The sequence below is a fragment of the Sulfitobacter pontiacus genome (genome assembly GCF_040790665.1).
Lineage (GTDB): Bacteria > Pseudomonadota > Alphaproteobacteria > Rhodobacterales > Rhodobacteraceae > Sulfitobacter > Sulfitobacter pontiacus.
Genome location: NZ_CP160851.1, coordinates 57,672 through 113,442 on the forward strand (window position 1 = coordinate 57,672; position 55,771 = coordinate 113,442).

At 58.3% G+C, this 55,771-nt stretch carries 60 protein-coding genes (2 of these 60 only partly in view); 26 read left to right on the plus strand and 34 right to left on the minus strand.

Annotated features, from left to right (window positions below):
* From AB1495_RS16590 to AB1495_RS16600, 3 genes are all read right to left on the minus strand, one after another.
* Nucleotides 1-163, minus strand: the start of a protein-coding gene (locus tag AB1495_RS16590) for a multidrug effflux MFS transporter (RefSeq protein WP_074636829.1). It extends 1,106 nt beyond the left edge of the window; 163 of the gene's 1,269 nt are visible here — the first part of the coding sequence; it begins with the start codon at nt 161-163; its stop codon lies off the left edge, out of view.
* Complete coding sequence (locus AB1495_RS16595; protein WP_009824313.1) at nt 160-633, minus strand: MarR family winged helix-turn-helix transcriptional regulator; 474 nt, start codon at nt 631-633, stop codon at nt 160-162. Before AB1495_RS16595 ends, AB1495_RS16590 begins: the two co-directional genes overlap by 4 nt.
* 113 nt (nt 634-746) lie before the next feature.
* Nucleotides 747-1,763 carry an aldose epimerase family protein gene (locus tag AB1495_RS16600; RefSeq protein WP_074636831.1) on the minus strand — a complete coding sequence of 339 codons (1,017 nt, stop codon included), beginning with the start codon at nt 1,761-1,763 and terminating at the stop codon, nt 747-749.
* A gap of 166 nt (nt 1,764-1,929) precedes the next feature.
* Between AB1495_RS16600 and AB1495_RS16605 the strand changes: the two genes are divergently transcribed.
* The 8 genes from AB1495_RS16605 (at nt 1,930) to AB1495_RS16640 (ending at nt 10,872) form a co-directional block, all read left to right on the plus strand.
* On the plus strand, nt 1,930-2,913 hold the full coding sequence (locus tag AB1495_RS16605; protein WP_037966605.1) for a PleD family two-component system response regulator: 984 nt from the start codon (nt 1,930-1,932) through the stop codon (nt 2,911-2,913).
* Nucleotides 2,913-3,284, plus strand: coding sequence for an Hpt domain-containing protein (locus AB1495_RS16610; protein WP_005849092.1), 372 nt, complete (start codon nt 2,913-2,915; stop codon nt 3,282-3,284). The genes AB1495_RS16605 and AB1495_RS16610 overlap by 1 nt, the downstream gene beginning before the upstream one ends.
* A 169-nt stretch (nt 3,285-3,453) precedes the next feature.
* A complete protein-coding gene (locus AB1495_RS16615) occupies nt 3,454-4,731 on the plus strand; it encodes a flavin-dependent oxidoreductase (RefSeq protein WP_074636833.1) in 1,278 nt (425 codons plus the stop codon).
* Nucleotides 4,732-4,935: 204 nt separating this feature from the next.
* Complete coding sequence (locus AB1495_RS16620; RefSeq protein WP_074636834.1) at nt 4,936-6,195, plus strand: imelysin family protein; 1,260 nt, start codon at nt 4,936-4,938, stop codon at nt 6,193-6,195.
* 45 nt (nt 6,196-6,240) lie between these two features.
* On the plus strand, nt 6,241-7,245 hold the full coding sequence (locus AB1495_RS16625; protein WP_074636836.1) for a hypothetical protein: 1,005 nt from the start codon (nt 6,241-6,243) through the stop codon (nt 7,243-7,245).
* Between the two features lie 58 nt (nt 7,246-7,303).
* Nucleotides 7,304-8,800, plus strand: a complete 1,497-nt coding sequence (locus tag AB1495_RS16630; protein WP_074636957.1) for a di-heme oxidoredictase family protein — start codon at nt 7,304-7,306, stop codon at nt 8,798-8,800.
* A gap of 1 nt (nt 8,801) precedes the next feature.
* Nucleotides 8,802-9,818, plus strand: coding sequence for an imelysin family protein (locus AB1495_RS16635; RefSeq protein WP_074636838.1), 1,017 nt, complete (start codon nt 8,802-8,804; stop codon nt 9,816-9,818).
* 4 nt (nt 9,819-9,822) lie between these two features.
* A complete protein-coding gene (locus AB1495_RS16640) occupies nt 9,823-10,872 on the plus strand; it encodes a DUF1513 domain-containing protein (RefSeq protein ID WP_074636839.1) in 1,050 nt (349 codons plus the stop codon).
* A gap of 301 nt (nt 10,873-11,173) precedes the next feature.
* Here AB1495_RS16640 and AB1495_RS16645 read toward each other — a convergent pair whose 3' ends face one another.
* The gene (locus tag AB1495_RS16645; RefSeq protein ID WP_074636841.1) at nt 11,174-12,139 is read right to left on the minus strand and encodes a hypothetical protein; all 966 of its coding nucleotides are present in this window, start codon (nt 12,137-12,139) and stop codon (nt 11,174-11,176) included.
* A gap of 458 nt (nt 12,140-12,597) precedes the next feature.
* Between AB1495_RS16645 and AB1495_RS16650 the strand changes: the two genes are divergently transcribed.
* Entirely contained in the window at nt 12,598-15,864 is a 3,267-nt protein-coding gene (locus tag AB1495_RS16650; RefSeq protein WP_074636843.1) for an ATP-binding protein, read from the plus strand.
* An 11-nt stretch (nt 15,865-15,875) separates the two neighbouring features.
* Here the strand turns inward: AB1495_RS16650 and AB1495_RS16655 are convergent, their stop codons facing one another.
* A complete protein-coding gene (locus AB1495_RS16655; RefSeq protein ID WP_037966624.1) occupies nt 15,876-16,304 on the minus strand; it encodes a flagellar motor protein in 429 nt (142 codons plus the stop codon).
* A 3-nt stretch (nt 16,305-16,307) separates the two neighbouring features.
* The gene (gene motA, locus AB1495_RS16660) at nt 16,308-17,177 is read right to left on the minus strand and encodes a flagellar motor stator protein MotA (RefSeq protein WP_005849072.1); all 870 of its coding nucleotides are present in this window, start codon (nt 17,175-17,177) and stop codon (nt 16,308-16,310) included.
* A 159-nt stretch (nt 17,178-17,336) separates the two neighbouring features.
* Here motA and AB1495_RS16665 point away from each other — a divergent pair, with 159 nt between their 5' ends.
* Complete coding sequence (locus AB1495_RS16665; protein ID WP_074636844.1) at nt 17,337-17,888, plus strand: flagellar motor protein; 552 nt, start codon at nt 17,337-17,339, stop codon at nt 17,886-17,888.
* Here the strand turns inward: AB1495_RS16665 and AB1495_RS16670 are convergent, their stop codons facing one another.
* From AB1495_RS16670 to AB1495_RS16680, 3 genes are all read right to left on the minus strand, one after another.
* A complete protein-coding gene (locus AB1495_RS16670) occupies nt 17,889-19,073 on the minus strand; it encodes a flagellar motor protein MotB (protein WP_037942066.1) in 1,185 nt (394 codons plus the stop codon).
* 138 nt (nt 19,074-19,211) lie between these two features.
* Nucleotides 19,212-19,679, minus strand: a complete 468-nt coding sequence (locus tag AB1495_RS16675; RefSeq protein ID WP_005849067.1) for a MucR family transcriptional regulator — start codon at nt 19,677-19,679, stop codon at nt 19,212-19,214.
* Nucleotides 19,680-19,868: 189 nt separating this feature from the next.
* Nucleotides 19,869-20,111: a hypothetical protein gene (locus tag AB1495_RS16680; protein WP_074636846.1), complete on the minus strand. Its 243-nt coding sequence runs from the start codon at nt 20,109-20,111 to the stop codon at nt 19,869-19,871.
* A 297-nt stretch (nt 20,112-20,408) separates the two neighbouring features.
* On the opposite strand from AB1495_RS16680, the gene AB1495_RS16685 reads away from it, so the two are divergent.
* From AB1495_RS16685 to AB1495_RS16705, 5 genes are all read left to right on the plus strand, one after another.
* Nucleotides 20,409-21,089, plus strand: coding sequence for a winged helix-turn-helix domain-containing protein (locus AB1495_RS16685; RefSeq protein WP_074636848.1), 681 nt, complete (start codon nt 20,409-20,411; stop codon nt 21,087-21,089).
* Nucleotides 21,090-21,441: 352 nt separating this feature from the next.
* On the plus strand, nt 21,442-21,897 hold the full coding sequence (locus AB1495_RS16690; protein WP_037966629.1) for a hypothetical protein: 456 nt from the start codon (nt 21,442-21,444) through the stop codon (nt 21,895-21,897).
* Nucleotides 21,898-22,060: 163 nt separating this feature from the next.
* Complete coding sequence (gene flaF, locus AB1495_RS16695) at nt 22,061-22,462, plus strand: flagellar biosynthesis regulator FlaF (RefSeq protein ID WP_005849061.1); 402 nt, start codon at nt 22,061-22,063, stop codon at nt 22,460-22,462.
* A 5-nt stretch (nt 22,463-22,467) separates the two neighbouring features.
* Entirely contained in the window at nt 22,468-22,887 is a 420-nt protein-coding gene (locus AB1495_RS16700; protein WP_005849060.1) for a flagellar biosynthesis repressor FlbT, read from the plus strand.
* 9 nt (nt 22,888-22,896) lie between these two features.
* A complete protein-coding gene (locus AB1495_RS16705; RefSeq protein WP_074636850.1) occupies nt 22,897-23,721 on the plus strand; it encodes a DUF1217 domain-containing protein in 825 nt (274 codons plus the stop codon).
* On the opposite strand, the gene AB1495_RS16710 is transcribed toward AB1495_RS16705, so the two are convergent.
* The 5 genes from AB1495_RS16710 to fliF form a co-directional block, all read right to left on the minus strand.
* Nucleotides 23,722-24,753: a flagellar motor switch protein FliG gene (locus AB1495_RS16710; RefSeq protein WP_009824334.1), complete on the minus strand. Its 1,032-nt coding sequence runs from the start codon at nt 24,751-24,753 to the stop codon at nt 23,722-23,724.
* Nucleotides 24,754-24,843: 90 nt separating this feature from the next.
* The gene (gene fliP / locus AB1495_RS16715) at nt 24,844-25,668 is read right to left on the minus strand and encodes a flagellar type III secretion system pore protein FliP (protein WP_074636852.1); all 825 of its coding nucleotides are present in this window, start codon (nt 25,666-25,668) and stop codon (nt 24,844-24,846) included.
* The gene (gene fliN / locus AB1495_RS16720) at nt 25,668-26,012 is read right to left on the minus strand and encodes a flagellar motor switch protein FliN (protein ID WP_074636854.1); all 345 of its coding nucleotides are present in this window, start codon (nt 26,010-26,012) and stop codon (nt 25,668-25,670) included. The genes fliP and fliN overlap by 1 nt, the downstream gene beginning before the upstream one ends.
* On the minus strand, nt 26,012-26,653 hold the full coding sequence (locus tag AB1495_RS16725; protein ID WP_074636856.1) for a flagellar motor switch protein FliH: 642 nt from the start codon (nt 26,651-26,653) through the stop codon (nt 26,012-26,014). Before AB1495_RS16725 ends, fliN begins: the two co-directional genes overlap by 1 nt.
* Nucleotides 26,650-28,344 carry a flagellar basal-body MS-ring/collar protein FliF gene (fliF, locus tag AB1495_RS16730; protein WP_074636858.1) on the minus strand — a complete coding sequence of 565 codons (1,695 nt, stop codon included), beginning with the start codon at nt 28,342-28,344 and terminating at the stop codon, nt 26,650-26,652. The genes AB1495_RS16725 and fliF overlap by 4 nt, the downstream gene beginning before the upstream one ends.
* A gap of 135 nt (nt 28,345-28,479) precedes the next feature.
* Here fliF and fliL point away from each other — a divergent pair, with 135 nt between their 5' ends.
* Genes fliL through AB1495_RS16750 form a run of 4 tightly spaced genes read left to right on the plus strand, consistent with a single transcriptional unit; the run spans nt 28,480 to nt 31,105 of the window.
* Nucleotides 28,480-29,118, plus strand: a complete 639-nt coding sequence (fliL, locus tag AB1495_RS16735) for a flagellar basal body-associated protein FliL (protein WP_037966637.1) — start codon at nt 28,480-28,482, stop codon at nt 29,116-29,118.
* 9 nt (nt 29,119-29,127) lie between these two features.
* Nucleotides 29,128-30,084 carry a flagellar motor switch protein FliM gene (locus tag AB1495_RS16740; RefSeq protein ID WP_074636860.1) on the plus strand — a complete coding sequence of 319 codons (957 nt, stop codon included), beginning with the start codon at nt 29,128-29,130 and terminating at the stop codon, nt 30,082-30,084.
* Nucleotides 30,065-30,439 carry a hypothetical protein gene (locus AB1495_RS16745; protein WP_005849045.1) on the plus strand — a complete coding sequence of 125 codons (375 nt, stop codon included), beginning with the start codon at nt 30,065-30,067 and terminating at the stop codon, nt 30,437-30,439. Before AB1495_RS16740 ends, AB1495_RS16745 begins: the two co-directional genes overlap by 20 nt.
* Before the next feature lie 3 nt (nt 30,440-30,442).
* Nucleotides 30,443-31,105, plus strand: a complete 663-nt coding sequence (locus AB1495_RS16750) for a MotE family protein (RefSeq protein WP_005849044.1) — start codon at nt 30,443-30,445, stop codon at nt 31,103-31,105.
* On the opposite strand, the gene AB1495_RS16755 is transcribed toward AB1495_RS16750, so the two are convergent.
* Genes AB1495_RS16755 through AB1495_RS16790 form a run of 8 tightly spaced genes read right to left on the minus strand, consistent with a single transcriptional unit; the run spans nt 31,102 to nt 37,291 of the window.
* Nucleotides 31,102-32,229, minus strand: coding sequence for a flagellar biosynthesis protein FlhB (locus AB1495_RS16755; protein WP_005849043.1), 1,128 nt, complete (start codon nt 32,227-32,229; stop codon nt 31,102-31,104). The two genes, AB1495_RS16750 and AB1495_RS16755, sit on opposite strands and share 4 nt — an antisense overlap.
* A gap of 2 nt (nt 32,230-32,231) precedes the next feature.
* Nucleotides 32,232-32,987 carry a flagellar biosynthetic protein FliR gene (locus AB1495_RS16760; protein ID WP_005849041.1) on the minus strand — a complete coding sequence of 252 codons (756 nt, stop codon included), beginning with the start codon at nt 32,985-32,987 and terminating at the stop codon, nt 32,232-32,234.
* A 6-nt stretch (nt 32,988-32,993) separates the two neighbouring features.
* A complete protein-coding gene (gene flhA, locus AB1495_RS16765) occupies nt 32,994-35,084 on the minus strand; it encodes a flagellar biosynthesis protein FlhA (RefSeq protein ID WP_074636864.1) in 2,091 nt (696 codons plus the stop codon).
* A 2-nt stretch (nt 35,085-35,086) separates the two neighbouring features.
* Complete coding sequence (locus AB1495_RS16770) at nt 35,087-35,875, minus strand: lytic transglycosylase domain-containing protein (protein ID WP_244268985.1); 789 nt, start codon at nt 35,873-35,875, stop codon at nt 35,087-35,089.
* Nucleotide 35,876: 1 nt separating this feature from the next.
* Entirely contained in the window at nt 35,877-36,146 is a 270-nt protein-coding gene (locus AB1495_RS16775; RefSeq protein WP_005849035.1) for a flagellar biosynthetic protein FliQ, read from the minus strand.
* A 39-nt stretch (nt 36,147-36,185) separates the two neighbouring features.
* Nucleotides 36,186-36,503, minus strand: a complete 318-nt coding sequence (locus tag AB1495_RS16780; protein ID WP_005849033.1) for a flagellar hook-basal body complex protein FliE — start codon at nt 36,501-36,503, stop codon at nt 36,186-36,188.
* A 9-nt stretch (nt 36,504-36,512) separates the two neighbouring features.
* Nucleotides 36,513-36,923 carry a flagellar basal body rod protein FlgC gene (gene flgC, locus AB1495_RS16785; protein ID WP_074636865.1) on the minus strand — a complete coding sequence of 137 codons (411 nt, stop codon included), beginning with the start codon at nt 36,921-36,923 and terminating at the stop codon, nt 36,513-36,515.
* Nucleotides 36,924-36,937: 14 nt separating this feature from the next.
* A complete protein-coding gene (locus AB1495_RS16790; protein ID WP_005849029.1) occupies nt 36,938-37,291 on the minus strand; it encodes a flagellar basal body protein in 354 nt (117 codons plus the stop codon).
* 62 nt (nt 37,292-37,353) lie between these two features.
* Here AB1495_RS16790 and AB1495_RS16795 point away from each other — a divergent pair, with 62 nt between their 5' ends.
* Entirely contained in the window at nt 37,354-38,745 is a 1,392-nt protein-coding gene (locus AB1495_RS16795) for a FliI/YscN family ATPase (protein ID WP_074636867.1), read from the plus strand.
* A 99-nt stretch (nt 38,746-38,844) separates the two neighbouring features.
* Here the strand turns inward: AB1495_RS16795 and AB1495_RS16800 are convergent, their stop codons facing one another.
* From AB1495_RS16800 to AB1495_RS16815, 4 genes are all read right to left on the minus strand, one after another.
* Nucleotides 38,845-39,690, minus strand: coding sequence for a flagellin (locus AB1495_RS16800; RefSeq protein ID WP_074636868.1), 846 nt, complete (start codon nt 39,688-39,690; stop codon nt 38,845-38,847).
* A 131-nt stretch (nt 39,691-39,821) separates the two neighbouring features.
* Nucleotides 39,822-40,313: a hypothetical protein gene (locus AB1495_RS16805; RefSeq protein WP_037966642.1), complete on the minus strand. Its 492-nt coding sequence runs from the start codon at nt 40,311-40,313 to the stop codon at nt 39,822-39,824.
* Nucleotides 40,310-40,612 (minus strand): hypothetical protein, encoded by a 303-nt coding sequence (locus AB1495_RS16810; protein ID WP_074636870.1) that lies wholly within the window; start codon nt 40,610-40,612, stop codon nt 40,310-40,312. The genes AB1495_RS16805 and AB1495_RS16810 overlap by 4 nt, the downstream gene beginning before the upstream one ends.
* Nucleotides 40,612-41,769 carry a flagellar basal body P-ring protein FlgI gene (locus AB1495_RS16815; protein WP_009824349.1) on the minus strand — a complete coding sequence of 386 codons (1,158 nt, stop codon included), beginning with the start codon at nt 41,767-41,769 and terminating at the stop codon, nt 40,612-40,614. The genes AB1495_RS16810 and AB1495_RS16815 overlap by 1 nt, the downstream gene beginning before the upstream one ends.
* A 174-nt stretch (nt 41,770-41,943) precedes the next feature.
* Between AB1495_RS16815 and AB1495_RS16820 the strand changes: the two genes are divergently transcribed.
* Nucleotides 41,944-42,648 carry a response regulator transcription factor gene (locus AB1495_RS16820; protein ID WP_074636872.1) on the plus strand — a complete coding sequence of 235 codons (705 nt, stop codon included), beginning with the start codon at nt 41,944-41,946 and terminating at the stop codon, nt 42,646-42,648.
* Here AB1495_RS16820 and AB1495_RS16825 read toward each other — a convergent pair whose 3' ends face one another.
* From AB1495_RS16825 to AB1495_RS16840, 4 genes are all read right to left on the minus strand, one after another.
* Nucleotides 42,649-43,728, minus strand: coding sequence for a flagellin (locus tag AB1495_RS16825; protein ID WP_074636874.1), 1,080 nt, complete (start codon nt 43,726-43,728; stop codon nt 42,649-42,651). It abuts the gene before it with no gap.
* 10 nt (nt 43,729-43,738) lie between these two features.
* Nucleotides 43,739-45,157: a flagellar hook-associated protein FlgK gene (gene flgK / locus AB1495_RS16830; protein WP_074636876.1), complete on the minus strand. Its 1,419-nt coding sequence runs from the start codon at nt 45,155-45,157 to the stop codon at nt 43,739-43,741.
* A gap of 26 nt (nt 45,158-45,183) precedes the next feature.
* Nucleotides 45,184-46,485 carry a flagellar hook protein FlgE gene (locus tag AB1495_RS16835; RefSeq protein ID WP_005849017.1) on the minus strand — a complete coding sequence of 434 codons (1,302 nt, stop codon included), beginning with the start codon at nt 46,483-46,485 and terminating at the stop codon, nt 45,184-45,186.
* Between the two features lie 129 nt (nt 46,486-46,614).
* Complete coding sequence (locus AB1495_RS16840; protein ID WP_244268986.1) at nt 46,615-48,432, minus strand: lipopolysaccharide assembly protein LapB; 1,818 nt, start codon at nt 48,430-48,432, stop codon at nt 46,615-46,617.
* Nucleotides 48,433-48,550: 118 nt separating this feature from the next.
* On the opposite strand from AB1495_RS16840, the gene AB1495_RS16845 reads away from it, so the two are divergent.
* The 5 genes from AB1495_RS16845 to AB1495_RS16865 are packed head-to-tail and all read left to right on the plus strand — an operon-like array spanning nt 48,551 to nt 51,989.
* Complete coding sequence (locus tag AB1495_RS16845) at nt 48,551-49,282, plus strand: flagellar hook-basal body complex protein (RefSeq protein WP_240790865.1); 732 nt, start codon at nt 48,551-48,553, stop codon at nt 49,280-49,282.
* 21 nt (nt 49,283-49,303) lie between these two features.
* Entirely contained in the window at nt 49,304-50,089 is a 786-nt protein-coding gene (gene flgG / locus AB1495_RS16850) for a flagellar basal-body rod protein FlgG (protein ID WP_074636879.1), read from the plus strand.
* Nucleotides 50,090-50,101: 12 nt separating this feature from the next.
* Nucleotides 50,102-50,785: a flagellar basal body P-ring formation chaperone FlgA gene (flgA, locus tag AB1495_RS16855; RefSeq protein ID WP_064216618.1), complete on the plus strand. Its 684-nt coding sequence runs from the start codon at nt 50,102-50,104 to the stop codon at nt 50,783-50,785.
* A complete protein-coding gene (locus tag AB1495_RS16860; protein ID WP_005849010.1) occupies nt 50,782-51,519 on the plus strand; it encodes a flagellar basal body L-ring protein FlgH in 738 nt (245 codons plus the stop codon). Before flgA ends, AB1495_RS16860 begins: the two co-directional genes overlap by 4 nt.
* 14 nt (nt 51,520-51,533) lie before the next feature.
* A complete protein-coding gene (locus AB1495_RS16865) occupies nt 51,534-51,989 on the plus strand; it encodes a hypothetical protein (RefSeq protein WP_005849008.1) in 456 nt (151 codons plus the stop codon).
* Between the two features lie 9 nt (nt 51,990-51,998).
* On the opposite strand, the gene AB1495_RS16870 is transcribed toward AB1495_RS16865, so the two are convergent.
* The 4 genes from AB1495_RS16870 to AB1495_RS16885 form a co-directional block, all read right to left on the minus strand.
* Entirely contained in the window at nt 51,999-52,670 is a 672-nt protein-coding gene (locus tag AB1495_RS16870) for a flagellar hook assembly protein FlgD (RefSeq protein WP_074636881.1), read from the minus strand.
* Nucleotides 52,671-52,683: 13 nt separating this feature from the next.
* Complete coding sequence (locus AB1495_RS16875) at nt 52,684-54,132, minus strand: flagellar hook-length control protein FliK (protein WP_074636883.1); 1,449 nt, start codon at nt 54,130-54,132, stop codon at nt 52,684-52,686.
* A 1-nt stretch (nt 54,133) separates the two neighbouring features.
* Entirely contained in the window at nt 54,134-54,805 is a 672-nt protein-coding gene (locus tag AB1495_RS16880) for a sigma-70 family RNA polymerase sigma factor (protein ID WP_005849004.1), read from the minus strand.
* Nucleotides 54,806-54,931: 126 nt separating this feature from the next.
* Nucleotides 54,932-55,771: the 3' portion of a TRAP transporter large permease gene (locus AB1495_RS16885; RefSeq protein WP_009824360.1), read on the minus strand. It continues 444 nt past the right edge of the window; the window shows 840 of its 1,284 coding nt (coding positions 445-1,284); its start codon lies beyond the right edge, outside the window; it ends in the stop codon at nt 54,932-54,934.

Sequence of the window (55,771 nt, forward strand, 5' to 3'; positions counted from 1 at the left end):
AATAAAGCGTCAGCGTCAGCTTGATTGCGGATTCCGTGGTGTCAAAGACGCGCACCAGCTCTGTCATCGCGGGCGTATACAAGGCCATCGACACAGGTCCGATGGCCACCAGAAGCGCGCCGATCAGACTGACCCGCCGTTCTGACATAATGGGCGTTGTCATTCGGCGGCCTCGGATTTGCACGTCGCCCCGCGGGAGGCCGACAGGTTCTGTCGCAGGGTCAGGGCCGTGGCGCGGAAGGTCTGCCACTGCTCTGGCGTCAATCCTTCCGAAATGATCGTCTCTACCCGTGCACCGGCCTGTGCGATCTGCGACAGGATGTCATTGGCTCGCGGGGTCAGGGACGCGATCTTGGCGCGGCGGTCATTCGGGTCTGCGGTACGGGCAATCAGCTCTGCCGCTTCCAGACGGTCCAGAAACCCCGTGAGGCTCATCGGCGTCATGCCAAGACTTTCAGCCAGCCGATGCTGGCGCGTCGCCCCGCAGCGCGCCATATGCGCCAGCACCCGTGCCTCTGCCGCCGTCACAGGAAGCTCGGCGGCTTCGATCTCACGCTCGAACACGCCACGGCTGAGCCTGCCGATGTCACTGATAAGGAAACCAAAGCTGTCGGGGTTGATCTTGGTACGCATGTCTTGTCCGCTTTTAATATGTTTACCTTATTATATAGCGCACTGATACATCTTGAACCAAGTGTCAATTCGACCCTGCCCCAAAAAAACGTGAGGTTACCACGGTAAAGCTGTCAAATGCAGCGAAGCTCGAACCGGGATCGGTAGCGCACGGGCTTTTCCGGCAGCAGCAAACAATCGGGATACTCGGGGTGGTGCGGGGTATCGGGCCAGAACTGCGGCTCGATCGCGAGCCCTGCGTGTGGCCCATAGCTGCCCCCGTCGACGCCCAGATCCGCACCTGTATCAATATGCGCGCCGTTATAGAGCTGCACCCCAGGTTGATCTGTCAACACATCCAACTGCAGCCGTTGAGTGCTTAACCGGCAGGCAAGCACCATCTGGTCCCCGCCTTGGGAAAGGCAAAAGTTGTGATCCAGCACCGGCCCGATTGCGCGCGCCTGGCGATAGTCGAATTCACCGCCGGCCACTTGAACGGGCGCGCCTAACGGGAGTTGTGCGTCATCCACAGGAAGGTAGCTTGTCGCGGGCACCATCAGGCGGTGATCCGACAGATCCGCCGATCCTGATAGGTTCCAATAGCCATGAAAGGCGGGATTGAAATAGGTCGGTTGATCCGCCGCGCCGGTCATCTCGATCTCTAGATGTCCCGCATTATCAATCGTGTATGTAACTGACGCGTTAATATTTCCGGGAATCCCGCCCAACCCGTCGGGGTGGTGCAGCTCAAGCCGGCAGCCCGTGGGGGTGACATTAGTAAAGCGCCAGTTCCGGCCGGAATACCCCGCGACGCCGCTGTGCAGCGTGGTCCGCCCTGCTTCGTTTTGATCAAGCTGATGCCGGATGCCCCCAATCTCCATCTCTGCACCCGCGATGCGATTGGCGACCGGGCCGACCACCGCGCCAAAGTACTGCATGCTGCCAAGGTAGGCAGCCACGTCGCGCCCGCCCAGTAGCAGCGAATGCGATTCCCCCATGACGCGAAGCTCTTGAATCGTTGCCCCCCAAGACAAAACGGAAATCGACGTACCGCCGTTGCTGATCTGATGCCGGACGATCTTTTCACCCTCTGGCGTTGTGCCGAAAATCGTTGAATCGGCTTTATTTTTCTTGCTCTGCGCCGGCGTCATCGAATGGTCCCTTTCGTCTATTCAACTGCTCAAACGAACATCTAATTAGCCTAAATGCCTAAGTATTTAACCGAGATCGCCCCAATTATGACAAGTTTCGCCATCAGATAGAAAGCAACAGAAACAGCCATACCGAGCTGTTACGGACAAGTAGTAAGGCAAACAAATGAAAATTCTTGCGGTAGATGACGACCCAATCATCCTAGAGCTTTTGTCGCATTTCATTGAAGGCATGACAGACCATACACTGGTCACTGCCGAATGCGCTGCCGATGCACTTGAGGCGATCAAGGACAACGCCCGCGCCCCGTTCGACAGCTTCCTTCTGGATATTCAGATGCCGGTCACCGACGGTATCCAGCTGGCCAGCCAGATCCGTGCGATGAAGCAATATATGGATGCGCCGATCCTGATGCTGACCGCGATGTCCGAAAAATCCTATATCGACGCCGCCTTCTCTGCCGGTGCGACCGACTATGTGACCAAGCCGTTCGAAATGACCGAGCTTAAGGCGCGGCTGTCGCTGGTTGAACGCGCGGTTGAAGGGTTGGCGACCCGCACGAGCAAAGTGTTCGCGGCCAAGGCGGTTACCCATCACGACGGTCGGCCCGAACGCGCCGTGCAATTGCACGAGCCGATGGCGATCCATGATGTGAACAACCTGATCGAGTTCATGGCGCTTGAGAACTATGTGCAGCAATTGTCGCGCAGCGACCTGTTCGGGTCGATCTGTTTTGCCTTCAACATCCGCGATGTCGAAATCTTCCACGAAAACATGTCGAACTTTGAATTCTGCAGCATGCTCAGCGATGTCGGAGAGATCATTTCGGATACGCTGGAAGGCTGCCAGTTCCTCATGTCTTACGCAGGCGGCGGCACGTTTGTGTGCATCACAGAAAGCGGCTGGCGCCCTGATCCCAAGCTTTTGGCGAATAATATCAACATTTCGCTGGCAAAAACCGAATTGTTCGATAACCGTGGTCAACACATCAACCCGCGTATTTGCGCCGGCAAGGCGGTGCGGTTGATGTGGAAGACAAATTCCTCGGTCATGGATGCGCTGTCAGAGGCGCATGCCTCTGCCGAAGAAGCGACAGCCAACTACCAGAAGGTCCAGAACGACTTCTGGAATGTGGGGAGAACAGCGTGATGCACAAGAAGCTGGAGTTACCGGGGATCGAGCGTATTCGCGCGCGGTTCCTCGATATGCTAGAGCAGCGCCAGCGTGCGCTGGCCGAGCACGCGCTTGCCGCCTGGGAAGGCAGCACGCTGCAAGAGATCAACGATAACCTCGCCGAAGCGCGTACCATTCTGCACCAGATCGCAGGCACGGCCGGTTCTTTGGGGTTCGACGATCTGGGCACCGTGGCGCGCGACAACGAGCTGGCGATTGACGCGCATCTGGATGGCCCCAAGGGCAAGATCGCCAACTGCCCGACCGAGATTATCTTTGGTCTGGATGACTTCCTGAAATCCTCCGAAGCGTTGATTGCCGAACAATCCGCGTTGGAATCCGCCTAAACGGTCCTTTGCGCTTCCGGCCCCCACGAGCCATCTGCCGTTGCAGCGCCTCGCGCTCCGGCGATCCGGGATGTGCCCCGCTTTCCCAGACATCCCATTGATTTCCGCACCATGATGTAGGACGTTCGTCGCGCAACGAAATGCCCCTAGTCGAAAGCGGAACTGCACCATGACCCAACCCCATATCCTGATCGCAGGCGGCGGTATCGGCGGCCTAGTACTGGCGCTTTCGCTGCACCAGCTTGGCCTGCGCTGCACCGTTTATGAACAGGTGCGCAGCTTGAAACCGCTGGGTGTGGGGATCAACATCCAGCCCAATGCCGTGCGCGAGCTCTTTGATCTGGGGTTGACCGAAGCGCAGCTTGACGAAATCGGCGTGCCCGCAAAGGAATGGGCGCTGGTCGGGCAGAAGGGGCAAGAGATTTACGCAGAGCCGCGCGGCACCGACGCAGGCTATCGCTGGCCGCAATATGCCGCGCATCGGGGCCAGCTGCATATGCTATTGTATCAAACGCTGGTGGATCGCGCTGGTGCCGAGGCCGTGCAGCTTGGTGCCAAGATCACCGGATACACCCACGGGCCAGCGGGTGGCGTGACCGCGCATATCGCCCGTACCGACGGGTCACAGACACATGCCGAGGGCACCCTGCTGATCGGTGCCGACGGGATACATTCCGCCGTGCGTGCGCAGATGCATCCCGATCAGCCGCCGATCCACTGGGGTGGTGCTTTGATGTGGCGCGGCACCTCGCGGGCAAAACCGGTGCGCACGGGGTCTTCGTTTGTCGGGCTTGGTGATCACCGTCAGCGCATGGTGATCTATCCCATTTCAGCCCCCGATGCCGACGGCTATGCCACCATCAACTGGATCGCCGAGGTTACGCTGGACGAGACCGAAGACCGCAAAAGCGGTTGGTACCGTCCGGCGGAGCTGTCAGATTTCGCGCATCACTTTGACGGCTGGACTTACGATTGGCTGGATGTCCCCGCCCTGCTGCGCGGCGCGACAGAGATTTACGAGAACCCGATGATCGACCGTGACCCGATCCCCACGTGGGTCGACGGCCCTGTTGCCCTAATCGGCGACGCGGCCCATGCCATGTATCCCACAGGATCGAACGGCGCGAGCCAGGCGATCATGGACGCCCGCCATCTGTGCGCGCGCTTCCTGCAAGACGGGGTCACCCCCGCGGCACTGCGCAGTTTTGACGACGCTTATTGCGGACCGATATCAGAGCTCATCCTGCGCAATCGCGGGGCCGGTCCTTTCGGGTTGCTGAACATGGTCAACGACCGCTGTGGCGGTGCCTTTGACCAAATCGACGACGTGATCCCTCCTCAGGAACGGGCCGAGTATATGGCGCAGTACAAGACCGCAGCAGGATTTGCCGTTGATCGGTTGAATGCCTCTGACCCCACTTTGCCGCAAGGCGCACGCCTTACATAGTAAGCCCCTAGGATCACCGCGTATTTTTTGGGCGATGCCAAAAACGTGAGCGGCAAAAAAGTTATCTTACTAAAATTGTCGGGTTGACCTTCCCCGCGATACTGTTCAGGTATTGCGCATAATTTCCATGCCTCCGGCGCGGCCCGTCGATCCGCAATTGTCGACAGCATCCGCAGGCGCGATCCGTCAAAAGGAACTGAACGTATGACCCGCAGCTTGATGACCTCTGTGCTTGCATTGACCTTGGCCTCCCCCGCTTTGGCGGTAGAGAAGTCCGAGGTGATCGACACATACGCCGACATCGCCGAAGCCGCCTATGGCGACAGCCTGATCACAGCCCAAGCGCTGGTCGACGCTGTGGATGCCCTGATCGCAGAGCCCTCCGCCGACACGATGCAAGCCGCCCGCACCGCGTGGCTGGCAGCGCGCGTCCCCTACCAGCAGACCGAAGCCTACCGTTTCGGCAACCCTATCGTTGACGACTGGGAAGGCAAGCTGAACGCCTGGCCGCTGGACGAAGGTCTGATCGACTATGTTGACGCCTCCTATGGCGGGGCTACCGATGAAAACGCCGCCGCCGCGTTGAACGTTATCGCGAACCCGACGTTCACACTGTCGGGCACCGAAGTTGACGCCAGCACAATCACCCCCGACTTCCTTGCCGAAACCTTGCACGAAGCCGACGGGAATGAAGCCAATGTGGCGTCGGGCTACCACGCGGTTGAATTCCTGCTCTGGGGGCAGGATCTGAACGGCACGGAACACGGGGCCGGTGGGCGCGACTGGACAGACTACGCCACGGGCGACGACTGCACCAATGACAATTGTGACCGCCGCGGTCAGTACCTCAAGGCTGCTGCCGATCTGATCGTGACCGATCTGGAGTATATGGTTGCACAATGGGCCGAAGGCGGTGCCGCGCGCACCAACCTGACCGACAACGAAGACGGCGCGATCTCGGCGATGCTGACCGGCATGGGGTCGCTGTCTTATGGTGAGCTTGCGGGCGAACGCATGCGTCTTGGTCTGATGCTGAACGACCCCGAAGAAGAGCATGACTGCTTCTCGGACAACACGCACAACAGCCACTATTACGACGGTCTGGGTATCCAGAACGTGTACCTCGGTGCCTATGCGCGTACCGACGGCACGCTGGTCACCGGCCCATCCCTGTCCGATCTGGTCGCTGCCGAAAACGCCGATCTGGATGCGGAAATGCAGCTGAACCTGTCGACCACCATGCGCAAGCTTGGCCAGATCAAGACCGCTGCCGAAGCGGGCATGTCCTATGACCAGATGATGGCGCGCGGCAACAAGGGCGGCGAAGCCTTGGTTATGGGCGGCGTGAACGCCCTGATTGCACAGACCAAGACCATCGAACGCGTCGTTGCCACCCTGGGTGTGGATGACGTGGCGATTGAAGGCTCCGACAGCCTCGATAGCCCCGGCGCCGTGTTCGAGTAATACCCCGTTTTCATGAGTTCCTCCTCCCACTGAAAGTAAACAAGAATGAAGAAACTAGCTCTCGCCGGTTGCGCTTTGGCGCTGACCGGTGCCACTCCCCTTTTGGCTCAAGAACAGGCATTTGTCTGGGGCGGTGAGTTTGAAATCGGCGTCGACAGCACCGTCACATCCGATGATCCTGCAGGCGAGTTGACCGATAACTACGCCAGCCTGTCGCTCGCCTTCGAAGCCGGTGTCGCGACCAGCATCACGCTGTTTGGTGAAGTGACCCTGGAAAGCGTCACAGACCCGGCCGAAACCCGTCAGTTCGACGATCTGGGTCTTTATGTGAACGAACTTGGCCTGCGCTTTGATCTGGCAGCAGGCGAGCTGAGCGTCGGTAAAGTAAGCCCGACCTTCGCTGTGGCATGGGACGCAGCCCCCGGTTTCTACGGCACATCGCTGGCCGAAGACTATGAGTTGTCCGAAGTGATCGGTGCGACATTCGACATGCCTGTCGCCGCCTCAGGCGGGGTTCTGTCCTTTGCGCTGTTCTATGCGGATGACACGGCGTTCAGCGACTCGCTGGGGACAAAGCGCGGCCGCAACACCACCGCGGATGGCGGCGCGGGTAACACCGGCAAGCTGAACAACGTGGCGCTGCAGTACACGCAGGAAGTTGGCGACACGACCTATTGGGTTGGCGGGCGTTTCCTGACCGCGGGTGACAGCGATGTATCCGACGAAAAAGGGGCCGTCATCGGGATGGCGCATGACTTTGGCAACGGTTTCGACCTGATCGCCGAAGTGGCCTATTTCGACGGGTTCGCAGGCACGGGCGAGGATTCCAGCTATGCGACGTTGGGCGGTTCTTACGTTCAGGGGCCGTGGGCCTACTCTGCCAGCTACACCGGCATCGACAACACCGCGAATGGTTACGATGATTTGATCACCGTGGGTGTAGACTACACGTTCGAGAATGATATGTCGCTGGGTGGTGGCGTCGGCTTCTACGATGTAGACGGCAATGACTTTACCGCTGTCGGGGCATCGCTGGTGATCCCCTTCTAATATCGAAATAGGGCAGAATATGCATTTCCTCCGGTCTTTTATCCCTCAGGCCCTGGTGATGTCCCTGCCCCTACTGAGCGGTCCGGTCTACGCCGGGCCGCTTGATGAACCCCATCTGGATATCATCCCGCGTACCGCCGATGAAACGGCCCGTATCGCCGATGTAACCGCCCCTCCTGACAGTTTTGACGCCCCCAGCCCGTTCGAGGTGAATAGCGGCGGCGCTGCCACCGTGCGCCCGCGCATGAATGCCGATGCGTTTTCGCAGGCCTCGGGCAATATGTCGTTCGAGGACGAGCTGACCTTCAAACTGGGCAATGGGCTGTTTCGCAAGCTGTGGGTGTCGTCGCCTTCCTCGACGCTGGCGTCTGACGGGTTGGGGCCATTGTTCAACGCACGGTCGTGCCAAAGCTGCCACATCAAGGACGGGCGCGGACACCCGCCCGAAGGCCCCGACGACAGCGCGATTTCCATGTTCCTGCGCGTGTCTATTCCGGGCAATGAAGACGCCGGCAATATCAAAGAGATCGAAGGGTATCTGGCCACGCTCGCCGAACCCACCTACGGCACGCAAATGCAGGATTTCGCCGTCTCGGGGCATAGTGCCGAATACCGCTTGCAGGTCGATTATACCGAAATCCCCATGACCCTGTCGGGGGGCCAGGTCGTGTCCTTGCGGCAACCGACTTACACCGCGGCTGATCTTGGCTATGGCCCGCTGCACCCCGATGCGATGCTGTCGCCCCGTGTGACGCCGCAGATGATCGGGCTTGGGCTTCTCGAAGCGATCCCTGCTGCGGATATTCTGGCGCTGACAGACCCTAATGACGCGGATAGTGACGGTATTTCGGGCCGCGCCAATATTGTCTGGTCGCAGGAATACAACATGCCGATGCTGGGCCGTTTCGGGCTTAAGGCCGGGATGCCCACGATCCGCGAACAATCCGCAGGGGCCTTTGCGGGCGATATCGGCATCTCTAACCCGATCTTCGGCGATCCGTTTGGCGATTGTTCGACCATTCAGGATGCTTGCGTAAACGCGCCTCATGGGGCCGCTGACGTGCGCGGGTTCGAGATTGACGCCGAAGGGCTGGATCTGGTCACCTTTTACAGCCGCAACCTTGCCGTGCCCGCCCGTCGCGACGCGGACACACCCGAGGTGCTGCGTGGCAAACAGGTGTTTCATGAAACAGGCTGCGCCGACTGCCACCAGCCCAGCTTTGTCACCCATCGTCTGAAGGACCAGCCCGAACAAAGCTTTCAGCTGATCTGGCCCTATACCGATATGCTGCTGCATGACATGGGCGAGGGCTTGGCCGATCACCGCCCCGAGGCCCGCGCCACCGGCACCGAATGGCGCACCGCGCCGCTGTGGGGGATTGGCATGACCGAAACCGTATCGGGACATACGCAATTCCTGCACGACGGGCGCGCGCGGTCACTGCTGGAAGCCGTGCTTTGGCATGGCGGAGAGGCCGAGCCCGCCAAGAACCGCGTCATTGACATGCCACCCGCAGACCGTGATGCTTTGATCCACTATCTGGAAAGTTTGTAATATGAAAAAACTGGTCCTGGCCCTTGGTCTTTTCTGCGCACCATTGGGTGCTGCGGCCGAGGTAGGCTCCGCCGTTTTGCGCGATGTGGTCGATCATCACATCCTGCCCCGCTATACCACACTGGCAGAGCGTACGGATGCACTGGCCAACGTTGCCCAACAGAATTGCGCTGCCGATGACGCCGCGTTGCGCAATGCCTACCATGATGCCTTTGACGCGTGGATCGCGGTGAGCCATCTGCGGTTTGGCCCGTCCGAGACCGACAACCGCGCCTTTGCGCTGGCCTTCTGGCCCGACAGCCGTGGGGCCACACCCAAAACGCTCGCGGGGCTGATCACGGATGCCGATCCCGTGGGCCGCGACCCGCAGGCCTATGCCGATGTTTCCATCGCGGGGCGCGGTTTTTATGCGCTCGAGTTCCTGCTGTATGACGATCAGATCAGCACGATGGGCGATGCTGGCTATCGCTGCGCTTTGGTGCAGACGGTAACTGCCGATATCGCCACGCAATCCCAAGCCATTCTGGACGGCTGGACCTCTGGCTATGCCGAGGCCCTTGCAACGCCCGCCGAAGGAGGCCCCTACCGCAGCACCGAGGAAGCGGCGCAAGAGCTTTTCAAGGCGCTGAACCTCGGGCTGGAGTTTACCGCCGACACCCGCATCGGACGCCCCATGGGCAGCTTTGACCGCCCGCGCCCCAATCGGGCAGAGACGCGGCGATCGGGGCGGTCTTTGCGCAATGTCGTGGTCGCGCTCACCTCTCTGCAGGATCTGGCGGAGCGGTTGGCGGCGGATGACGTGGCCGTGGTGGCCGCCTTTGACGACCGGTTTGACGAGGCGCTGGCAATCGCTGCCGACCTGGACGACCCTGTGTTCGCTGGAACGGCCAAGCCGCAATCCCGTCTGCGTGTAGAGGTGTTGCAGCAATCTGTTGCCGCGATCCGCGATGTGGCCCGCCAAGATCTGGGCCCGCATTTGGGCGTCGCTTCGGGCTTTAACGCATTGGACGGAGATTGACCCCATGACCAACCGCCGCCATTTCATTGCAGGGATGCTGGCATCAGGATTGGTGCCCGCCCCTACTTGGGCCGATGCGGGTGGGCCGGCCTATCTTGCCGCTGCCGGTCTGCGCGATGGCAGCTTTGTGCTCTGCGGCATTGACGCGGCGCTTGAGGTGGTGTTCGAAATCCCCCTGCCCGGTCGCGGCCACGCGGCGGCGGCGCATCCGTCCAAGCCGCAAGCTGTCGCCTTTGCACGGCGCCCCGGCAATTTCGCACTGGTGATCGACTGCATGTCGGGCCGGGTCAAGGCCACGCTGCACGCGCCCGAGAGGCGGCACTTCTACGGGCACGGAGCTTTTTCCGCCGACGGGAGCCTGCTTTACACGACCGAAAATGACTATGCCAACGGCATCGGGCGCATTGGTGTCTGGGACGTGGCGCTTGGCTATGTGCGCGTCGATGAATTTGCCAGCGGCGGAGTCGGCCCCCATGACATAAAACGTCTGCCCGGTGGCGACACGCTGGTCGTGGCGAACGGCGGGATTGATACGCATCCCGATTCAGGGCGCGCCAAGTTGAATATCCCCACCATGCGGCCCAACCTCACCTACATCAACGACCGTCGTATTCTAGAGCAGATAGAACTGCCCCATGACATGCACCGCAACTCGATCCGGCATCTGGCCGTAGGGTCCGACGGGCGTGTCGCTTTCGGGATGCAATGGCAAGGCGACGGCGATGCCCCCGCGCTTGTCGGGCTGCATCAGCAAGGAGAGACGCCGCTCTTGCTGGACGGTGCCGAAGATATGCACGGGTACATCGGCAGTATTGCTTTGTCGGACGACGGGTCCGAGATTGCCGTAACCTCGCCCCGTGCCGGTTTGGTGCAGGTATTTGACGCAGCAACCGCGTCATACACTCGCAGTATCGCGCTTACCGATGTCTGCGGTGTTGCCGCGGCACCGGAAGATTTTGTTGTGACCAGCGGTACCGGTATCGTTCAGCGCCTCTCTGGCAGGTTGAACCCGGAAAAACCGCTGATGTGGGATAATCACCTCGTCCGGCTTTAGGCCCCAGCGGGGCGGTTTGATGTCACCGGCTTACATCTTCGAAAACGCAAAAAGCCCCCGTGGCCGGCACCTTGGCCGGTCCACAGGGCAAAGTAGTAAGGGCCGGAGCAGGCCCGAAAATCGATTAAGCTGATGAACTCTAACCCGCGGAAATTCGCGCGTTGAGGGTTCACGAAAAAGGGAAAGCGCCGCATTCGATGCCCGTCTGCTGTTAAATCCTTTCAAATCATATCGGGTCGAACACGGTGCTTTCTCGGGCCCTGGCAGCGGCGAGGCATGCCGCCTTGACAGGGCAAACCAGTTAACTTTGACGCATACCTCCTTTCGTTGCCGGGCTTTTGCCCCACAAAAGGGCATCTATTGTTGTGGCTCCCATGTGGTCTGCCATCGCGCCGACCACCGTCTCGTTCACGCCGCTCAGGAAGTTCACAAGTTCCGTCAGCGTCAGCTCTTCGAGCAGCAGCTTGAGCGTGCCGGCACCGACATTGTGCAACAGCTCGTCCAGTTCTTCCGCCTCGAGCACATTCAACAGACGCGTCGCGGCAGGGGTGTCGAGGTTTGCAAGCAATACCGCAGCGCTGCCGACGCCAAAGGCGCGGTCGAATTCATCGGTGCCGAGGGCGGTCACAAAGGCGTCGATCTCGGCCGAGGTCGCGTTGTTCAGCGCGTCGGCCAGTTTGAAGGCTGTCTGCCCTTCGGCAGAGAAATCAAACACGGCGTCGATCAGATCTTCGGCCTGGGCAGCGACACCCACGAAGACCGCGCGGGCCCCGTTTTCCATCGTGATGATGACGTCACCGTCGCGCAAATCGCGGGAACCGGTCAGGCACATGGCAGCGCGCAGATCGGCGCGGGAAGAAAACTGACCCAGGAAGGTGATCGCATCGCCGCGGGCGACGTCAAAATTATTGACGACGATATGCGTGTCGGAGGGTACCACGATAAAGTCAGGCGTGGCGATGGTCATTGTCTCCTGGGTCAGGTCGGGTTGTGCAGCCTGGGGCGTGGCCCAGACATCTTGCACATGAGAGAAGCCAGCGTTGATCTGGATGGCCTGCGTCGGGTCCGCATCTGTCGGCATGACATAGCGGGCGCAGCGCATCCGGTCCGCCGCGAGTTTAAGCGCGGTGCTGTCGGCCGTGATGTCCAAGACGGAGTCGGTAGCGTTTCCCGAAACATGGATGCCAAGTACTGCACCCAAAACCGCCTCGCGCAGGGAGGAGTTGTTGGCGATCTGGGCCAGTTCTAGGAATGTTGCGTTTGCCATCGTCTTCACCTTGGATTTGTTGCAGCCTGTGTTTGGTGGCTGTTAAGATGAAATTAACGCTAAATCCCAAGGGCGTCGCGGGCCTAGGCGGGTAGTCCAAAACAGCTTGTGGCTATGGCGCTATCCCAAAGGATAGGTATCTGCTGCTGCACTGGCACTATTCACCCTGCCCTGCAGGCAGAAACGGAGTTTACCATTGCCAAAAAAGCCCGCCCCGCCTAGCCTTTTCGCAACTGCAAAAAGCGCCCGATCAACGAGGCGCAGCAAAAAACGCAGTGAGAGCAGTAGTGAAAGGACAGCACCAGACGACATCCAAGTTGCCATGCTCCGCAGCATATGCCGCGGGGGCGCAATGGAATCGATCGCTTTGGATGCTTTTACAAGTGGTTTGACGTTGTGATGTTTGATAGCAGGAGGCGGGCTTTGACTATGCTTTCCGGTGTCCGCAAAGCGACGAGATGAACCAGAAAGAGAATATGGCGGGCGCTAAAATCGTGAAACAGGGATGGGGCAAGCTGCGTCGAACGCTTTTGGGTGCCGCTATCGCCCTGATCGGTGCACTGCAACCGGCGGCTGGTCAGCAGGCCGACACGATGGATGCGCCCCGTGACATCACCATCGGTATTCTCGCCTCCGAAGGGATCACCCGCGCGCTGGACAGCTGGTTGCCAATGGCCGCCGCGCTGAACACCGCCGCACAGGGCGCAGAACTGAACTACCGTTTCAAGATCGCGCCTTACACCGACGCCACAATGATCAATAAAATCTCGCAAGGCGCGCTGGATTTCTTCCTTGTCGATCCCGCGGCCTTTGTCGTGGCAGAGGTCGAAAGCAACGCCCGCCCGCTGCTCTCTGTCGCCCAGATGTGGGAGGGACAGGTCTATGATAAAACCAGCGTCGTCGTCTTCACCACCGCTAACAGCGATATTCGCGCCATCCCGGATATCGCGGGTCGCAGCATCATGGGGGTGTCGGCCGATGAAATGACCGGCTGGAAGCTCGCGCTGCAAGAGTTTCGCAAGTACCGGCTGGATATCGACGATATCGCGTCCCGCGCGCTGTTCTCGGGCGGGAACCAACGCGAGGTCGTCTATGCCGTGCAAGCCGGTCTGGTGGATGTCGGCGTCGTGCGCGCCGGTGTGCTCGAAGCGCTGGCCCGCGACGGCGTGATCGATATGAACGATTTCCGCCCCGTGTCCCCTGTCGATCATCCAGGCTATCCATTCTGGGCCAGTACCATGTTGTACCCCGATTGGGTGCTGGGGACGATCCCCGGCGTGCCGCAGGCGGCGTTAACCATTCTTGTCGACACCCTGTTGGGCCAAGATACCGGCAGCCCCGAGGCGATTGCCGCCGGTGGCACCGTCTGGCTGCCCCCGCAAAATTATCAATCGGTGCACGAGCTGCTGATCTCTTTGCGCGCACGCCCCTACGAGAATTACCTGCAGCGTTCCGCCTTGCGCATTGCATCAACCTACAAGTGGCTGGTGTTGGGCACATTGCTGCTGATCGTGTTTTCGCTGTTGTTCCTGATTTTCCAACTGCGCGAAAACGCGCGACAGGCCCATGCCCGCAAGGATGTGCTGAAGTCGGAGGTTCGGTCCAAGCAATTTTATCGCAACGCGGTAGAGGCCCATACCGTGTTCTGCATGCTGAACCAGAACGGCGCGATCACCCATGTGAACGACCAGTTTGTCCAGGCCAGCGGCCGGTCCCGCGAGGCGCTGATCAGCACGCCGTTGGTTGATGTCATGGATGCCGGCAATCGCGGTGTGCTGACGGGCGATGTCTTGCCCGCCATGATGTCGGGCACCCCGTGGAAAGGCACCATCGTTCTGCATAAAACCGACGGCAAGGCGGTCTGGCTGCAATGTAGCTTTATTCCGATCACCGACGGCGAAAAACAGCTGCGCGAGATCGCGATTGTCGCTTCGGATATGACCAAGACCCGCGAAGGCGTGTCAGAGGCGCGGTTCAACAACACGTTGGAACTGTTGCAGGACCATGTTGTTGTCTTCCAGCCGCAAACCTATGCGGTGATGTATGCCAATGCATCGGTCGCACGACACCTGATGCGACATGATGAAAGCGACGACTGGCGCGGCAAGAGCCTGTCCGACCTGATTGGCAAACGGGATTATGACAGTCTGCGCGAACGCTGCGCCGGCCTTATCAAAGGGCCAGAGCGGCGCGTCACCTGGGAGGTCGAGGCGAAATCAGGCATCACCTACGACATCAGCCTTGAATATGTCTGCCCCGCCCAGGACGAACCGCGCTTCATCGCGATCTACCGCGATGTGTCGCAGCGCAAGGTGGCCGAAAAAGCAAAGACCGAATTCCTGTCCACCGTCAGCCATGAATTGCGCACGCCGCTGACCTCTATCAAAGGGGCCTTGGGGCTTGTGCTGTCAGGTGCCACGGGGCAGTTGCCTGACAAGATGAAGGGGCTCATCACCATCGCCGCCTCAAGCTGTGACCGGCTGATCCTGCTGATCAACAGTATTCTGGATATGGAGAAAATCGAAACCGGCACGCTTGATTTCCGGATGAAGACGCTGAACCTGTCCGAGACGCTGAATACGGCACTGGTGCCGAACCAGCTTTATGCCGAACGCGCAGGCGTATCGTTGCGCCGTGTCGATACCCCCGATGACGATGTAATGCTGACCTATGGCGACTCCAAACGCTTGGTGCAGGTGCTGGATAACCTCTTGTCCAACGCGGTGAAGTTTTCGGAACACGGCGGGGAGATCCTGATTGCACTGCACGCGGTCGGGGATCAGCTGCGCATTTCGATCCGCGACTTCGGCACCGGCATTCAGGCTGCCGCGCAGGCGTCGGTGTTTGAAAAGTTCACCCAAGGCGACAGTTCTGACAGCCGGTCCAAAGGGGGCACGGGGCTGGGGCTGACCATCGCCAAAGTCATCATCGATCACCATCAGGGACAGATCACGTTCTTCAGCCGCGAAGACGTGGGGACAGAAATTATCATCTCCCTCCCCCGCCTCGCGCAAGAGGACGCGCCAGCACCCGACACGCCGGTGCAAGTCGCCCCGCCAACGGCCTTTTCTGCCGCATTGGAACAACAGGCCCGCAAGACGCCGTCTGTCATCAAAAAGACCGCCGCGGAACATCTGGTGCAACAGATCACACGCGCGGGATACGGACCGGAGTTCGAGCTTGGCAAAGCCGACGTCGGACGTCTGGCCGCAGGTGTCGAAATCGTCGGCGCGCCGTTGCTGAATAAATGGATCACCCAGAACGAACGCGACACGCTCTCGCAGTTGATCGGCGCGGGCGCGATTGCGGATGCGGCGGTCTGTGTGATCGAAGCCGCCTCGGACACAGATCACAGCGCGGCGGCCAGCGCATCCACCGCTGTGGCTCAGTTGCGGGCATGGTTCGCCACCTGTGCCGAACCCATCGGCAATCCCGCGCAACCGCTGACCATCGCGGCGGTCGATCACCCGGATGTTGCCAGCTGGCTTGAAACCGAAAGCATCGTGACCTTTGACGATACTGTGGATCTCGCGAAATCAGTCGCGACGTCGCAGGCGGATGTCGTGCTGACCTTTGCCATCAACGATGGGTCGGCCAGCGTCATGGCGGTGCCAACCTCGCAAGGTTTGATGCCCTCGGGCTGGCCGGTCTGCGTGCTTGTCATCCGGAATGTAGAGAATAAGAATTCGCTGGGTGTGGTGTCAAAATTCAGCAGCGGGCGTTAAGGTAAAAAGCGTTACCGGCGCTGCAATGCGAACAGCGCGCGCGACGCGTCGTCTAGTGCGGCCTGTTCTGCCCTGTCGGCATCGGCTTTCGCCTCGGCTTGCGCTTTCGACAGCACCGTTTGCGTGGTCTTAAGCGCGCGGAACTGCGCGAAAAGCGCATCCTCTAGCGTGTCGATCTGCCCTGACAGCGCATCCCCCTCCGCCGCCAAGCCACGTTGTTGCCGGTCAACCGAGGATAGGTAGGCGGGCAAATAGGCCTGTGTTTCCAAGGTGCTACCCGTCTGTTCAGCAATCGCCCGCTGGGTCAGCGCCGCACTTTGTTCCGTCAGCGATGTTTGCTGTGCCCGCAAGCCCGAAAGCTGTGCCCCGATCGCATCCAGCTCGTGTTGCCGGATGGTGTTGATCAGCTTGAGCGCAGCGATCTGACGGCGTCCGGCCATGGGTTATGCGGCCTCTGGCATCTGCTTGCGAGCCTCTTCCATCTCGTAAAAGCTGGGCTGCAGGCTGGTCGGAATGTTACCGCGCCCGATCTCGGTGCAGATCGCGGGCGAATGGCCATGCAGGATCGCGATAAAGATGTCGCGGATCACGGCGTAGTAAATGCCGTCCTGCTCTTCGATGGCTTGCAGACGGTTGGCGACCGGAGAAACGAAAAGATAGGCAAGGAAAACCCCAAGGAATGTCCCGACCAACGCGCCGCCGATCATCGCCCCCAGAACCGCAGGCGGCTTGTCGATCGACGACATCGTCTTGATCACGCCTAAAACCGCCGCAACAATCCCGATGGCGGGTAGCGCGTCGGAGACGGTGGTCAGCCCGTGGGGGGCCACCAACGCTTCGTGGTGGTGCTTTTTCAGCTTGCGGTTAATGACATCTTCCGCCTGATACGGATCATCGAACTGCATCGCCAGCATACGGAAACTATCGGTGATCAGATCAATGGCAAAGTGGTCTTTCTGCAGCTTGGGGTACTGCGAAAAGATCGAACTTTCTTGCGGGTTTTCAATATGTTCATCCAGCGCGAGCATGCCATTTTGCTGGTACTTGCGGGCCAACGTATACATGAGGTTCAGCAGGTCCACATAGTCGCCCGAATTCCACTTGGGCCCCTTGAATGCCTTAACCAGCGCGCGCCCTGCCCCCGCGATATTGGCAAAGGAATTCGCCGCAATAAACGAGCCAAGCGCGGCACCGCCGATCATCATACCTTCGAACGGTAGCGCATGGGTAATGATGCCCATGTCCCCGCCAGAGAGCATATACCCCCCAAAGACCATGCCCATCACGACCACGAAGCCCAGAATAATCGTCATTTGTTTTCCACTTGCAAGTTTCCAAGCACTTTAGGCATTTTCATTGAAATCTCAAGAACAGTTCATGTTCCTCCAAGTTTAAAAATTTGTCGCTCAAGACCAATTGCTATCTTTTCATGGTGTGACTAAAGTAAACTTCAGAATAAGCTGGAGAGTGCCGTGATCTCGGATGTTGAAACCACAATGATTGTCCTGATTGATGCGGACGATGTGAAATTCGCATTCTCGGGCTGGCCGGATCACATTTGCCTCGCGGCGTGCCTGTCCAGCTTTGGGACCTGCAGCATGATCGTGTTTCGCCGCGATGAACGCCACTTGATGCCGGATCGTTTGGTCAAGCTGCTGAAGCTGCGCCGCGAAAACACCTGCTTTATCCCCGAGGTCGACGGCTTCAAGACCAAGCAATTCCTATATTCCGACGAACGCCGGTTGATGGCGCTGGTCGCATCGGACCCGGTGGTGCTGGAAGAAGCGGTTGATTACGCCGTGAACTACAACTACGCGCTGGAAGAAGGGCTGGACCCCGCCAAGATGCTCGGCCTGGATATTCCCACTGCCGACCCCGTGGTCGCTGCACCGCGCGGCACGATGGTAAATGAAGAAGCAAACCCCATGCTGCCAGAGTTCCTGCGCCGCTCGGTCGAACGATCCCGCCGGCCGATCTTTGCCAGCCGACGGGTCCCCACCTTGGGCGAGTTGATCAGAGCCTGATCACCGCAGCGCGTTGCGCAGGTTCAAGAATACATCATCCTTCAAAGGTGCCGCCACAGGCTCGACATTCTGTGCGACCCGTTGCACCTCGCCACTGTTCTGTGGTGCTACGGGCGCAGGGATCGACGCCTTATATAGCTTCTCGCCGGTCTCGGCTGGCGGTGTCGCCGCATCAATCTGCGTCGGGGCTACGTCATCGCCGGCATAGTCCTCGACCTTCTGATATTGAACCGACACCGTGATCCGACGGTTAGACGCGTCGGTCGGATTTTCGGGCACCAGCGGCGCGGTATCGGCAAGGCCCGACACGCGGATGATACGATCACGTGCAACGCCCGAGGCTTCGAAAACACGGCGCGTGGCGTTGGCACGGTCCGAGGACAGATCCCAGTTGTCGTACTTCTGGCTATTGGCAAAGCGGACAGCATCGGTGTGCCCTGACAGCGTGATTTTATTCGGCAGGCGTGCCAAAGACTTACCCAAATTCGCGAGCAGCTGATCTGTGGCACCCTGCATTTCGGCGCGGCCACTATAGAACATCGGTTGCCCTTCCTGATCGATGATCTGGATCTGCAAGCCTTCGGGTGTTTGCTGGAAAATCAGGTTCTTCTTCAGCGGATCAAGGTCGGGATTCTCCTGCATCGCCTGCAAGATATCCTGCTCCAGCTTTTTGAACTTTTCATTGTCCAATGCGTGCACATTATCAATGGTCGCATCGCCAGCCGATTTTGACCCATCGGATGCGGTTTGCGACGCGCTGGCAACATTGGCCGCGGCGGGGTTTTCATGGGCACCGTCTTCGGAGCCGATCTGCGTCTCATCTGGCACCGACGTCGCGGTTTCGTCGCGGATTTCCCACTTGGCCGAGGCCGGATCGTCGATTTTCCCAAGCTCGCTGCCACGGGCCACAATCGCCCCATTCGAGGCGGTCAATGTACCGGGTGGCCCCAAGGTAGCACCGTCCAATACACCACTGCCGCCGGGCAGGGTCGCATTGGTAAAGTATTCGGCAATCCCGCGTAGCTTTTGCTCGTCCGCGCTCGAGAGAATCCACATCAGCAGAAAGAACGCCATCATCGCGGTCATGAAATCAGCATAGGCGACCTTCCAGCCGCCACCGTGATGTCCACCGCCTTCGATAACTTCTACTTTTTTAAATACGCGCGGCTGTGTCGTCGCTGCCATATGTCCTGCCTCTATTCTCGCGACCACGGGGGCCGGTTCGGCAGACGTGCTTCTGCACCGACTGCCTCAGAGACATGTATCGAGGGGGATTAGGTGCTCCGCAGGACAAAACGGTGGCAAAGGAAAGGCATTTGAACTTTACAGCTGCGACCCAAGATTTGCCTGCACCGCCTCGTCGCGGGCATACCGACCAAGGCCCGCTTTCTTTGCATAATCCGCTTTGCGCAAAGAATAGTTCGGTGCGACGAGGGGATGATCATCATCAAGATTGAACTTGATCCGGTATTCGCTCTCGCTCAACCCGTGCTCTGCGCGCAGGTGACGCTTGAGCATGGTAAAGGATCGGCCGCAGCACAGGCAGGTGACGGAATCATCCGTAAACGACTCGGCAACCGGCACCGCGGGAATGGCGGTTTCAGTCGTAAACTGCGCTGCTACCTTGCTGATTTCGGCCTTGGCGGCTGCGGGCTGGAGCCCGGCGAGTGCGGCGGGAAGCGCCTGCGACAACGCCAGAATGTCTTGCACGGTTGCGGATTCACGGCCAGCGAATGCGGTAATCACGCGAATTGCGGCCTCGGAAACGGGGGGATCTGTAAACTCTGTCACTTTCGTATGCGCCTTTACTACGTCGGTGCGGGATGAAGCCTCGTGAACAAATCTTGGAAACTCTACTAGAATACCAGGATTGTCCGCCAACCTCACAAAAATTGTCAATGTCTCTTAAGTATAGATTGGCCCGCCGCAAGGAATGGCGAAAGGACAACAACTTATGAACTCAAGATAAACTGCGGTGGATTAATTCAACCGGTGGCGGGCGGGATGCAAGCTCGGCAGGTCAGATGTGGCAAAACCTTGCCGTTTCTGACCACTCTCAGCGACTGCGGACAGAACACCCGACTTGGCCACAATTTCTGCCGCGTGAAGGATCACCGCGCGCATGTTTTCATCCTGCACCGCCTCGTCGCGCAAATGGACCAGCCGTTTGGCCGCCGCGAGCGCACGCCGTTTTGGCGCAACAATTTCAAGTATGTCTGCCATTTTCTAGCGCCTATTCTTGAGGTTCTCTCAGACGCGTTCTGCAGTCTGCAAGGATATACATAGCGTGGAAGGTTAAAGAATAGTGAACGTATGGCTTTTTCATGACAAACAGGCCCAATTATTGCCGCATAACTCTGACTTTGATTTCGCCCACGGGTTCGTGCAACAAAGGGATAATCCAATTCATCGCTCCCTTTCCTAGTATATGGCCGTTTTCATCGTGTCCTTTCCGCGTCTCGCCGCAATGCTATCCTTTTCCGAACATCCATCGGTCAACCCATTAGGGCAGCGCGATAAATGACCAAGATCCTACTCGTCTCTACGTCACCTTCGGTGCGCAACGCCCTGAACTATTTATTTACGGTTATCCTAAAATTTGACTTTGAATGTATAGACTTTGACGCCTGCGAACATTGGCTACACAACAGCGAAAGCGTTAACGCCATTTTCGTCGATATGACCGAAGCGAACAGCAACCCGGCCCCGTTGATCAGCACGCTCACCACCCACGCGCAGGCCGGAGTCGTGCTCGCGATACAAGAGCTGAAAGGGGTATGGGGTGCCGATGCGTTTGAAGCGGGTGCGATCGATGTCCTCACATGGCCCTGCAATCTGCGCGAGCTGTCTTTACGACTGAACCGACGCCTACCAACCCCTACGCCGTCAGTTGAACAACCTCACGATGTGAGCTGGGATGTCGAAGCGTATATCGCTCTGCGCGCCGGATTAACGACGGCGGAAGCTCAGATCATGCGGGTATTATTCGCGCAGGACGGGCAAATCGTGACCCGCGATGCGCTTAGTCTCGCCGTAGAATCTCGGCCGTGGCGATATGGTGATCGGAAATTTGATGTCCATGTCGCGAAAATCCGTAAGAAATTTGCGGACACATTCGATGAACGTATTTCCGTCGAAACGGTACGGTCCAGTGGCTACATGCTGCGCACGGGCGGGCTGAATGCATTCGATCCGACGTAACGGGGCCTGTACCTGCATCGTGAGAGAATCGCACCTTTCCGCACTCACACTTACCGCACATTCTCAACACATTTATTGTAAATTCGCATACAGGTGAACATGCAGCCATATTTTGCCCCGCCCACCAATACTTGTGCTGTGGATAACATTTCGCCCCATATTTGGTTCCCAAAAATATGGGTGATCGGGGGAATTTTGCCGAAATTACCGCAAGTGTCAGCGCAAAACCGCTGCGCTGATCGTTGTTGAAATTCAAGATCCGCTTGCGAAGTTTAACAAATCCGGAATTCAAAAAACCGTGTTGGGAAGATACCTTGGGGTTGCACACGCGACACTTGGGGAAGTTTTAACTATGCGTTCTGATTTGATGGGGCACATCTGGGGCGGTCGGCTGGAATTTTGCGCCGATCCTTGCAACACGCCCTTGGGCCGCATCCTGTCGTCACTGCTGGCGTCGCCGATCACCCGTTTCACCGTCGCCGTAGAGGACGTTGATCTGACCCCCTTCGCAATCTACGCCGGAGAAGAGATCATTTCCGGCGCTTCCTTGGCCGATGTTCTAGATCAGGAGTTTGGCCTTGATCTGGAAGATGACGCCATCGTTTTGATCGAACCCTGCGCACAACTAGCCTTGGCACCTGCGTGCCCCGTTCAACTTGGCCACCACATCGGCCATATCATCGTTTCCCTCGCCCAGTCCGAGCGTGACGGCACCGCCCCTGACGGCTTGCTTTCCGCTGATAATATCGCCCACAGCTTTCACCGTGAAATGCTGCGTGCGGTCACTCCGGGCCAGCACATTCATTAACACTGCGGCCCCCCGAAAACCCCGCCACAGTGTGACATGCAAAGCATGATTTAAAAACAAGTGCTGAAAATTATCCTTGCTTTCAAGAAATTAAGGATTTTTTAATTCTCCCTTAACTCTGCCACCCTATAGTTGAACCGAGGCAGAATAAAAAGGCAGTGAAATGAGTGTAACCGCGTATAAGCGGACCATCTCGCACACCGAAGATCCGCGCCAGATTGAGCGTCGGATTTTGGCGAGCGTGACATCCAAACTTGAAAACAAATTCGAAGCATTTGACGGTGCTGCGGAAAAATCTCAAAAGCTTCAGATGCTTGCAGATGGCCTGCGCGATACCCTGTGGGAGAACCAGCGCGTTTGGCTCACGTTCAAGGCCGATTTGGCCGAGAAGGATAACGGGCTGACGGCCGATTTGCGCGCTGCACTGATATCGCTGGCTCTTTGGGTGGAAAACCACACCAAAGCGGTCCTGTCCGGGTCTAAAAATGTGAAGCCTTTGATTGATATTAACCGCAGTATTATCGACGGTCTGAGCGGACGGGCTGCAAAAGTCGCGGCGGAGTAAGCTTTATGGCGCTGCGATTAACCCTGAAACCGAACGAGCGGATCCTGATTAACGGCTGTGTCGTGCGCAACGCCGATCGCCGTCAGATGATTGTGATCGAGAATCAGGCTGACATCGTGCGTGAAGCCGATCTGTTAAAAGAGGATGAAGAGCGCACCCCTGTAAAAGAGGTCTATTTCTTCATCCAGACCGCCTTGCTTGAGCCATCGACCCGTAAAAAATTGGTGTCGATCATCCAAAAGAAACTAGGCGCGCTTGCGCCGGTTTTCCACGACGAGATGGCCAGCCACATCTTTGAAGCCGCGGCTCACGTGTCTTCTGCTGACTTCTACAAAGCGATGCGCACATTGCGCCCCCTGATCGAATATGAAGAAAAATTGTTCAAAATGATCCGGGAAAAGAACACAGCCACGGCGGCGGAATAGGGTAAACCTATGATCAGCATTTCAGGTTTAGGCAGTTCCACCGCGCTCAAGCTGATTGACGCAACGCGGGACAAACAACTTGATCTGATGCGTGATTCTGCCGCCAACAAACGCGCGGAAGAAGCGTTTCGCGACAGAATCGGCGACATCTCCAGCCCGGAAGAGCTGATCGCGGATTTCGAAGTCTACAGTTTTGTGATGCGGGCCTTTGACCTGGAAGACCAGATTTTCGGCAAAGGGCTGATCCGCAAAATGCTGGAATCCGATCCGGTCGAACCTTCATCCCTGCTGAACCGACTGACCGACAGCCGCTTCCGCGAAATGCATCTGGCCCTTGGCTTCACGACTGAGGCAGGTCCGCAAACCCCTGATTTGACGGACCCGGATTTCCTGAATGATGTGACGACACGCTTCTATAATCGGCAGTACATTAACGAAAATGACGCCCAGAACGAGACCGTGGGCACGGTGTTAGAATTTCGTGACAAGTTTAGCGGTATTAATAACTGGTTCGACGTACTGGCCAGCGAGAAGCTAACCAATTTCTTCCAGGTCGCCTTGTCACTCCCCGAACAGATGTCTGCCCTTGATCTCGACAAACAAAAGGCGCTTCTCGCTGATAAATTCGACCTCGAAAAACTGGCGGATCCGGCGGAACGTGAGAAGCTGATCGCGCGCTACGTCGCCATTTCAGATGCAGTTAACCCACAGGGATTTCAGGCGAATTCGATCGCACTTGATCTGCTGCAATCCTACAATCTGGGCGGCCAGTTCGTGCCGATCACAATCGATGTGACGGCTGTCACATTCTCTGCATCGCGCCTGTATCGCTGATCAGCTCGGCATATCCGACATCATGTCGTCGTCATTTTCGGGCAAGGACACCTCCCCTTCCGACATCAAACGCAATGCGGCTTCGACCAACTGAGCCTGCGCGCCTTTAACATCTTTGGACCGGACAGGGCCCATTGAAGACATTTCATCCTGCAGCATTCCGCGTGATCGCGAAGGCAGGGACGCCAGGAAATGTTCACGCACTTCCTTCTTGGCACCACGCAGCGCCATCGGCAGGGTATTCCCGCTCACTTCGCGCATGATTTTACCCAACATCATTTCGTTGAATTTAACCAAATCATCGAAAACAAACATTTTTTGCTTGATCGACAAGAGCTTATCGGGCTGGCGCTCTTCCAGGTTGCGGGTGAGATTAACCAACATATCTTCGTCGAGTTTGTTGAAAATCGACACCAACTGGCTCTCGATCCGGGCTTCAGCGCTGTTTCCGGCCTTGGCGAGCACATCTTCACGCAATGTGTTTTCGATATTCTGAATCGTATCGATCGGCAGCTTGTCCATGCCCATGATGCGCTCAATCAGATCGGCGGCTCGTTCGGCCCCCAACAGCGGCAATACCTTCGCTGCGACGTCAGGCCGGATTCGCGTCAGGATGACAGCGATCGTTTGGTTGTGTTCCTTCTGGAGAAAGGCGACCAACTCCTTCTCGTCCAGATCCGACAGGTCTTTCCAAACGTTATCGATCTTTTTGCCGTCAATTTCCTGCAAAATTTCAGCAACACGATCTTCGGGGAGGAATTCTTTCAGCAATCCGCGTGCGGCATCAATCGAGCCGACCACACTGCCGCTGTGATTCACTTTTTCATCAAATTCCGCGATGATTTCTTCAACGATACCGGCGTCGACTTCGCCCATCGTCGAGATAGCGGTGGTGATCTGGCGAATCTCATCAACATCAAGCTGCTGCATGATCGCGCCGCCCCTCTCCTCACCCAAACACAGGAAAAGGATCGCCGATTTCTGCGCGCCGGACATGTGGCGATGTTTGCGAAGGGGTACAAACTGGTTCATGAGATCGTCGATTCCCGCAGGCTTGATATTACCGCACAAGGATAGCCGAAACTATTCTTGTTTGACATGGCTATTTATGACCGCGGCGGTTTATCCGGACACGTAGGATTGAATCAGCGACCCAGCCAGCATGTACCACCCATCGATCAGTACGAAAAAGATGACCTTGAAGGGCAGCGAAACCAACACGGGCGGCAGCATCATCATGCCTGCGCTCATCAAAACCGATGCCACGATCAGGTCGATCGCGATGAATGGAAGGTAAATCAGAAAGCCGATGGTAAACGCGCGACGCAGCTCCGAAATCATGAAGGAGGGCACCAGCACCCGCCAGCTTGGCAGCGCAGCAGGCCCATCCGAGGGCGGTGACGCTTCATCCGCAATATCGGTGAAAAGCTGGAGATCCTTGTCGCGCGTATTAACCAACATGAAGTTGTAAAACGGCTCGGATATATTGCGCACGGCTTGCTCTTCGATGATGGCGTTTTCCATCAAAGGGACCAGCCCGCCCTCCCACGCATCCTCGAACACCGGCTGCATCACAAAGAAGGTCATGAACAGCGCCATAGCGTTCAACACGATGTTCGGTGGCGTTTGGTTCAGCCCAAGCGCAAGCCGTAACATCGAGAAAACAATGACAAATCTGGTGAAGCTCGTGACCATCACCAAAAGCCCCGGTGCCACGCTCAGGACCGAAATGATCGCGAACAGCTGGATCAGACGGCCCGACAGGCTGGCCCCCTCGTCCGTGCCCGGCGTCACGTCACCGAAAGCCGAAGAGAGGTCCCGCACCATGCTGCCAAGGTCTGCCTCTTGCGCCCATCCAGTCGATGCGGACGCGACGACACCGGCCAAAACCAAGGCCAGACCACACATCATGCGCGGTGCAAACAGGGGCAGCAAACGGGGGGACATCAGATTTCTGAAACGAAGTCTTTGACGATCTCACGCAGCGCAACACCAAGGGAATCCCCCTGCACGCGCACCAGATCACCGCGCGCGACCATGCGATCGTTAATCATGATGTCGACGGGTTCACCCACGCGGCGGTCAAGCTCGATCACCGACCCTTTGGTCAGGTTCAGCAACTCCGAGATCGGCATACGGCTGCGCCCCAGAACGACACGGACGTCCAGTTTGACCCCAAAGATCGCATCGAGGCTTTTGCCATCCAGACCCGCCGGCGCTTTGGTTTCTGCATCCTGAGCGGTGCTGTCGGTCAGGTCTGCTTGGGTTTTATCCTGGTCATTATGTAGCATTATTCAGCAATCCTTGTGGTTGCGGTCAGTTCAACGGCGGCGGTTTGCAAGGCGCTGCGCACGGCCGTGGTTGCCTTTTCAAGATCGTATTCCAGCTTCCCGCCCTGCCAGACGACCCGCGCCGCACCACGGGGCAGATCGCTATCCGCGACAATCTTGATCGACGCGGCGTCTGTTGATGCAGGTAGCCAAACCGGCGGCTCGGCCTGCAGCCGTGCGGCGACTTCGGGGGAGGCGGTGATGGACAGAACCGGTGTACTGCGGCTTAGGGCGACGCTTTCACGGATGCGACCAATGGCCAGATCGACGCCGTAGTTTTGCAGCAACTCTGGTACAAGCCGGTCGCCGATGCCGAGGAAGAGTTCCACGATATCAGTCTCTGTTGCGCGGCATTGTCTCGTATCTTGCACGATCAGCGCGTCAAGCTGCGCACGGATTTCAGCGCTCTCCGCCTCTAGTCGTGCATCCTCTTGCGCGTCAAACTCCGCTTTTGCATCTTGCTGCCCGACGGCGCGCCCGGCATCAAAGCCCTGCTTGCGCGCTTCGGCGAGACGCAGGTTCAGCTCTTCCTCGTCGATTGTAGTGACGGGCGCTGCGGGCGCATTGTCGCTGTCGAAATTTCGGGCGAAAAGATCGATCATGCGCCCGCCTCGGCAGGAAGCCACGACCGGATCACGCGCAGAACCTCTTGGGGTTTCTCATCTGCAAGCTGTTGGATCGTCTCGATCTTTTTCTTGTGGAGATTCCCGCGAATGCCTTCCTTGCGCACGTATTCAGCCACTTCCGCAGCTTCGATATCATCATCCGTGACAGTCAGCGGGTCGTCATCCTCGGCAATATCCGCGACGGCTGGCGTGGTGCCGGGCAGCTTGGGGCGCTGGCCTTCCGCTGTCAGTGCGGCGGGTTCGGCGGCCTTTTCTGCGGTCAGGGCGGGATCTTCGTAGCTGTTGAGCTGATCCCCTTCGCTGAACTTGCGCAGCATGGGCCGCACGCCAAAGACAAGGATCAGACCGACAACCAGCAGGGCCAAAACACCGCGCACAATAGACACGACATTCTCGGTCAGCTCATCCCCGATAGATTTGTCGATCGGATCGCCAAGATCCATTGAATAATCCATGAACCGCATACTATCGACAGAGACACTATCCCCACGTGTAGTGTCGAATCCGACGGCAGTTTTGACCAGTTCCCCAAGCCGCGCGAGCTCTTCCGGCGTGCGTTCAGCGTAGATCACATCTGACCCGTCAACGTTGTAGATCCCGTTCACCAGAACCGCGACCGACATGCGCCGCACGTCGCCGGCTTCGCGCACGATCTCGCGGCGCGTGTTGCCGATCTCATATTGCACGATCTCGTCAGCCTCTGACCGGCGGGTCGAGGTCCCTGCCCCATTGCCATCGGCCAAAGCGGCAGGGATGTTGTTTTCCACACCGACGTTGCCAGCCTCTTTCGTGCCGGTCTGGTCTTCGGACTTCGTCTCGGTCGACCGCACGACCTGCTGGTCGGGGTCGTATGTCTGCTCGACAATGACTTCGCGCTGCGTGGTCAATTCGACGTTCACATGAACGCGCGCGTTCCCCGCGCCGACCCGCGCTGTCAGGATGTTCTGGATCTCTTGCGACAGGCGGTCTTCAATGCCTGCTTTGGCGGATTGGACGCCGCCTTGGCTGCTGCCGTCCGGCCCTTCCGCCAGGATCGTCTCGCCACTGGCCGACAGAACGGTGACGCGCGAAATATCCAGATCAGCAACGGCAGAGGCGACCAAATTGCTGACCGCCACGGCCTGCTTTCGGGTCACCGCACGGCCGGATTCGGGGCGCAGGATGATAGAGGCACGCGGCGCTGGCGCATCGCGGGAGAAAGGCTCGCGGTCTGGCAGCACCAGATGAACCCGCGCAGACGAGATCCCGTCAAGCGTCTGGATGGAGCGGGCGAGCTCCCCCTCCATCGCGCGCATCTTATTGATCTTCTGCAGGAAGGAGTTCATCGCCAGCCCGCTGCTTTCGTCGAACAGCTCCCATCCCGGATCTCCATCGATGGGCATGCCGGTCTCTGCCAAAACCATACGCGCCCGCACCGCGTCCCCGCGGGGAACCGAGATGCTGGTGCCGTCTTCAGAGACCATCGCGTTGAAGCCGGCGTTTGCCAGCGTCGCCTCGATCGAATTTGCGGAGGTGATCGACAGATTCGAATAGAGCGGCGCGTAGTCCGGACGGGTCACGGCACCAATGCCGAGAATCATCAACAGCACCACACCAACACCCGCCCCACCAAGCATCACGAGCTTGTTTTTACCGAGCGACTTGAGATTGTCGATTAATCCTTGCATGGGGCCCCTCAGCATCGATTTGTTGTGAATATATTGATCAATTCATGCCTCAAGGCAAGTATTAAACAATTTTTAACCTTGTGTTTTTGACCTTAAAAGGGGAATGTGGCATTAACACCAAGTTAAGGTTTCCACATGGCCGACAAAGCGAAAAAAAAGCCAGCTGCGGCAAAGCAGGCTGCCTCTGCTGACGCAGCGGACCGGCCCCGCGGGTCGCGTAAAATGCTGATCGCGGCCGCACTCATGTGCGTGGTATCCTTGGGCGGCGGCTTTTTCCTTGCCCGTGCGGCTTACGTCAAAGACGCGGAAGCCTTCGAGCCCGAGTATAAGAGCGAAGAAGCCGATCAGACGGACACCAAGGATGATCACGCCGACGCGGAAGATCATGGTAAAGACGATCACGCCAAGGACGAGGGTGATGCCGAAGACCACGCCGATGACACCAAGGCCGCAAGCACAGGGCTGATCGATCTGGGCGAGATGTTGACCAACATCCAAGGTTTCGATCAAAACGGCACCCCGACATCGGCGTTTCTTAAGGTGAACCTGATGGTCGCCTACCGGCCCGATGCGGGCGCGGACAAGCTGATGGTCGAACGCCAGCCCTTCATGCGCGATCTTTTCAACGGCTACCTGCGGGGGCTGACCGAAAACGACGTGCGCGGCATGGCGGGCATTCTTTATATCAAGGCCGAACTGCTGAAACGGGCGCGCGCCGCCGTGGGCAGCGATCTGCCGCAGGAAATCCTGATCAAAGACCTGATCGTGCAGTAGGAGGCGGCGATGAGCGAGAGCGACACAACAGCACGGCGACCCGACGAAGCAGGCAGCACCCTGATCGACGAAATCATCCGCATGTCGGATTTCACCTTTGATCGCCTGCCCATGCTCGACATCATTGGCGATCGCATGGTCGAAAACCTGTCGGTTGCCCTGCCCGACCTGATGCGCGCCATGTGTGAAGCCTCACTGGCCTCGCTTGACTATATCCCCATGGGCAAAGTGATCGAAGGGCTGCCCAAGCCCACGTTTCTGGCCGTTGGCACAGGTCACCCCTTTGTCGGTGAAATCCTTGTGGTGATGGATCAAGCGGTGCTGATGACCGCGGTTGAACTGATGCTGGGCGGGAATGCCAGGAACGTCGATCTCGACAACACCGATCCTTTTACCGCGATCGAGCTTGGCTTTGGCGAACGGCTCGCCTCTGCCGTCTTTGCCGAGCTTGAGCGGTCTTTGTCGGTTGTGGGGGCGGCGAACCTCGAACTCGATCGCATCGAAACCGAGGCCGAAGGTGCCGCGATTGCCAAAAACACAAGCCTTTGCGCACGTTTACGGCTGTCTCTGACCCTTGCGGGGAACACCGGCAACCTTGATCTGGTCATCCCCTATGACGCGCTTGAACAGATCTTGCCGGACCTGGGCAAAGTCTATTTCGGCGACCGGATGGTGTCGCAAGACCAGTGGCGCGGGTTGATCGGGGCGCAGATCGAACGCGCGAACGTCGATCTGGATGTTGTCCTGTCCGAAAACGTCTTTCCGCTACAAAAAATCATGTCATGGCGGCCCGGTGACACGATTGATTTCGGCATCGAGGAAGGCCGCGATGCTACTGTGACCTGCGCCGACACCCCGATGTTCAACGTGTCGTTGGGCAAACGTAACAACGGCTATGTGGCTGTGCAAATTACCGAAAAGCTGGAAATTCTGGAGGACCACGAAGATGATGGCAACGATAATTGACAGCCTGATTGTCGTATTGCTGATCGGCAGCATCGGCTATGGCTACGTGGTTTCGATGAAATTGCGCAAGTTGACGGCGACGCTGAAACAGCTTGAACCGCTGGTCGAACAATTCTCCTCTGCGGTCGATAAATCCGAACAGTCTGTGCACCACATGCGGGAAAGCATTGAAACCGCGCAACGTGCGCCGGCCCCCGTCGAAGCGCCTCCCCCGCCCGAAGAAACAGCCGCCTCTTTCGCCAGCCGCCGCGCGACCAAGCAAGCGCCGGCAGAACGCAATGGCGTGCGCGTGGTACGGGATAAAAAAGAGATGGTGCGCGCGTTTTTCGAAAATTCTTCTGCGGCAAAGGGCTGATAGATGTTTGGACCAGGTATGTTGAACGGGAAAATTATCCTTGGAGGGCTGGCCCTGACGCTCTGCGCCAAAGCCGCGCTATCCTTTCCTGAATTGCCCTTGTTCAAGGATAGTGCGCTGCCACAGCAGCCGATGGTCGTTCTTGCCGCTGAAACCAAAGAGGAAACGGGCCTGCAGCCGGTTCAGGATGCCCCGCCGCTGGTGGGCAACCTGCCCGAACTTTCAAACGGCTGCGAAGCGCCCGAAGACGTTTTGATCTCGCTCACGAAAGAGCGCGAATTGGTGCGGTTGCAGCAGGAAGAGCTGGAAAACCAACGTGCTGAATTTGCGCTGGCCCGCGAACGGCTTAACATCGAAAAAGCATCTCTGACCGAGCTCAAGACCTCTATCGAGGATCTGCTGGGTCGCGTTGATGCCGCGCAGACCGAAGACCTTGATCGTCTGATCCAGCTTTACACGAATATGAAGCCGACCGATGCGGCGCGTATCATGGATGATCTGGACATCGAGACGACGATTATGATCCTTGGTACCATGAAGCCAAGAACAGCCGCGCCTATCCTTGCAAAGATCCCGCCTGTACGGGCGCGCGCCGTCTCCAAAATCATTCTGGAACGTTCGCAGCTTCCGGCGGATCAAGATCTTACAGGTATCAAGCTTCGTTAATATGGATCGGTCCGCAGGGTAGACCCCTGCGGTGCCGCCCGCTTTTTATTGTTGCGCAGGTCAAAGACGAAGCTTATGATCTCGGCGACAATTTCCCAATGGGCGACGGGAATGACCTGATCGACGTCGATCTCGTCATACAGCATTCGCGTTAACGGTTTATTCTCGATCATCGGAATATCGTGCTCCGCAGCCACTTCGCGGATGCGCCGCGCCAGATGATCCGCACCTTTGGCGATACAGACCGGGGCCATATCCTGCGCCGGGTCGTATTTCAGCGCGATTGAATAATGGGTCGGGTTGGTCAGAATGACATCCGCCAAAGGCACAGCAGTGATTGTACGCTGTTGTGACAGCTCGCGCCGGCGACGCGCCCGTTTCTGCCGGATTTCGGGGGAGCCTTCGGATTCCTTATGTTCGTCCTTGATGTCTTTCTGGCTCATCCTTTGCTTGCGCCGCCAATCAAAACGACGCCACAGAATATCGGCAATCGCGATTGGTACAAGCAGAATTGCAGCCGCAATCAACAGCTTAACAGCAGCGGCGGTCAGATAGCCGGGCAGATGCTCGGGGATAAAGCCCGACGAGGTCCAGATGCGCCGCACCGCTTCATTCGTGAACCACACGGCAAGCCCACCGATTGCCAAGACTTTGACGATACTTTTCGCGAATTCGACCAGTGCATTGGCCGAAAAAAGACGCTTCAACCCCTCCAGCGGTGACAATTTGGAAAGCTTTGGTTTGATACGCTCTGCCGCGACGACGGTTTCACCCTGAATCACAGCGCCAATCGCGCCGCCCAAAAACAAAACGCCAAAGATAGGAAGGACTGCCCACACGATCATATAAAAAAATTCGCTCATGATCTGCCCCAGCCGGATCACCCCCGGCTCTCCCGTGGCGACCATTAGATTTGGGGAATGGTCCAGCAGAACCGACAGCGCGACGACGATTTGCGGGGCCTGATAGGGCAAGACCAAGGCGGCGATCCCCAACATTGCCACGACAACGACCATGTTTCCCGTCTCCTTTGAAGACGGGACATCCCCTTTCTTGCGCGCGTCCTTAAGCTTCTTTTCAGTCGGCTCTAGGGTCTTTTCCGTGCTGTCGCTATTCTCGGCCATGATTAGATCCTAAAGCCCATGATCCACTCCTGGAATCGCACTAGGAAGTAATCAAGCATGGCCGGCAGGGCGATAGCAAGGATCAGCAGCCCTGCCCCGATCAACAGCGATGCCGCCACGAAAAACACGGGCAGTTGTGGCATCATCCGGTTTGCCAGCCCCATGCCAAGGTTCAAGATCACACCCATCACAAAGAAGGGGGCCGCAATTGCCGTCCCGATGTAAAGGCTCGCACTCGCGACACGGAGTATTTGATCAGCAAGATCGGCAAGCACGAACTGTCCGGGCGGGAACACCTGATAACTGGCAAGCAATGCGCGGATGATCAGATGATGGGTGTCTGTGACAAAGATCATCGTCACCGCGCTCATCAGCAGCAAGGTCGCCACCATCGTCGCGCCTTCAAACGACCCGAACGACGGGCCAAAAGCGTTTGCCAAACCAGACACCTGCCCGACCTGGAACCCCGCAAACTGCAATGCTGACAATAGGATACGCGCGCAAAGACCAATCCACAGCCCGATCAGCACCTCGGCTCCCAGCAGGAACACCGCGGTCACCGCGCTATCAGGCAGCGCGCTTGCAATGGGCGTCAGCGGAAGCAGGGAAAGACTGATCAGCACCGCCAAGGACAGCCGCGGGCGCACCGGAATCTGGACCTCCCCAAACCCGGGCATAAACATCAGCGCCGTGCCAATGCGGGCAAACACCACGAAAAAAGAGAAAAATAGCGTCGAGATGAAGGGTTCGATTGCCACGATCGGTTAACCGACGGTGCCAACAGTACGTAACGACGCTTTGCGGTGGACTTCGTTGTGCGAAATCACTTGGGTCATGGGGCTCACCCGTTCGAGGATCGACCGGACGTAGGGCCGCGCTTGCGGGCTGACCAAAATGGCCGGCCATTCATCTGCGCTCGAAAACTTCTGGATTTCCTTGCGTACTGCAAGAACAAATTCCTGCACCCGCGACGGCGACATCAGGAAGGTTTCTTCCCCGTTCGCTTTAGAGATCGAACTCGCAAGCTCGCGCTCCCAATCTCCACCCAGATTGATAACGGGTACATATCCTTGAGAATCCTTCAAGGATTGGCAAATTTGTTTAGCCAGTTTGCTACGGGCGTGCTCGATCACTGTGCGGATATTCTTGGATGTGGCGCTTGCCTCCGCAACCGCTTCAATGATCATCGACAGATTTCGGATCGACACCCGCTCTGCTAGCAACGCCTGCAAAACGTGCTGCAACATAACAGCCGAGCTGCTGGCAGAGCCGCTTGAAAGCAGTTTCTGATATTCCTTGCCCTGCCCCTCGATCAATTCCTGCGTCGCGGCATAGGTCAGGATCTCGGGCATATGCTCTTTGATCACCTCGGTCAGATGCGTGGTGATCACGCTTTCCGGATCAACGACAGTCATCCCCATGAGCTCGGCTTCGGATGCGCGCGTTTCGTCAACCCAGATCGCTTCCAACCCGAAGGTCGGTTCGCGCGTGCGTTTGCCGGGAAGGTTAATTTCTTGCCCCGACGGGTTAATCACCATCATCATCATCGGGTCCACTTCCCCACGGGCGGACTCCACCCCTTGCAGGGAAATGGCGTAGGTATAGGCGGGAAGCTCCGAATCGTCCTTGATCCGAACCAACGGCAAGACAAACCCGAAGTCCTTTATAAACAACGACCTCAGGCTTTTAACCTTACCCGGCAGCGCCGCATTGACCGAGGTAATCATCGGCACGAGACCAGAGCCGAGATCCAGCCGGACATCATCAACGCGCAGCATATCCGACAGTTTGTCTTCAGCACTCTCAACAGGCGCCGCGTCGCGCGCGGCGGCGAGTTTCTCGGCCTTGTCGCGCTCTACAAAGGACTTCTGCATGATATAGCCAAAGCCCGCCATCCCGGTAGAGAGCGCGAGAAAGATCATCAACGGAAAGCCGGGCAGCCAACCGATACAGAATGTCAGTCCCGCCGCGACATACAAAGCCTTGGGGAAATTGCTGAGCTGCCCCAAGACGGCTTCGTTCGCCGCACCCAGTGTTCCGCCTTTGGTCACCAGCAAACCAGCGGCAAGAGAAACGACCAACGCCGGAATTTGCGTGACCAAACCGTCACCGATCGTTAGCACTGTATAGCGGCTCATCGCGTCGCCCACGCTCAGTCCGTGGCTGATCATACCGATCATAATGCCGCCAAAAACGTTGATCAGCGTGATGATCAACCCTGCAACAGCATCCCCGCGGACGAACTTGGACGCACCGTCCATCGCCCCGAAGAACGAGCTTTCTTCCTCGACCGTTTTACGCCGTAGTTTCGCCTCCTCCTCCGTAATGGCACCGGCGCCGAGGTCAGCATCGATCGCCATTTGTTTACCCGGCATCGCATCCAGCGAGAATCGCGCCGCAACCTCCGCGATTCGAGTAGAGCCCTTAGTGATGACGATAAAGTTAATGATCACCAGAATTGTGAAAACAATAATGCCGATGATGAAGTCGCCGCCCAGAATGAACTGCGAAAATCCTTCGATGACATTCCCCGCAGCGCCCGGCCCATTATGACCTTCACTCAAAATTAATCTGGTGGAGGATACGTTCAGCGCCAGACGCAGCATCGTGACGACCAGCAAAAGCGTCGGAAAGGAGTTAAATTCCAAGGGGGTACCGATCCACAGGGCCACCATGAGAATCAGAACGGACAATGCGAGGGAAATCGCCAAACCCAGATCCAGAAAGAAGGGAGGCAACGGAATAAACAACATCGCCAGGATGAGAACCATCCCCACGGCGAACCCGATGTCGCGATTGGCACCGCTAAGCTTGGCAAAGCTGAAGGGCTGCGGATTTGTGTCTGGTGTCGCCACGCTCAGTTGACCTCTGCGTAATGGGGCAGGATGGGGGCCAACGCCTGCGTAGAATAGATTGACAGCGCGCCGCCCGCTTTGCCGGAGTTTGCACCGCTCAGATCGGCGCTCCAGTTGAAATCGGGCATCTCGCGGGTGACCGCAACCTGCTGCGGGGTGCTATTGCCCGGGCTAACATCGCTTGCAAAGCGGGTCAGGAACGCTTGGGCGATGCGCTGGTTCTGCTGCAACTTCTGCAGATAAACAGCTTTGTAGCTGGGGTTAGACGAATGGTACCGGCCAGCGGCCTGCCACCAATCGCCTGTCTCGTGATATAGTGCGGTCAGGAAACGTGCGGCATAATCGACGTTATCCGCTGGCGTCGTCGCCTCTTGTAGCGAGGAGAACTGGTCGCCATGCCACCGTTGGTTAATCTGCATGCATCCCACATCTGTGGACCGGATGCCGCGGCCCTCTGTCTCGCGCACATGCGCTTCTAATGCGAGCTTGCTGCCAAAGAACGTGCCGGTGCCGTTTGTGTTTGCGGTCCACGGCCATACCACCAGCTTGTTGTTCACCTGACGGCCAGCTTCCTGAATCCCGATCGCCAACAATAGGTTACCGGGAATGTTATAGCGCTGTTCAGCCGAAAGGATTTCGTCCACGCAGACGCGCATCGGGTTTGAGGTGGCGTTTTGCCGACCCAACTTCACGGCAGGAGCAGATGACGTGTAAAACCCCATCCAACCGCCTTTGTCCGCCAAGGCAGAGACGGGCAGCAAGAGAACCATGAACAAGGCGGTGAGCCGCACCCTAGAGCCCCCCGTTGGAGACAAGATCGAACACCCGGTCCGAGAGCCCGACAAGTGTCGAAAAAATAAATGGAATGCTGATGGCGAGCGTCACAAAAATCGCCGCGATCTTGGGCACGAACGTTAGCGTCATTTCCTGAATCTGTGTCAAAGCCTGGAAAAACGCGATGGCAAGCCCGACGCCAAGCGCCACAACAAGCACAGGTGCCGACCCGATCAATGTCACGGTTAACGTCTGCCGGATGATTTCGTAGATAGTGACAGAATCCACAGCGGACCTCCGAAAAACATGGCGCGTGTTAACCTGACGTTAAACCGGCATACGCATAACTTCTTGGTACGCTTCCACCAGTTTGTCACGCAGCGCGACCGAAACCTGAACTGTCTGCTCCATCGCCATGGTGGCCTGAACAACCTCTTGCAGGCTGGCTTGCCCTGTCAGCCCCTTGATCGCCATCTGGTCGCCTTCGCGCACCGAATCCACCGCCTGCGACGCGGCATCGCCGACCATCTGGGCAAAATCTTTTGGGGCGGGGCCAGCGGGTTTTGCACCCCGCGTTTCGCCTTGCACCGTCTTTGCATAGGCGGCTTCAACGTAGGAAGAACGGATGGCGGAAAAATCTGTCATTCTGGCACCTTACTTCAACAGCTCGACCAACTGACGGCGCATGTCACGCGCCTTGTCCAGCATCGAAAGGTTTGCTTCATAGCTGCGCGCGGCTTCACGCATATTGCTCATTTCGATCAGCGGGTTCACGTTCGGCATCTTGATATAGCCGTTCTGATCCGCCGCGGGGTGCGATGGTTCATACCGCAGTGTGAAATCGGCATCATCCCGCAGCACGCCTGCAGATTGCACAATCGCTGCCCCCGTTGACGGATCCGTGGCGCTTTCAAAAGAAATCGTCTTGCGCTGGTACGGGTCGCCCCCCGCCGTTTGCGCGGTCGAACTGGCATTAGCAAGGTTTTCAGAGACGATGCGCAACCGGTCACCCTGCGCCCGCATCCCGCTGGCTGCTGTTGCCGAAATTCTGGAAAGGGAATCCATCGCGCGTCTCTCCGTTATTTCCGGCCAGCGACAGCGTAGACCATCTCGTGCGCTTTGCGGTACAGGCTCGCGGCCATTTGGAACTGGCCCGAGGCGCTGTTCGCCTCGACCAACTGCTCTTCCAGGTTCACGTTATTCCCGGTTGCCGTAGCGCCACCCAGAACCCGCGCCTCAACCACCTCTGCCTCCTGCAAACGTTGCGACCGACCTGCGTCTTCCAAATAGCTGGCAAAGCTTTGCACATCCTGCGCACGGTATCCCGCGACGTCAGAATTCGCGATATTCTCGGACACGACATTCTGCCGCGTGGCAAGCCACTGCAAACGCTTGGGTGCAAGACTGAACAAGGATGTGGGATCTGTATTCATACTAGACTCATTATTTATCCTTGTTATATAGCAAGGATAGAATATTTTCGAAAGAGTATATTTTGATTTCTGCCTTCGCAAACCTGCAAAAGTCCATCTATTCATGCGCCAGCGCAAAGATCTCGGGCACCGTCAGGTCCATCACTGGCATGACCCTCACCGTCAGCGGGCTAGAGGCGATGGCAGCGATCGGCAGCCAATGCCGGGTGCACACCCCCGCAGGACACATAGATGGCGAAGTCGTCAGCGCACAGGGCAGTGATCTTTGCGTTCTGCCGTTCGGCACATGGGAGGGCGTGTCCGTCGGGAATACCGTCGAATTGATCGAGCATGACGATATGGTGTCCCCCGACGACAGCTGGATCGGCACGGTGGTTGATGCGCTTGGCCGCCCGCTCACGCGATACACCCGCGCGCGCCGCCCGCGCCGCAAAACCCGCTTTCGCGCCAATCCACCCGGTGCATTCGACCGCAAGAAAGTGGGCGAGAAGCTGGAAACACAGATCAAATGCATTGATATCTTCACGCCGATTTGCCGCGGCCAGAGGATGGGTGTTTTCGCGGGTTCCGGTGTCGGTAAATCGACCATGATGGCCATGCTGGCCCGCAATACGGATGCCGATGTGATTGTCATCGGGCTGATTGGCGAACGCGGCCGCGAGGTGCAACAGTTCATCCAAGAGGATCTGGGCGAGGAAGGCATGGCGCGCGCCGTTGTCGTCGTCTCTACCGGGGACGAGGCACCGCTGCTGCGCAAACAGGCCGCATTAACCACGACCGCGATTGCCGAATACTTCAAATCGACAGGAAAGCAGGTGCTGCTGCTGCTGGATAGCGTCACCCGTTTTGCGATGGCGCAGCGTGAAATCGGCCTCGCCCGTGGCGAGCCGCCAACCCTACGGGGCTATCCGCCGTCGGTGTTCAGCGAACTGCCCCATTTGTTGGAACGTGCGGGCCCCGGTATGGCGGCAGAAGGTGATATTACCGGTCTTTATACGGTGCTGGTGGACGGGGACGATATGAACGAACCCATCGCGGATGCGGTGCGCGGGATCGTGGACGGGCATCTGGTGCTCGACCGGCGCATCGCCGAACAGGGGCGTTTCCCCGCGATCGATCTGCAAAAATCGCTGTCAAGGATGCTGCCGGGCTGCCACTCTCCCGAAGAATACGAGATCACCAAAGTCGCGCGCAAGGCCTTGGGCCGCTACGCCGATATGGAAGATCTGATCCGATTGGGAGCGTATAAAGCGGGGTCCGACCCGGAAACGGACCAAGCCATCACATTTTTCCGCGCGGCCAGCCCATTTCTGTCACAAAGCCGCGGCGACAAGACCCCAGCCGCCGAAGGCTTTGCCGACACCTACCGGATGATCCTTGAATCCGGCATCGATGACCCGCTGCGCAGCTTTTTCGAGGAACGCGCCCGTGCCGAGGCTGGTCAGGCGCAATAAAAAACCGGCGGGACGTCTGTCCAAGCCGGTGTTTTGTGTCGTCAGGGCCCCTCCCCACCAGTGGCGGAGAGGGGTTTTTCATATAACGCCTGAACCGAATTAACGGAACAAGCTCAGGATGTTCTGAGGCGCCTGGTTTGCAATCGACAAGGACTGCGTCGCCAGCTGCTGCTGAACCTGATAGGCCTGCAAACGCGCCGCTTCTTCTTCCATATCCGCATCAACCATCGAGCTCACACCGGAATCCAGCGTGTCTGTCAGGCTGTCGATGAACTCCATCTGACCTTCCAAAGCGTTTTCGGTGATGCCGAGAGACGTAGCTGCAGTAATGGAGTTCGCAAGCTCACCTTCGGCTGTAGCAAGATCAGCTGCAAGATCAGTTGAGGTTTCGACGTTGATAGCTTCCATCGCTGTCTTGATCGCACCAAGATCAACACCATCGAAAGTATAGGTTGTAGTGCCAAAGCCGCTTGAGTCTCGCTTTACACCGTTCACCAAAGTAACTGCATTAGGTGTAGCCGAGGTGGCCATTCTGGTACCATCGACCAGATTGTCCCCATTGAAGGTTGCTTGCTCAATCGCGGTGCCCATGTTTTCAACAAGCGCATCGATTTCGAGCTGAACATCCGCGCGGTTAACACCATCGGTTTGAGCGAAAGCAACACGCTCGACGATCTGCTGTGCGATGTCGGAAACTGTTTCGGCACCCAGACGGGCTGTCGCGACGGAGTTCTTGGTCGCGGTCATGCCTTCGTTGATGGCTTTGAACATGCCGCTGTCGCCTTTCATCGTCTCGGAGACGGCGAAATAGGCAGCGTTGTCTTTGCCAGACGCCACTTTCAGGCCTGTGGAAACACGGCTTTGGGTATCGTTGAGCCCGCGGTTCACGTCTTTCAACGTGGCCAGAGCGTTCATTGCGGAGCTATTGGTGAGAATGGACGACATTTAATGTTCTCCTTGCTTCTCGTATTGATCCAGTCTTCTGACTGAGGTCAGCCGTAAAGGCTAACCTGAACTACATAGCAGTTCAGGTTAAAGCAGGGTTAACAAATTGGGTAAAATCGGCGGAACGCGCTTTAGAATTTCTGATCGACGTGCATGTTCTTATCCGCAACGCCGCTCACACGCTGGCCCATCTTGCCATAATTTCCGTCTAGCGCATTGCGATTGCTGATCTTTTTGACTTCGCGCAGAATGGTGCGGGCGGCGACGGCCATGCGCGACAAAATTGCGCTATCCTCTTCAATCGCACCCTTTAACTGCTTGAGGTGTGCCTTCACCTCCAGCTCAACCATAATCGGGTGATCCATAAAGGGTTCGACCAGCGGGGTTTGCAGCTCCAGCCACTTCAAAGCACGGGATTTTTCTTCGAAGATCGCACTGACGACATCCAGATTGCCGGCTTTGATCGCCTCGACCTCGCGGTTCAGCACGTCGATGGTGTCGTGGATTTTCGCCACATAAGCGTGGATGTTTTCCTCGTCCTGCGGGGTCAGCACCAGCTGGTCAGGGGCCTCGCCCTCTGGCGCGGTGCCGCGTTGACCGAAACGGAAGGTGCGCGGGGTCATTCGCCCTGCTCCGCAACTTTGGCTTTGCCCCGCCCGTAGGCGTCCAGCATTTGCGACACGCTACCGGAAAAACCCAAGCCGCCCTGCTCTACCAACTGGCCGGCGACGGCTTCGGACATGAAGGACCGCCACATATCCGCCTGCTGTTCCCCGCCGAAAGCAGAGGCACCGGCGGTTTTCATCATCTCGTCGACGAACTGGGTTAAGAACACCTTTTCGAATTCTTTACCTGTCTGCGCCGCGCGGTCGGGTTTGGCGATATCGAATACTGGCAGGGACGAGGGGATTGAACCGGTCATCAGATAATCTCCAGATCGGCGTGAAGCGCCCCTGCGGCCTTGATGGCCTGCAAAATCGCAATCGTTTGCCGCGCGCCGACGCCGATGGCGTTCAGCCCGTCGACAAGCTCTTGCAGGCTCACGTCACCGTTCAGAATGGTAAAGCTACCGTCAGTTTCTTCGATATCAATCTCGGTCTCCGGCACGATCACGGTCGTCCCCCCGATAGAGATAGGTTCCTCGCTGATCACGGCCGTATTTCCGCCAAGGCTGATCGGACCGGGCTGGCTGACGCCGAAATTCTCGCGCACCCGCACGGTCAGGCCACCCTGGCTGATCGCGACCTGAGCGATCCGCACGTCCGAGCCCATGACGATGGTGCCCGATTTCTCGTCAATCACGACCCGCGCCACGGCGTCCGGCGTGACCAGCAGGTTTTCCACCGCCATGATCGTCTCGGGCGCGTTGCGTTTGTCACCGACCCAGACCTCGATCGTGCCGGAATCCAGCACCTCGACCTGACTGGAGCCAAGGTGTTTCGCAATGGCTTCGCGCACGCGATCCGCCGTGGTAAAATCGGGGTTGTTCAGCGCAATCCGGATACTGTCGAGCTGAAAGAGGCTGAATTCGATCTCGCGTTCGACGATGGCCCCGTTTTCGATCCGCGCGATGGTCGGCACGCCATCCACAACGCTCGCGGCATTGCCATCCACCCGGTAGCCCGAGGCCGCAACCGCGCCCTGCCCCACGGCATAGACCTCACCATCCGCGCCCGTCAGCGGGGTGATCAACAAGGTGCCGCCCCGCAAACTCGTCGCATCACCTAGCGAGGAGACCGTGATATCGATGGGAGAGCCACGCCGCGCAAACGGGGGGAGCTTGGCCGTCACCATCACGGCGGCGGTGTTCTTGGTTTTCAGCGCCTCGCCATCAAGGTTCGCAACGCCAAGCCGTTCAAGCATCCCACGAATGGATTCACGGGTGAAAGGGCTGGAATTCAGCTTATCCCCCGTCCCCAAAAGCCCAACAACGAGGCCATATCCGATCAGATGATTTTCCCGCACACCTTCAAAATGCGCAATATCCTTGATCCGGACCTCGGCCCAGGACGGCATCGCGGGCACAACCAACAGTGCTGCGGCGGCAAGGGCCTGCAGACAGCGCAGCAGGCGGGTCATGGGGCGTCGCTGGCCGTGCGCCATTGCGAAATCTCCGGTACAAGAACAGTTCAACTATCCTTGGCATAATCACGTAATAACCGGATTTATACAAGTTAAATCATCTATTAATTGTTGCTACCGCAGAATATACTTGCTACCGATAGGAATAGTCAGGGTTTAGGGCACACAAACATGCGCATGTATATTTTCGAACAGCGGAAAGAACGATGCGCCGGCCTTACGGCAGAGCTGCGCAGCGCAGGTATCGAGCTTCAGTTCGTCACCGCCGAGTTTTTCACGACGGGCCTTGGCCCATTGCTGCAACCGGGCCATCAGACCAATGCGGTTCTGATCGGTGAATGCGACGATACGCGCGACTATATCCGCGCGATGCGTACCGCGGGCTGCGTTAACCCCGTCATCGTGCTCAAGGATTTCCGCAACGCCAAGGATACGTCGGACCTGCTGAACCTTGGCGCGGATGATGTGATCGTCAGCCCGATCCGTGGGGCCGAAGTGCTGTCGCGGACCAATTCGATCATCCGGCGTCACTATGGCCATGCCTCTGAAAGCGTGATCGTCGGAGAGCTGACCGCCTATTTCGACGGGCGCGATCCGATTGTATCGGGCAGCCGCATCAAACTGTCGAAACGCGAATATTCGGTGTTCCAGCATCTTGCGCTGAACTCGAACAAAGTCATCTCTAAAGACGCGATTTATGACGCAATCTACGGCAGCAGCATCGATCAGCCCTTCGATAAGGTCATCGACGTCTACATCTGCAAACTGCGCAAAAAGCTCGCTTCCGCGTCGAAATCAGGCTGGCAGTATATCGAGACCGTGCATGGCCGCGGCTACAAGCTCAGCTCGCCCGAGATGACGTCGAAAGCCGGCTGATCAGCGCAGGTAATTCAGGATCGACAGGCTCGAAAGCCGCGAGGAAACCTGATAGCTCGCCTGCAACTGTGTCTCGAGGCTATTCATGCGCGTGATCGCCTCGTAGGGATCAACACTTTCGTAGTTCGAGATTTGCGTCCGCTGCACCAGCGAAAGGTCGGTCAGCTGCGTTTGGGTCTTCTCGACGATCTGCTGATTGAACCCGATCCGCGCCGAAATATCCAACATACCCTCTTGCGACGCCGACAGGCTGTCGACCACCTCTGACATCCAGGTGCTATAGGCCGCTTCGTCCATCTGGCTCACGTCGGTCACGGCCAGCATCGCCAACCCTTTGTAGGCATCGCGGAAAGACTGGTCATTGGCGCGCACACCGTAGACGACCTCTTGTCCGGTATTCACCCAGGCGCTGATCTGCTTTGTCTCGGCCCCACTGGCATCACGCTCGGGCGAGCCTTGATAGAAGGTGCCCTGAAAATTCCGGCTGGCGTCGGCGTCTTGCGAGTTGAACACGGCCTCTAGCTGATCCGCGATGGCTTTGGCGCTGGCTGGGTCGGTTGGACCGGCGCCAAAGATTTCTTCGACCACCGACTGCGGTGAACGGCCTGTGTCGGCACTGGTTTCAGGCCAGCGGGTCAGCGAGGTCTTGTTGGATTCCAGCCCCGAAAACAGGTTCTCGCCATTATACGACGTGTTCATCGTCGACACGAGGCTTTCCAGCGCGGCGCGGGCCTGCATCTGCAACACCTCGGCCCCGTTGCCATTGCGTGTGGCGTTGACCAGCGCGCTTTCCAGCACCGATTGTACTTGCGTGCGCGCGGCGTCGACGGACGCAAGCATCGCATCCAGCTTGCTCGCCAGCACGTCGTTCGATGTCATGAAGGTCTGCGTATTCGCCTCGCGCCCGTGCAGCTTCATCACCGAGGCCGCGCGCGGGCCCAGATCGGCATAGATGTCGGCCTTTTTTCCGGTAGAGACTTCTTCGCTCACCCGTTGCAATTCCAGCGTCGTGCGCTGCACGTTCTGACGGTTGAAAAGGTTAAACTGGAACGACGAAAAACTGCTGATACCTAGAACCATTGTCCCTGCCTCATACCGCTGCGATCAACGTGTCGATCATCTCTGACACTGCTGTAAGCACTCTGGAGTTTGCCGCATAGCTTTGTTCGATCAACAGCAGTTGCTGCATCTCGTCATCAATATTCACACCCTCGGAATTGCGCCGTGCCGACATCACGACCTCTGCCGCAGAAGCCGCGGCGTTAAAGTCATTCTCTGCCCGTGCGCGCGTGGCCGCTTGGCTGGTGATCATCTCTGCCGAAAAATCGCGCAAAGTGACCTCGGCGGGAATACCCGTGCCCGTCGCCGCATTCATCGCCGTGTCGAGCCCTGCCAGAAAGGCGTTGATCTGCACCGTTTCAGACCCTGCACCGGGGGACGTGGCCCCCAGGCCATCGCGGATACGCCAAACTTCGGCATCGCCAGTAGAGGAGATATTGCTGTTTATTTGCAAACGGCTCGCCAGACCGGTGATATTTACCGGATCAAACGCGATCCCATTATCTGTGAACAGCCCCGCCTCGCCCGGTGCAAGGCTGGCATCGGCCTCTTCAAAGGTCTGGATCAGCCCCCGCGCGTATTCGTCCAACTGTTGACTAAACTGCGGAATAGTCTCTCTCTTCAGCTCGGAAAGCCCCGCAAGACTGCCGTGCTGAATACCACGCACACCGTCTTTGAACGGGGTGATATCCTGATTGCCCGCCATCAATGTGCCGTCGCTGGGGTTAAAGGTTACATCCTGTACGACGCGCCCCTCCAGCAATGCGGCCCCGCTGACCGTATAAAGGCTGATCGATCCGTTCGAAGACCGATGTATCCGCGTGTCAACGATCCCGGATATCTGGTCAAGGATCGTGTCGACCTTTTCATCAAACTGCGCGGCCTCCAGCGAACCGGGGGTAAAGCCGCTGCCCGAGGCATTCAGATCGCGCAACTGGTATAGGGCCGTGTTCAGGTCCGCGACTTCATAGCGGATTTCCATATTCACGTCGTTCAACGTCGTCGATAGCGTTGTCGCCGCCCCTTTGACCGACCGCACCAGATCCTCTGCCGCCAGCGCAACCGATGTCTGCGCCCCGTTCGACGACGGCATATTGACCAGCGTTGTCAGGCTGTTCTGGAAATCGTTAAACCGGTCTGCGGGCGATGTGCCGTCACCGGGTTGTCCCAGATAGGCGGTATAGGTGGTCAGCCCTTCCTGAATAGACTGATACTGCGTCATCCGACTGTTTTCGAGCCGCGACATCCGTTGCAGCGTCGCATCGACCTCGCGGCGGACCTCGCTGATGACGGCACCGCCCTGCCCGCCGCTGGCCGTGACCAACACCGCCTCGCGCCGGACATAACCGGGGGTCATCGCATTCGACACGTTATCCGCCGCGATCCGCGACTGACCCTGTGTCGTATGCAAACCGGCTGTGGCCGAATTCAGCGCGCCCGAAAGGCTCATGTCATGCTCCGGTCAGACCGTCTGGCTTATCGTTTCAGACGGGTGGTTTCATCCATCATATCGTCGACGGTGGTGATCACTTTGGCATTGGTCGAAAACGCCCGCTGCGCCTTGATCAGGTCGGTCATCTCTTGCGCAATGTCCACGTTAGACCCTTCAAGCGCCCCGGCGTTGATCGACCCCACGGTCGAGGAATTGGCCTGCAACGCAGAGAACGACCCTGTTTCACCCGACAAGCGATAGGCGTTGCCCTTCACTTCGACCAGCCCGTTGGGGTTGGCGACGACAGCGACGGGAATGTCATAAAGCGCGCGGCGCATGCCATTATCGAAAACGCCGAACAATGTGCCGTCTTCGGTAATCTCGGTGCGCACCAGCTCGCCCGCGCTGGACCCGTCCCGATCAAACGCGAGGCTGAAATCCCCCGCGAACTGGCTAATCCCGTCAAATGCGCCGGGCTTGCCAAGGGTGATGTCGATCTCTTGCGGGACAACCCCGTTATCAAGGGTGATCGTCGCCACGCCTGTCGCAGGGTCCACGGTAAACGCGGCCGGTGCCGTCGCGGTGGAATTGATGTTGCTATAGCTCAGCGGAGAGCCCGCCGCAGGTCCGGCGTTATTGAACTCGATCGTGACACTGCCCAGCCCATTGCCATTCTGATCCGCAATTGCCAGATCCCATGTGTTCGCCGTGGTGCCAGGTGCCCAGGAAAAGCTCACGCGCTGGCTTTCACCCAAGGCGGTGAACACCTCGGACGAAGTGACAAAAGGTGCGCCGGGATCGGCTTGGCCAGTGTCCTGCGATGGCAGGTTGCCAAAGGCAGTGATGGTCGACGTCACGCCGGCAGAGATGTTCAGATTGCCGATGTTAACCGTTTCCATATCCTTGAAGGACGTCCGGTCGACCGACCCGATGTCCCCTTCCAGGCCGTAGGGGTAGCCCGCAAGATAATACCCCGCCGCGTTCTTCAGGTTGCCCTGCTCATCCGGCAAGAACGATCCCGCGCGGGTCAGCATGTAGTTGGTCTGCACTGTCTCGTTCGGGTTCATCGACACCGCGAAGAAACCGTTCCCGCCAATCGCCAGATCGGTAGAGGAGTTGGTCGAGATCAGGCCGCCTGCTGTCGCGATGTCCAGCTCTTCAACGGCGTTGACCGACAGGACCCCGTCGCCATTCCCGCCCGAGGCTGTGGTCGTGACCATATGCGCGAACCCGCGGCGGTACCCCACCGTGTTCGAGTTTGCGATGTTCTCGGAGATGCTGCCAACCGCCTTGGAGTTGGCGCGCAGCCCGCTGACACCCGTCTGAAGCGCACTTGAAATGCTCATTTTCCTACCTCGTTGTCGTTCTTGGTATTCTTGCCTAACAGGACAAATAATCGAATTGGTTTAAAGAAGGTTAAATTTTCGCGATTTATTTTTGTCTAACCTTGGTTTAGCTGAAATTTGCAGCCGAGTTCATGGAGATATCCCCGAATTCGCGATGCTTTCAAAGGCATTCTCTAGCTGCTCCAGCCGCTTCGCCGCCCCGCCCGCGCTCAGCGGCAGCACGTTATCGCGCACCTCGGATATGCTATTCGCCAGTGAAATCAGATCCTTGGACGGCGTGAGACTGGGAAACGAACGCGTCACCTGCTGTAGCGTCTCTTGATCTTCGGACCGATAGGCCGCGATCAACAGGCGTGTGGCATCCTGCAAGGAAAAATCCTGCGGATATGTCCGCCAAAGCTGCGAAAGAACGTCCGCCGCCTGCGGCCAGCGCTCTTCTTCTGACAGCGCGAGCCCCACATCTCGCAAATGCTGCGCCGTTGGTGCATCGACGGACGCCTTCAGTAACGCAGGCTTATCCCCCAGTTTAGAGAGGGTTTGCGCCAGCAAACTCTGATGCGCCTCCTCCATCTCGGGGGCGATACTTACGTCCATCAGTTCCAACGTCAGCCGTGCATCGGCGAATTGCCCCCCCTGCACCTGTGCCTGCGCAAGCTTCATGTTCAGGCGGAAAATCTCGGCCGCGCGGGAGGTGCCTTGTTCTTCTTGCTTTTCTTGCAAGATACGCACGGCACGACGGTATTCCTTGGCCGCCAGATCGGTCGACCCCAGTTTCAGGACGTAGTCACCCAGTGTTTCAATCTGCGCCGTGAACCCTTCGGTATAGCGGAAATAGGGCAGCAAACGCAGATGCAGCGCGACCCAAGCCGACAGCGGATACTGCCCCTCGCCCCCCGCCTTATAGATATCTGCCAGCAATTCTTGCGCCTGCGCCTCAATCGGGGCGGCTTCGGCACGTTCGGGGAACCGCAGCAGAATACGGCCAAGGGTCAACACGGCTTCGGGATCATTGCCCAATGCGTGGTACACCCGTTCAAGCCGGCGCAATACTTCCAGCTCGTACCGCCCGCCGCGCCACGCCTCTGATCCGCCCTCTAGGGTCGATTGTGCTGCCAGCAGCGCGCCTCTTCCGCCATCGGCAAGCGCCATATCCGCAACCGCCAAACGGGCGCGCACGGCGTATTGGTCCCAGCCCTCTGCCGCTTCCAGATAGATCTTGAGCGCGGTCGCCGCGTCGCCCCGCTTTTGCGCGGCGCGTGCGCGCAGGAATGTACCGGATTCGGCCCCGGCCAGCTCTGGCATTTCATCTAGCAGGCGCAGGGTCGCGTCGACATATTCGCGCTTATCTAGCTCAATCGCCGCTTCAAGCAACACAGGCAGAACGGCCCGCACGACGGACTCCGGCTGCGTGCTCAGCCCGCCAAAGCTTGGCTCGATATTATCCGACAAGCGCCGAACGTCGGAGGTGGCTATCGCGTCCAGACTGGCCCAAAAGGCGCGATCCGGTCGGTTGCCTGCCAGCGGAGACGTGTTGAAAGGTGGCGTTACCGCGGTCGGTGCTTCCCCTGCCAGCAGACGCACCGCGTCGGACAGCGCACGGTGACGGCGTTTATGGACCGGCGTATCAGGGGTCACTTCGGCAAGGATAGAGCCCGCCTCGAACAGCAGCATATGGGCCATATAGAGTTCGGCCACATCCATCATCACCCGCGTCTGATCACTGCCCCGCTGGCTGCCGAGCTTGGCAATGTTGTGCCGCAAATCATCGCGCAACCCGTCCGGAGACCAGCGCCGCAAATCCAGATCCCGCCGCCATGTCTGCCCTGCGTCCAACGCGCTGTGATCCAGCGTATCAACCGCATCAGAGGGCGCGGCCACAAGCACACCCGCCGGAACCGCAAGAACCAGCAACGCCTTAACCACCGATATGCAAATATACTGGCGCACACCTATCCTTGAGAGTGTAAATAGAACTTGCCTTATCCTTGTATTCATGAAAATTTGTATTTGCAATGACATGTACAATGCGTTTTTTCGTGATGCTTCAGCACCGCCGGAGGATGAGATGAGCAATATCAGTTATGTGGCGCTTTCTCAGGCAACCGCGCTGACCCGCAGCATGGACACGACGGCGCATAACCTCGCCAACGCCACGACCTCGGGCTACAAGGCGATCCACCCCGTGCTTGAATCCATACCCGATGGCAGCGGCGACAACGCGATAAACTATGTACGCGAAAGCGGGACGTACCTTGAACTTGCCGACGGCCCGTTGATGCAGACCGGCAACCCGATGGACATCGCCGTGGCCGGTGACGGCTGGCTCAGCTTCCAGCTCCCCGGCGGTGAAACCGGCTACAGCCGTCATGGGCGCCTTGTTGTGGATGTCGACGGCCAATTGAAAACCGCAGGTGGTATGCCCCTGCTTGGCGTGGGCGGCGGGCCTGTCGTGCTACCCGATGATGTGGGGGACGAGGTGGTGATCACCACCAGCGGCACCGTGACCAACCCCCAAGGCGCGGTGCTTGGCGCGGTCAGCGTTGTCGCGATCAACGAGGCTGCGCAGATGCTGCCCATGGGCGCGGGCATGTACCAGTTGCCCCCGAACGCAGGTCAGCCGCAGCAGATGGAGAACCCGCAGGTCAAGCAGGGCTTTATCGAGGGCAGCAACGTGAACGCCGTCCTCGAAATGACCCGTCTGATCGACATCCAACGGGCCTACGAGAATTCGGTCAAACTGATGGGGTCGGACGATGATCTGACCCGCACGGCCATCCAGAAACTTGGGCGCGTATAACGCCGCCGGAAGGAGCATAAGATGAAAGCACTCGGGATCGCGGCCACGGGCATGTTGGCGCAACAGACCAACGTTGACGTCATCGCCAACAACATCGCCAACGCCAATACCACCGGCTTTAAAAGCGGGCGCGCCGCGTTTCAGGATCTGGTTTATCAAAGCTTTGCGAGCGCCGGATCGCTGACCTCCGAAGAAGGCACTGCGCGGCCCGTAGGCACTGATATCGGCTTGGGCGTGCAGGCTGCGGGCGTGATCCGTCACAACATCCAGGGCGGCTTGGTGCAAACCGAAAACCAGCTGGACCTCGCCATCGAGGGGCGCGGCTATTTCACCGTGAACCGTCCCGATGGCACACAGGCCTTTACCCGCGACGGGAACTTCCAACTGAGCGCCGAAGGCCAGCTGGTCACCCTGAACGGCTATGAGGTAGAGCCCGCGATCATCGTGCCCGAACTGACCCGTCAGGTTGAAATCAACCAGGAAGGCGTGGTCATGGCCTATGTTGAAAACGACCCTGAACCGGTGGAACTGGGCCAGTTGAACTTTGCGACCTTCCTGAACGAAGCGGGCCTGAAACCCGTCGGTGATAACTTGATGGAGCAGACCGCCGCGTCGGGCGAGCCTGTGCAGAACGTCCCCGGCACCCCCGGCGTCGGCATCACGCGGCAGGGATATCTTGAACAGTCGAACGTCAACATCATCCAGCAGATCACCGACCTGATCTCGGCACAGCGCGCCTACGAGATGAACTCCAAGGCGATCGAGACCGCCGATCAGATCATGACCACGACGAACCAGATCAAGTAACGGGTTGAACCGATGAAACGTGTTGCCATTGCCCTTTTCGTGTTGTTCCAGCTTGCCGCCGCTCTTGTGGTGGCGGGCCCTGTGCTTGCACAAGCCGTGCCCGTGACCGACCTGATCGAGGAACGCGCCGTCGCCGAACTGGGGGCAACTTTGCCCGCGAAAGCCAAGCTGGATATCCGCATGGCCGAGGGGATGATCAAGAAGGGCAACTTCGTGCAGGAGTTCTGGATCGACCCTGACTCGGGCCAATTCATCGCAAATGTGGTAACCGACAGCGGTGTCCCGCAACGCGTATGGGGTCTGGCGATGGTGACATTGACCGTGCCTGTTCCCAACCGGCGCATCGTGCCCGATGAAATCGTCCGCGCCCAAGACGTGTCGCTGGTCGAAATGCCGATGCAGCGGGTCGGCAGCTATGCGATCAATGAATATGATCAACTCGTCGGCCAGCAGGTGCGTCGTATGCTGGTCACCGGCCGCCCCGTCCCGCGCAATTCGGTCATGCCGCCCCGTATCATCAGCCGCGGTGAAAAGGTCAAAATCCGCCTGACCCACGGCGGGCTGCAGCTAACGGCCAAAGGACGTGCCCTGGATGATGCCCATAAGGGTCAGGAATTGCGCGTCGTCAATCTTTCCAGCAACAAGGCCCTGTCGACCATCGCGATGGCAGCAGGCGTCGTCGAGGTCGTACAATGACATCCCTTCGTTTTCCCGCTCGGCTCGGCTGCCTGCTTGCAGCTTCGGCGCTTTTTCTGGCGGCCTGTGGTGATTTTCAGGAAACCCACAACCCCACAGTCAGCGATCTGACGCTGAGCCCCGACCACATGGGCGAGGTCAACCGCGTGAGCATCCCGATGCCTCTGCCCAAAGCGCCCGAACAGCCCAAACGCGCGGATCAGGCCAGCCTCTGGAGCAATTCAACACCGCGTCTATTCCAAGACCGTCGCGCCGGCGACGTGGGCGATCTGGTCACCGTTCTGATCGATATCGATGACCGCGCGCAGTTGCAAAATGCCACAGGGCGCAGCCGGTCCTCCTCCACGGGGGTGGACGACCCCGATATCCTGAACTTCGACACCTCGACCGACAGCGGGCAGCTGATTGGCCTGTCGAGCAGTTCGTCCAGCGAGGGAGAAGGGTCGATCCGCCGGAACGAGACCATACGTCTGCGGGTGGCCGCCCTTGTGATCCAGACCCTACCCAACGGGAATTTCGTGATCGCCGGACGGCAAGAGGTCAAGGTGAACAACGAACTGCGCGAGCTGCGCATCGCCGGCATCATCCGCCAGTCCGATATCAACGTCGGGAACACCATCGACTACGATAAAATCGCCGAGGCGCGGATCACCTATGGTGGGCGCGGGCAGATTTCGACGGTGCAAACCGCGCGCTACGGTCAGGACGCGCTTGAAGTGTTCCTGCCCTACTAAGGCGGGACGAAGGTGTGATCAAATACATCATCATCGCCGTTTGCGTGATTGGTGCGGGGGCCATGGGCTATGTCGGGGAACGCTTTATGCGGCCAACGACATCGGCCCCCTCGGATCAGGCGGCCACGCAAGAGCTGATGTTCAAGATGCCCTTGGGCAAATTCACCATGCAAATCATCCAGAGCCGCAAAATCCTGCATCTGGTGTTTGATATGGATGTCTATGTCATGGGGGCTTCGTCGTTTCACGAGATCAACGGTGCCGTCGGGCGCGCCCGTTTGCGCGACGCCACCGTGTCAGCGATCGCCGAGCTTGCGGAAACCGACCTGAGCCTCGCCCAACCGATCGAAGAAGAAGCCCGCAAAGCAGAGCTTGCGGCGCAAATCGTGCGCAAGCTCTACGTTAATTTCCCGGCAGTACGTACGGCGCGGCTGAACAGCTTTTACGCCAATACCAGCCTGCGCAACTGACGGACCTGATCAGCTCGCCGATTTCACCGTGATCGACGACGCCGTTTCGCCGCCGTCCAGTCCAAAGATGATCTCTCCCTCGCGGAAACGTACATCTTCGACGCGGGCACTGCGCGACGGCTGGATCGCGATATTGTTGCCAGCGGCATCTTTCGCCGTCAGCACCACGGTGTATTTCCCCGCCAATTGCGCGTTGCCGTAATCGTCCTTGCCATCCCACCCCAGCGGGTTCGCGGTGCCGGATACTGTGGACAGGCCGTTGATCGTACGCACATTGCGCCCGAGCGGATCATAGATTTTCGCGGTGACCTCGGCTGCGCCGGCCCCCACCTCGTAGGAGGTCGAGGTCGTGCCATCTTCCAGCATCACCACATCGGATTGCACCGTAACATCGCGCCCCAAAAGATCGGTGCCCCCCAAATTCAGCAAGCCGCTGATCTGGCTGGTCAAGGTCTCTAGCTGGGTATTGGTCTGCACCGCTTGTTCCACCTGCGACAACTGCGCAAGCTGTGCGACAAACTGCGTGCTATCTACCGGCTCAAGCGGATCCTGGTTCTGGATCTGCGCGGTCAGCAGGGTCAGGAACTTGGTATAATCCTCGCCCAACTGGCCCAGTGAATCCTGCGCCGAACTTTGGTTCGTGCTTGTGAAATTGTTCAACAGTGTCTGGCTTGTCAGCATGGATCACACCCCCTTAGGTGAGAATATCAAGTTGTCCGTCATCCACCACATTTTTGTGCTGAACGCCAGCGGTCACAGGGCCTGCGCCGTCGTCAATGCCCCCAGCGAACCCCGCGGTAGAGCGCTGTTGATCGCGCGCGCCATCATCCGAGAACCCCTGCTGGAATTCAAAGCTGCCCGCATCGGTAAATCCAAGCCCCTGCGCCAAAAGCTGGCGTTCATCGCGCAGGGTTTGCAGGACGGCAGGGTTTTCGACACGGACCACAACGCGGGTGCCGCTGTCCTTGTCGGTGACGACCTCGATCTCGATTTGCCCCAACCCGCGCGGATGCAAGCTGACCGAGGTGCGGCCCTCTTTCGCCTCGACGGCCTTCACTTGCGAGATCAGCGCATCGGCAAAGGGTTTCGGTGCAGGTTTGGCCTGCGTCTCGGCACTTGGCGCGGCGGCTTTCAGATCGCTTGCTTGGTCGGCGAGGATCAACGCGTTGCTTTCCACGGGCTGCGCCTGAACCACCTCGGCGGGCCGGAAGGTCGCGGTGACATCAACGGGCGCTTTGCCCGGTGCGGCTGCGCCATTCTGACCTGCGTTCAAGAAGGTCGGCTGCTCTGCCCCGAAAGCGGCCTGCCGCAACGGCGCGACGGGCGTATCCGCGTCGATTGTCGGTTCCGGCGGGGCGGTTCCCTCAGCCGCGGCCGCGGCTTGGGGTGCTGCACGCGGCGGGGTCGAAACCTTGTCACTAACCTGCGGTTTAGGGACGGGTTGCACTCCCGCCGCCCCCTGCGTTTGCGCAACGGTTTGAACCTCTGCCGTGGCAGCGATCGGTTGCTGTGCCGCTACTGGTGTCGCGGGGGCAGCAACGGGCTGCGGCACAACAGAGGTTTGCGGTGCGGCTGCCGCGATTTTGACATCGGTTTTCGCCTCGACAGGGGATGGCACCGTAGGTGCAGCCGTTTCGGGCGCGACCTTAACAGCGGTTTGCGTCACATTGGCCGCTACCGCGTCAGCGGCCAATGTCGGCGCGGCCAACGGCAACTGGGGGTCAGTTTCGCCAGCTACACCTTGCACGAACGTCTGTGGCACAGCGACTGCGGGGGCGCTGACGGTGGTTGCGGTAGTCACCTGCCCTGTTGCTTTTGAGGTAGCCCCCTCGCCCGTCGGTTGGGCGGCCGTCATCAGACCGGTGAAGGACGTCTCCATCGACAAGGCCGTCGGATCGCCCGCTTGCTCTGTGGTCAGGGAAAGCCCCAGCACATCTGCCATCCCTTCGGAGGTGGTATCGTCACTACCTAGCAGAATAGGCTCACCATCGGGGTCGAGGGTGAAGGGCGGTACCGCAGCACCTGCCTCGCCAATTGCGACGGTCCCCATCAGCGCGGCGAACCCTTCGGGCACGGCGCTGGAGCCCTTGCCGGTTTTCACGCCAGCCTGCCCCGTCATCAATGCGGATAAAGCGACATTCATCTCAATGCATCTTGCTTGTCATGACGCCACGCGCTGCGAGCTCATACTTCAACCGCGACATCGCGCGGCGTTCGATCTGGCGCAGCTTGGCGGGGGTGACCTCCATCCGCGTGGCAAGATCTTGGATGCTCTCGGGTGGCTGCTGCAAGGTCCGTGCCCGCAGCACCTCGCGGTCCATCGGTTGAAGCCGTTCCATCGCCTCAAGCAATCGCGCGCGGATCAGGGTTTGCGACGACTGCGCGATCACGGCCTCTTCGGGGTTGGGGTCTTCCGACGCAAGCAGCGCAAAACTGTCATCGTCGTCAATGGAATGCTGCACCGTTTTCTGCACGCCCGCCGGAGTCTCGACAATAGCACGCAGGTGGTTGCGGGCGGTCATCGTGGCGTTCTTGACCCACCATTTCGCATAGGTCGAAAACCGCACATCCCGGTCTAGATCAAACAGATCGGCGGCGTGGATCAGCCCCAGTATCCCTTCGGAAATCAGGTCTTCGCGTTCGGCCTGATCATCGCTGAGCTTGCGCGCCCAGTAGAACACGATACGCGCATGGGACAGAACCAAGGATTCAAGTGCGAACTTATCTTTGCTGACCTGCCAATCCTTTAACAGGACACGTTCATCTTCCAACGCCAACATCGGCGCATTGCGCGCTGCTGCATAAGTTATTGTCATTGCCTGCCCAACTTTTTCCCCAACATGACCACACTTCACGAATCTGGGAAAGTTTATTTTGCTTAAGGCACGGTTAAATTGGGTTTTATCCTTGGCGAACAACCCGATATCAAAGGACAGTTAGCCCTAGAACCCGCTGAGCGTCGGCAACCACGTGGACAGCGCAGGGATAAAGGTGATCAACAGCAACGCCCCCATCAATGCGATAAAGAACGGCGGCATTTCCTTGATCAGGGCCGATGGCTTGATGTTCACCGCCGACGAGACGACAAAAATCAGGCTTCCCACCGGCGGTGTGGTCAGACCAAGGGTCAGGTTCACAATCACGATAATCGCGAAATGATCCGGGTCGATCCCAAGCGCAAAGCTGATCGGCGCAAGGATCGGCACAAGGATCATCACCCCGGGCAGCGGGTCCATGAACAGGCCAAAGACCAGCAACAGCGCATTCACCGCCAGCAAAAAGACAATCGGCGACAGATCCCAGGCAATGATCGTCTCTGCCAGAAACTGCGGCACGCCTTCGATGATCAACACCCAGGCAAAGGCCCGCGCCGCGCCAAGGATCAACAGCACCGCCCCCGACACCAAGGCCGCGCGCAGGATGATCGCGGGCAGATCCGCGACCCGCAGCGACCGGTAGACGAACATGCCGACGAACAGCGCATAGAAGACCGCGATCACCGACGCCTCGGTCGGGGTGAACACACCAAAACGGATACCGCCGACGATCAGCACCACCAACATCAGCGCGGGCAGCGCGTATAGCGCGATCCGCGCGATCTCCGCCAAGGGGGGCATCGGCGCGCCGCTGGCATAGCCGCGTTTGTGGCTGACCCGCGCATTGGCCAGCAGCACCGCTGCGGTGATCAGGATACCCGGCAGCACACCCGCCATGAACAGCGACCCGACCGATACCTGCTGGTCCTGCATCGCATAAATAATCATCGTGATCGACGGCGGAAT

Excerpts from the sequence above, each read along its gene's own strand:
- AB1495_RS16595 (WP_009824313.1), bottom strand. The coding sequence starts at position 633 with ATGCGTACCAAGATCAACCCCGACAGCTTTGGTTTCCTTATCAGTGAC.
- AB1495_RS16600 (WP_074636831.1), bottom strand. The coding sequence starts at position 1,763 with ATGACGCCGGCGCAGAGCAAGAAAAATAAAGCCGATTCAACGATTTTC.
- AB1495_RS16605 (WP_037966605.1), top strand. The coding sequence starts at position 1,930 with ATGAAAATTCTTGCGGTAGATGACGACCCAATCATCCTAGAGCTTTTG.
- AB1495_RS16610 (WP_005849092.1), top strand. The coding sequence starts at position 2,913 with ATGCACAAGAAGCTGGAGTTACCGGGGATCGAGCGTATTCGCGCGCGG.
- AB1495_RS16615 (WP_074636833.1), top strand. The coding sequence starts at position 3,454 with ATGACCCAACCCCATATCCTGATCGCAGGCGGCGGTATCGGCGGCCTA.
- AB1495_RS16620 (WP_074636834.1), top strand. The coding sequence starts at position 4,936 with ATGACCCGCAGCTTGATGACCTCTGTGCTTGCATTGACCTTGGCCTCC.
- AB1495_RS16625 (WP_074636836.1), top strand. The coding sequence starts at position 6,241 with ATGAAGAAACTAGCTCTCGCCGGTTGCGCTTTGGCGCTGACCGGTGCC.
- AB1495_RS16630 (WP_074636957.1), top strand. The coding sequence starts at position 7,304 with ATGTCCCTGCCCCTACTGAGCGGTCCGGTCTACGCCGGGCCGCTTGAT.
- AB1495_RS16635 (WP_074636838.1), top strand. The coding sequence starts at position 8,802 with ATGAAAAAACTGGTCCTGGCCCTTGGTCTTTTCTGCGCACCATTGGGT.
- AB1495_RS16640 (WP_074636839.1), top strand. The coding sequence starts at position 9,823 with ATGACCAACCGCCGCCATTTCATTGCAGGGATGCTGGCATCAGGATTG.
- AB1495_RS16645 (WP_074636841.1), bottom strand. The coding sequence starts at position 12,139 with ATGGCAAACGCAACATTCCTAGAACTGGCCCAGATCGCCAACAACTCC.
- AB1495_RS16650 (WP_074636843.1), top strand. The coding sequence starts at position 12,598 with ATGAACCAGAAAGAGAATATGGCGGGCGCTAAAATCGTGAAACAGGGA.
- AB1495_RS16655 (WP_037966624.1), bottom strand. The coding sequence starts at position 16,304 with ATGGCCGGACGCCGTCAGATCGCTGCGCTCAAGCTGATCAACACCATC.
- motA (WP_005849072.1), bottom strand. The coding sequence starts at position 17,177 with ATGACGATTATTCTGGGCTTCGTGGTCGTGATGGGCATGGTCTTTGGG.
- AB1495_RS16670 (WP_037942066.1), bottom strand. The coding sequence starts at position 19,073 with ATGGCAGCGACGACACAGCCGCGCGTATTTAAAAAAGTAGAAGTTATC.
- AB1495_RS16680 (WP_074636846.1), bottom strand. The coding sequence starts at position 20,111 with ATGGCAGACATACTTGAAATTGTTGCGCCAAAACGGCGTGCGCTCGCG.
- AB1495_RS16685 (WP_074636848.1), top strand. The coding sequence starts at position 20,409 with ATGACCAAGATCCTACTCGTCTCTACGTCACCTTCGGTGCGCAACGCC.
- AB1495_RS16690 (WP_037966629.1), top strand. The coding sequence starts at position 21,442 with ATGCGTTCTGATTTGATGGGGCACATCTGGGGCGGTCGGCTGGAATTT.
- flaF (WP_005849061.1), top strand. The coding sequence starts at position 22,061 with ATGAGTGTAACCGCGTATAAGCGGACCATCTCGCACACCGAAGATCCG.
- AB1495_RS16700 (WP_005849060.1), top strand. The coding sequence starts at position 22,468 with ATGGCGCTGCGATTAACCCTGAAACCGAACGAGCGGATCCTGATTAAC.
- AB1495_RS16705 (WP_074636850.1), top strand. The coding sequence starts at position 22,897 with ATGATCAGCATTTCAGGTTTAGGCAGTTCCACCGCGCTCAAGCTGATT.
- AB1495_RS16710 (WP_009824334.1), bottom strand. The coding sequence starts at position 24,753 with ATGAACCAGTTTGTACCCCTTCGCAAACATCGCCACATGTCCGGCGCG.
- fliP (WP_074636852.1), bottom strand. The coding sequence starts at position 25,668 with ATGTCCCCCCGTTTGCTGCCCCTGTTTGCACCGCGCATGATGTGTGGT.
- fliN (WP_074636854.1), bottom strand. The coding sequence starts at position 26,012 with ATGCTACATAATGACCAGGATAAAACCCAAGCAGACCTGACCGACAGC.
- AB1495_RS16725 (WP_074636856.1), bottom strand. The coding sequence starts at position 26,653 with ATGATCGATCTTTTCGCCCGAAATTTCGACAGCGACAATGCGCCCGCA.
- fliF (WP_074636858.1), bottom strand. The coding sequence starts at position 28,344 with ATGCAAGGATTAATCGACAATCTCAAGTCGCTCGGTAAAAACAAGCTC.
- fliL (WP_037966637.1), top strand. The coding sequence starts at position 28,480 with ATGGCCGACAAAGCGAAAAAAAAGCCAGCTGCGGCAAAGCAGGCTGCC.
- AB1495_RS16740 (WP_074636860.1), top strand. The coding sequence starts at position 29,128 with ATGAGCGAGAGCGACACAACAGCACGGCGACCCGACGAAGCAGGCAGC.
- AB1495_RS16745 (WP_005849045.1), top strand. The coding sequence starts at position 30,065 with ATGATGGCAACGATAATTGACAGCCTGATTGTCGTATTGCTGATCGGC.
- AB1495_RS16750 (WP_005849044.1), top strand. The coding sequence starts at position 30,443 with ATGTTTGGACCAGGTATGTTGAACGGGAAAATTATCCTTGGAGGGCTG.
- AB1495_RS16755 (WP_005849043.1), bottom strand. The coding sequence starts at position 32,229 with ATGGCCGAGAATAGCGACAGCACGGAAAAGACCCTAGAGCCGACTGAA.
- AB1495_RS16780 (WP_005849033.1), bottom strand. The coding sequence starts at position 36,503 with ATGACAGATTTTTCCGCCATCCGTTCTTCCTACGTTGAAGCCGCCTAT.
- flgC (WP_074636865.1), bottom strand. The coding sequence starts at position 36,923 with ATGGATTCCCTTTCCAGAATTTCGGCAACAGCAGCCAGCGGGATGCGG.
- AB1495_RS16790 (WP_005849029.1), bottom strand. The coding sequence starts at position 37,291 with ATGAATACAGATCCCACATCCTTGTTCAGTCTTGCACCCAAGCGTTTG.
- AB1495_RS16800 (WP_074636868.1), bottom strand. The coding sequence starts at position 39,690 with ATGTCGTCCATTCTCACCAATAGCTCCGCAATGAACGCTCTGGCCACG.
- AB1495_RS16805 (WP_037966642.1), bottom strand. The coding sequence starts at position 40,313 with ATGACCCCGCGCACCTTCCGTTTCGGTCAACGCGGCACCGCGCCAGAG.
- AB1495_RS16810 (WP_074636870.1), bottom strand. The coding sequence starts at position 40,612 with ATGACCGGTTCAATCCCCTCGTCCCTGCCAGTATTCGATATCGCCAAA.
- AB1495_RS16815 (WP_009824349.1), bottom strand. The coding sequence starts at position 41,769 with ATGACCCGCCTGCTGCGCTGTCTGCAGGCCCTTGCCGCCGCAGCACTG.
- AB1495_RS16820 (WP_074636872.1), top strand. The coding sequence starts at position 41,944 with ATGCGCATGTATATTTTCGAACAGCGGAAAGAACGATGCGCCGGCCTT.
- AB1495_RS16825 (WP_074636874.1), bottom strand. The coding sequence starts at position 43,728 with ATGGTTCTAGGTATCAGCAGTTTTTCGTCGTTCCAGTTTAACCTTTTC.
- flgK (WP_074636876.1), bottom strand. The coding sequence starts at position 45,157 with ATGAGCCTTTCGGGCGCGCTGAATTCGGCCACAGCCGGTTTGCATACG.
- AB1495_RS16835 (WP_005849017.1), bottom strand. The coding sequence starts at position 46,485 with ATGAGCATTTCAAGTGCGCTTCAGACGGGTGTCAGCGGGCTGCGCGCC.
- AB1495_RS16845 (WP_240790865.1), top strand. The coding sequence starts at position 48,551 with ATGAGCAATATCAGTTATGTGGCGCTTTCTCAGGCAACCGCGCTGACC.
- flgG (WP_074636879.1), top strand. The coding sequence starts at position 49,304 with ATGAAAGCACTCGGGATCGCGGCCACGGGCATGTTGGCGCAACAGACC.
- flgA (WP_064216618.1), top strand. The coding sequence starts at position 50,102 with ATGAAACGTGTTGCCATTGCCCTTTTCGTGTTGTTCCAGCTTGCCGCC.
- AB1495_RS16860 (WP_005849010.1), top strand. The coding sequence starts at position 50,782 with ATGACATCCCTTCGTTTTCCCGCTCGGCTCGGCTGCCTGCTTGCAGCT.
- AB1495_RS16870 (WP_074636881.1), bottom strand. The coding sequence starts at position 52,670 with ATGCTGACAAGCCAGACACTGTTGAACAATTTCACAAGCACGAACCAA.
- AB1495_RS16875 (WP_074636883.1), bottom strand. The coding sequence starts at position 54,132 with ATGAATGTCGCTTTATCCGCATTGATGACGGGGCAGGCTGGCGTGAAA.
- AB1495_RS16880 (WP_005849004.1), bottom strand. The coding sequence starts at position 54,805 with ATGACAATAACTTATGCAGCAGCGCGCAATGCGCCGATGTTGGCGTTG.